59 protein-coding genes and 1 pseudogene (1 of these 60 running past the window's edge) are annotated in these 53,909 nt (G+C 70.7%); 37 read left to right on the forward strand and 23 right to left on the reverse strand.

Annotation, left to right across the window (positions count from 1 at the left end):
• Nucleotides 1–170: 170 nt before the first annotated feature.
• Together ACLJQF_RS29955 and ACLJQF_RS29960 are read right to left on the reverse strand one after the other, a co-directional pair.
• Entirely contained in the window at nt 171–854 is a 684-nt protein-coding gene (locus ACLJQF_RS29955) for a metal-dependent transcriptional regulator (RefSeq protein ID WP_086839591.1), read from the reverse strand.
• Between the two features lie 40 nt (nt 855–894).
• On the reverse strand, nt 895–1,335 hold the full coding sequence (locus tag ACLJQF_RS29960) for a GNAT family N-acetyltransferase (RefSeq protein WP_410613687.1): 441 nt from the start codon (nt 1,333–1,335) through the stop codon (nt 895–897).
• Between the two features lie 53 nt (nt 1,336–1,388).
• Between ACLJQF_RS29960 and ACLJQF_RS29965 the strand changes: the two genes are divergently transcribed.
• Nucleotides 1,389–1,706, forward strand: coding sequence for a hypothetical protein (locus tag ACLJQF_RS29965; RefSeq protein WP_410613688.1), 318 nt, complete (start codon nt 1,389–1,391; stop codon nt 1,704–1,706).
• Nucleotides 1,707–1,710: 4 nt separating this feature from the next.
• Here ACLJQF_RS29965 and ACLJQF_RS29970 read toward each other — a convergent pair whose 3' ends face one another.
• A complete protein-coding gene (locus ACLJQF_RS29970; RefSeq protein ID WP_410613689.1) occupies nt 1,711–3,336 on the reverse strand; it encodes an amidohydrolase in 1,626 nt (541 codons plus the stop codon).
• Between the two features lie 48 nt (nt 3,337–3,384).
• Between ACLJQF_RS29970 and ACLJQF_RS29975 the strand changes: the two genes are divergently transcribed.
• The 4 genes from ACLJQF_RS29975 to ACLJQF_RS29990 are packed head-to-tail and all read left to right on the forward strand — an operon-like array spanning nt 3,385 to nt 6,680.
• Complete coding sequence (locus ACLJQF_RS29975) at nt 3,385–4,122, forward strand: enoyl-CoA hydratase/isomerase family protein (RefSeq protein ID WP_410613690.1); 738 nt, start codon at nt 3,385–3,387, stop codon at nt 4,120–4,122.
• A complete protein-coding gene (locus ACLJQF_RS29980; RefSeq protein ID WP_410613691.1) occupies nt 4,119–5,669 on the forward strand; it encodes an ATP-dependent acyl-CoA ligase in 1,551 nt (516 codons plus the stop codon). The genes ACLJQF_RS29975 and ACLJQF_RS29980 overlap by 4 nt, the downstream gene beginning before the upstream one ends.
• Nucleotides 5,666–6,301 carry a TetR/AcrR family transcriptional regulator gene (locus ACLJQF_RS29985; RefSeq protein ID WP_410613913.1) on the forward strand — a complete coding sequence of 212 codons (636 nt, stop codon included), beginning with the start codon at nt 5,666–5,668 and terminating at the stop codon, nt 6,299–6,301. The genes ACLJQF_RS29980 and ACLJQF_RS29985 overlap by 4 nt, the downstream gene beginning before the upstream one ends.
• 58 nt (nt 6,302–6,359) lie before the next feature.
• A complete protein-coding gene (locus ACLJQF_RS29990; protein WP_020641584.1) occupies nt 6,360–6,680 on the forward strand; it encodes a hypothetical protein in 321 nt (106 codons plus the stop codon).
• A gap of 66 nt (nt 6,681–6,746) precedes the next feature.
• On the opposite strand, the gene ACLJQF_RS29995 is transcribed toward ACLJQF_RS29990, so the two are convergent.
• The 3 genes from ACLJQF_RS29995 to ACLJQF_RS30005 all read right to left on the reverse strand — a co-directional run bounded on the left by ACLJQF_RS29995 (nt 6,747) and on the right by ACLJQF_RS30005 (nt 12,032).
• Nucleotides 6,747–7,916 carry an acyl-CoA dehydrogenase family protein gene (locus tag ACLJQF_RS29995; RefSeq protein WP_410613692.1) on the reverse strand — a complete coding sequence of 390 codons (1,170 nt, stop codon included), beginning with the start codon at nt 7,914–7,916 and terminating at the stop codon, nt 6,747–6,749.
• Nucleotides 7,917–8,004: 88 nt separating this feature from the next.
• A complete protein-coding gene (locus tag ACLJQF_RS30000) occupies nt 8,005–10,137 on the reverse strand; it encodes a bifunctional lysylphosphatidylglycerol flippase/synthetase MprF (protein ID WP_410613693.1) in 2,133 nt (710 codons plus the stop codon).
• Between the two features lie 128 nt (nt 10,138–10,265).
• Entirely contained in the window at nt 10,266–12,032 is a 1,767-nt protein-coding gene (locus tag ACLJQF_RS30005; protein WP_410613694.1) for a sensor histidine kinase, read from the reverse strand.
• A gap of 141 nt (nt 12,033–12,173) precedes the next feature.
• Here ACLJQF_RS30005 and ACLJQF_RS30010 point away from each other — a divergent pair, with 141 nt between their 5' ends.
• Genes ACLJQF_RS30010 through ACLJQF_RS30020 form a run of 3 tightly spaced genes read left to right on the forward strand, consistent with a single transcriptional unit; the run spans nt 12,174 to nt 13,779 of the window.
• On the forward strand, nt 12,174–12,536 hold the full coding sequence (locus ACLJQF_RS30010; protein ID WP_410613695.1) for a response regulator: 363 nt from the start codon (nt 12,174–12,176) through the stop codon (nt 12,534–12,536).
• The gene (locus ACLJQF_RS30015; RefSeq protein WP_410613696.1) at nt 12,533–13,144 is read left to right on the forward strand and encodes a sensor histidine kinase; all 612 of its coding nucleotides are present in this window, start codon (nt 12,533–12,535) and stop codon (nt 13,142–13,144) included. Before ACLJQF_RS30010 ends, ACLJQF_RS30015 begins: the two co-directional genes overlap by 4 nt.
• On the forward strand, nt 13,135–13,779 hold the full coding sequence (locus tag ACLJQF_RS30020; RefSeq protein ID WP_410613697.1) for a response regulator transcription factor: 645 nt from the start codon (nt 13,135–13,137) through the stop codon (nt 13,777–13,779). The genes ACLJQF_RS30015 and ACLJQF_RS30020 overlap by 10 nt, the downstream gene beginning before the upstream one ends.
• Nucleotides 13,780–13,834: 55 nt before the next feature.
• On the opposite strand, the gene ACLJQF_RS30025 is transcribed toward ACLJQF_RS30020, so the two are convergent.
• The gene (locus ACLJQF_RS30025; protein WP_410613698.1) at nt 13,835–14,569 is read right to left on the reverse strand and encodes a hypothetical protein; all 735 of its coding nucleotides are present in this window, start codon (nt 14,567–14,569) and stop codon (nt 13,835–13,837) included.
• A gap of 5 nt (nt 14,570–14,574) precedes the next feature.
• Complete coding sequence (locus ACLJQF_RS30030) at nt 14,575–15,534, reverse strand: ATP-binding cassette domain-containing protein (RefSeq protein ID WP_410613699.1); 960 nt, start codon at nt 15,532–15,534, stop codon at nt 14,575–14,577.
• 179 nt (nt 15,535–15,713) lie between these two features.
• Between ACLJQF_RS30030 and ACLJQF_RS30035 the strand changes: the two genes are divergently transcribed.
• From ACLJQF_RS30035 to ACLJQF_RS30050, 4 genes are all read left to right on the forward strand, one after another.
• A complete protein-coding gene (locus ACLJQF_RS30035; protein WP_410613700.1) occupies nt 15,714–16,535 on the forward strand; it encodes a CPBP family intramembrane glutamic endopeptidase in 822 nt (273 codons plus the stop codon).
• A 61-nt stretch (nt 16,536–16,596) separates the two neighbouring features.
• Nucleotides 16,597–17,289 (forward strand): 4'-phosphopantetheinyl transferase family protein, encoded by a 693-nt coding sequence (locus ACLJQF_RS30040; protein ID WP_410613701.1) that lies wholly within the window; start codon nt 16,597–16,599, stop codon nt 17,287–17,289.
• 8 nt (nt 17,290–17,297) lie between these two features.
• Nucleotides 17,298–17,618, forward strand: a complete 321-nt coding sequence (locus ACLJQF_RS30045; RefSeq protein WP_410613702.1) for a DUF6247 family protein — start codon at nt 17,298–17,300, stop codon at nt 17,616–17,618.
• A 2-nt stretch (nt 17,619–17,620) separates the two neighbouring features.
• The gene (locus tag ACLJQF_RS30050) at nt 17,621–17,878 is read left to right on the forward strand and encodes a hypothetical protein (RefSeq protein ID WP_410613703.1); all 258 of its coding nucleotides are present in this window, start codon (nt 17,621–17,623) and stop codon (nt 17,876–17,878) included.
• Here ACLJQF_RS30050 and ACLJQF_RS30055 read toward each other — a convergent pair.
• Together ACLJQF_RS30055 and mihF are read right to left on the reverse strand one after the other, a co-directional pair.
• Nucleotides 17,875–19,026, reverse strand: coding sequence for an isochorismate synthase MenF (locus tag ACLJQF_RS30055; RefSeq protein WP_410613914.1), 1,152 nt, complete (start codon nt 19,024–19,026; stop codon nt 17,875–17,877). The two genes, ACLJQF_RS30050 and ACLJQF_RS30055, sit on opposite strands and share 4 nt — an antisense overlap.
• A gap of 82 nt (nt 19,027–19,108) precedes the next feature.
• Nucleotides 19,109–19,420, reverse strand: a complete 312-nt coding sequence (mihF, locus tag ACLJQF_RS30060) for an integration host factor, actinobacterial type (protein ID WP_410613704.1) — start codon at nt 19,418–19,420, stop codon at nt 19,109–19,111.
• Nucleotides 19,421–19,864: 444 nt separating this feature from the next.
• Here mihF and ACLJQF_RS30065 point away from each other — a divergent pair, with 444 nt between their 5' ends.
• The 4 genes from ACLJQF_RS30065 (at nt 19,865) to ACLJQF_RS30080 (ending at nt 24,588) form a co-directional block, all read left to right on the forward strand.
• Nucleotides 19,865–21,493, forward strand: coding sequence for a long-chain fatty acid--CoA ligase (locus ACLJQF_RS30065; RefSeq protein WP_410613705.1), 1,629 nt, complete (start codon nt 19,865–19,867; stop codon nt 21,491–21,493).
• Nucleotides 21,494–21,593: 100 nt separating this feature from the next.
• Nucleotides 21,594–22,883 (forward strand): ABC transporter substrate-binding protein, encoded by a 1,290-nt coding sequence (locus ACLJQF_RS30070; RefSeq protein ID WP_410613706.1) that lies wholly within the window; start codon nt 21,594–21,596, stop codon nt 22,881–22,883.
• Nucleotides 22,880–23,773 (forward strand): carbohydrate ABC transporter permease, encoded by an 894-nt coding sequence (locus ACLJQF_RS30075; RefSeq protein WP_410613707.1) that lies wholly within the window; start codon nt 22,880–22,882, stop codon nt 23,771–23,773. Before ACLJQF_RS30070 ends, ACLJQF_RS30075 begins: the two co-directional genes overlap by 4 nt.
• A gap of 32 nt (nt 23,774–23,805) precedes the next feature.
• The gene (locus ACLJQF_RS30080) at nt 23,806–24,588 is read left to right on the forward strand and encodes a carbohydrate ABC transporter permease (RefSeq protein WP_410613708.1); all 783 of its coding nucleotides are present in this window, start codon (nt 23,806–23,808) and stop codon (nt 24,586–24,588) included.
• 6 nt (nt 24,589–24,594) lie between these two features.
• Here the strand turns inward: ACLJQF_RS30080 and ACLJQF_RS30085 are convergent, their stop codons facing one another.
• Nucleotides 24,595–26,103, reverse strand: a complete 1,509-nt coding sequence (locus tag ACLJQF_RS30085) for an HNH endonuclease (RefSeq protein WP_410613709.1) — start codon at nt 26,101–26,103, stop codon at nt 24,595–24,597.
• Between the two features lie 210 nt (nt 26,104–26,313).
• Here ACLJQF_RS30085 and ACLJQF_RS30090 point away from each other — a divergent pair, with 210 nt between their 5' ends.
• The 3 genes from ACLJQF_RS30090 to ACLJQF_RS30100 all read left to right on the forward strand — a co-directional run bounded on the left by ACLJQF_RS30090 (nt 26,314) and on the right by ACLJQF_RS30100 (nt 29,832).
• On the forward strand, nt 26,314–28,041 hold the full coding sequence (locus ACLJQF_RS30090; protein WP_410613710.1) for a TIGR03767 family metallophosphoesterase: 1,728 nt from the start codon (nt 26,314–26,316) through the stop codon (nt 28,039–28,041).
• A 55-nt stretch (nt 28,042–28,096) separates the two neighbouring features.
• Entirely contained in the window at nt 28,097–28,498 is a 402-nt protein-coding gene (locus ACLJQF_RS30095) for a PaaI family thioesterase (RefSeq protein WP_410613711.1), read from the forward strand.
• Nucleotides 28,499–28,569: 71 nt separating this feature from the next.
• Nucleotides 28,570–29,832, forward strand: a complete 1,263-nt coding sequence (locus ACLJQF_RS30100; protein WP_410613712.1) for a peptidase C39 family protein — start codon at nt 28,570–28,572, stop codon at nt 29,830–29,832.
• A gap of 53 nt (nt 29,833–29,885) precedes the next feature.
• Here the strand turns inward: ACLJQF_RS30100 and ACLJQF_RS30105 are convergent, their stop codons facing one another.
• Nucleotides 29,886–30,335: a carboxymuconolactone decarboxylase family protein gene (locus tag ACLJQF_RS30105; RefSeq protein ID WP_410613713.1), complete on the reverse strand. Its 450-nt coding sequence runs from the start codon at nt 30,333–30,335 to the stop codon at nt 29,886–29,888.
• A gap of 78 nt (nt 30,336–30,413) precedes the next feature.
• On the opposite strand from ACLJQF_RS30105, the gene ACLJQF_RS30110 reads away from it, so the two are divergent.
• Complete coding sequence (locus tag ACLJQF_RS30110; protein ID WP_410613714.1) at nt 30,414–31,280, forward strand: sigma-70 family RNA polymerase sigma factor; 867 nt, start codon at nt 30,414–30,416, stop codon at nt 31,278–31,280.
• Between the two features lie 43 nt (nt 31,281–31,323).
• Here ACLJQF_RS30110 and fdxA read toward each other — a convergent pair whose 3' ends face one another.
• The gene (gene fdxA, locus ACLJQF_RS30115) at nt 31,324–31,740 is read right to left on the reverse strand and encodes a ferredoxin (protein ID WP_410613715.1); all 417 of its coding nucleotides are present in this window, start codon (nt 31,738–31,740) and stop codon (nt 31,324–31,326) included.
• 41 nt (nt 31,741–31,781) lie between these two features.
• On the opposite strand from fdxA, the gene ACLJQF_RS30120 reads away from it, so the two are divergent.
• From ACLJQF_RS30120 to ACLJQF_RS30130, 3 genes are all read left to right on the forward strand, one after another.
• Entirely contained in the window at nt 31,782–32,153 is a 372-nt protein-coding gene (locus ACLJQF_RS30120) for a hypothetical protein (RefSeq protein ID WP_410613716.1), read from the forward strand.
• A gap of 104 nt (nt 32,154–32,257) precedes the next feature.
• The gene (locus tag ACLJQF_RS30125) at nt 32,258–33,355 is read left to right on the forward strand and encodes an S-(hydroxymethyl)mycothiol dehydrogenase (RefSeq protein ID WP_410613717.1); all 1,098 of its coding nucleotides are present in this window, start codon (nt 32,258–32,260) and stop codon (nt 33,353–33,355) included.
• Nucleotides 33,356–33,420: 65 nt separating this feature from the next.
• Complete coding sequence (locus tag ACLJQF_RS30130) at nt 33,421–33,975, forward strand: gamma-glutamylcyclotransferase (RefSeq protein WP_410613718.1); 555 nt, start codon at nt 33,421–33,423, stop codon at nt 33,973–33,975.
• Here ACLJQF_RS30130 and ACLJQF_RS30135 read toward each other — a convergent pair.
• Nucleotides 33,953–35,563: an FAD-binding oxidoreductase gene (locus tag ACLJQF_RS30135; protein WP_410613719.1), complete on the reverse strand. Its 1,611-nt coding sequence runs from the start codon at nt 35,561–35,563 to the stop codon at nt 33,953–33,955. The two genes, ACLJQF_RS30130 and ACLJQF_RS30135, sit on opposite strands and share 23 nt — an antisense overlap.
• A gap of 97 nt (nt 35,564–35,660) precedes the next feature.
• Between ACLJQF_RS30135 and ACLJQF_RS30140 the strand changes: the two genes are divergently transcribed.
• The 6 genes from ACLJQF_RS30140 (at nt 35,661) to ACLJQF_RS30165 (ending at nt 40,731) form a co-directional block, all read left to right on the forward strand.
• The gene (locus ACLJQF_RS30140; protein ID WP_410613915.1) at nt 35,661–36,224 is read left to right on the forward strand and encodes a TetR/AcrR family transcriptional regulator; all 564 of its coding nucleotides are present in this window, start codon (nt 35,661–35,663) and stop codon (nt 36,222–36,224) included.
• On the forward strand, nt 36,221–37,762 hold the full coding sequence (locus ACLJQF_RS30145; RefSeq protein WP_410613720.1) for a glycerol-3-phosphate dehydrogenase/oxidase: 1,542 nt from the start codon (nt 36,221–36,223) through the stop codon (nt 37,760–37,762). Before ACLJQF_RS30140 ends, ACLJQF_RS30145 begins: the two co-directional genes overlap by 4 nt.
• 69 nt (nt 37,763–37,831) lie before the next feature.
• Nucleotides 37,832–38,101 carry a helix-turn-helix transcriptional regulator gene (locus tag ACLJQF_RS30150; protein ID WP_410613721.1) on the forward strand — a complete coding sequence of 90 codons (270 nt, stop codon included), beginning with the start codon at nt 37,832–37,834 and terminating at the stop codon, nt 38,099–38,101.
• Nucleotides 38,098–38,637, forward strand: a complete 540-nt coding sequence (locus ACLJQF_RS30155; RefSeq protein ID WP_410613722.1) for a hypothetical protein — start codon at nt 38,098–38,100, stop codon at nt 38,635–38,637. The genes ACLJQF_RS30150 and ACLJQF_RS30155 overlap by 4 nt, the downstream gene beginning before the upstream one ends.
• Nucleotides 38,630–39,544, forward strand: coding sequence for an ABC transporter ATP-binding protein (locus ACLJQF_RS30160; RefSeq protein ID WP_410613723.1), 915 nt, complete (start codon nt 38,630–38,632; stop codon nt 39,542–39,544). The genes ACLJQF_RS30155 and ACLJQF_RS30160 overlap by 8 nt, the downstream gene beginning before the upstream one ends.
• Complete coding sequence (locus ACLJQF_RS30165; protein ID WP_410613724.1) at nt 39,541–40,731, forward strand: ABC transporter permease; 1,191 nt, start codon at nt 39,541–39,543, stop codon at nt 40,729–40,731. Before ACLJQF_RS30160 ends, ACLJQF_RS30165 begins: the two co-directional genes overlap by 4 nt.
• Nucleotides 40,732–40,761: 30 nt before the next feature.
• Here ACLJQF_RS30165 and ACLJQF_RS30170 read toward each other — a convergent pair whose 3' ends face one another.
• The 4 genes from ACLJQF_RS30170 to ACLJQF_RS30185 all read right to left on the reverse strand — a co-directional run bounded on the left by ACLJQF_RS30170 (nt 40,762) and on the right by ACLJQF_RS30185 (nt 45,257).
• Entirely contained in the window at nt 40,762–42,111 is a 1,350-nt protein-coding gene (locus tag ACLJQF_RS30170) for a cryptochrome/photolyase family protein (RefSeq protein WP_410613725.1), read from the reverse strand.
• Between the two features lie 67 nt (nt 42,112–42,178).
• Complete coding sequence (locus ACLJQF_RS30175; RefSeq protein WP_410613726.1) at nt 42,179–43,495, reverse strand: citrate synthase; 1,317 nt, start codon at nt 43,493–43,495, stop codon at nt 42,179–42,181.
• 197 nt (nt 43,496–43,692) lie between these two features.
• Nucleotides 43,693–44,634, reverse strand: coding sequence for a carbohydrate kinase family protein (locus ACLJQF_RS30180; RefSeq protein ID WP_410613727.1), 942 nt, complete (start codon nt 44,632–44,634; stop codon nt 43,693–43,695).
• Between the two features lie 41 nt (nt 44,635–44,675).
• Complete coding sequence (locus ACLJQF_RS30185) at nt 44,676–45,257, reverse strand: TetR/AcrR family transcriptional regulator (protein ID WP_410613728.1); 582 nt, start codon at nt 45,255–45,257, stop codon at nt 44,676–44,678.
• Between the two features lie 101 nt (nt 45,258–45,358).
• Here ACLJQF_RS30185 and ACLJQF_RS30190 point away from each other — a divergent pair, with 101 nt between their 5' ends.
• From ACLJQF_RS30190 to ACLJQF_RS30200, 3 genes are all read left to right on the forward strand, one after another.
• The gene (locus tag ACLJQF_RS30190) at nt 45,359–46,495 is read left to right on the forward strand and encodes an acyl-CoA dehydrogenase family protein (RefSeq protein ID WP_410613729.1); all 1,137 of its coding nucleotides are present in this window, start codon (nt 45,359–45,361) and stop codon (nt 46,493–46,495) included.
• 49 nt (nt 46,496–46,544) lie between these two features.
• Nucleotides 46,545–47,096, forward strand: coding sequence for a Uma2 family endonuclease (locus tag ACLJQF_RS30195; protein ID WP_410613730.1), 552 nt, complete (start codon nt 46,545–46,547; stop codon nt 47,094–47,096).
• A gap of 121 nt (nt 47,097–47,217) precedes the next feature.
• The gene (locus tag ACLJQF_RS30200) at nt 47,218–47,823 is read left to right on the forward strand and encodes a Uma2 family endonuclease (RefSeq protein WP_410613731.1); all 606 of its coding nucleotides are present in this window, start codon (nt 47,218–47,220) and stop codon (nt 47,821–47,823) included.
• A gap of 48 nt (nt 47,824–47,871) precedes the next feature.
• Here the strand turns inward: ACLJQF_RS30200 and ACLJQF_RS30205 are convergent, their stop codons facing one another.
• Genes ACLJQF_RS30205 through ACLJQF_RS30215 form a run of 3 tightly spaced genes read right to left on the reverse strand, consistent with a single transcriptional unit; the run spans nt 47,872 to nt 50,476 of the window.
• Nucleotides 47,872–49,089 carry an amidohydrolase gene (locus ACLJQF_RS30205; protein ID WP_410613732.1) on the reverse strand — a complete coding sequence of 406 codons (1,218 nt, stop codon included), beginning with the start codon at nt 49,087–49,089 and terminating at the stop codon, nt 47,872–47,874.
• A 20-nt stretch (nt 49,090–49,109) separates the two neighbouring features.
• On the reverse strand, nt 49,110–49,604 hold the full coding sequence (locus ACLJQF_RS30210) for a GNAT family N-acetyltransferase (RefSeq protein WP_410613733.1): 495 nt from the start codon (nt 49,602–49,604) through the stop codon (nt 49,110–49,112).
• The gene (locus tag ACLJQF_RS30215) at nt 49,571–50,476 is read right to left on the reverse strand and encodes an aldose 1-epimerase family protein (protein WP_410613734.1); all 906 of its coding nucleotides are present in this window, start codon (nt 50,474–50,476) and stop codon (nt 49,571–49,573) included. The genes ACLJQF_RS30210 and ACLJQF_RS30215 overlap by 34 nt, the downstream gene beginning before the upstream one ends.
• Before the next feature lie 66 nt (nt 50,477–50,542).
• On the opposite strand from ACLJQF_RS30215, the gene ACLJQF_RS30220 reads away from it, so the two are divergent.
• The 5 genes and pseudogenes from ACLJQF_RS30220 (at nt 50,543) to ACLJQF_RS30240 (ending at nt 53,262) form a co-directional block, all read left to right on the forward strand.
• Nucleotides 50,543–51,121 (forward strand): TetR/AcrR family transcriptional regulator, encoded by a 579-nt coding sequence (locus ACLJQF_RS30220; protein ID WP_410613735.1) that lies wholly within the window; start codon nt 50,543–50,545, stop codon nt 51,119–51,121.
• Complete coding sequence (locus tag ACLJQF_RS30225; RefSeq protein WP_410613736.1) at nt 51,121–51,954, forward strand: MBL fold metallo-hydrolase; 834 nt, start codon at nt 51,121–51,123, stop codon at nt 51,952–51,954. Before ACLJQF_RS30220 ends, ACLJQF_RS30225 begins: the two co-directional genes overlap by 1 nt.
• Nucleotides 51,951–52,775 carry an MBL fold metallo-hydrolase gene (locus ACLJQF_RS30230; RefSeq protein ID WP_410613737.1) on the forward strand — a complete coding sequence of 275 codons (825 nt, stop codon included), beginning with the start codon at nt 51,951–51,953 and terminating at the stop codon, nt 52,773–52,775. The genes ACLJQF_RS30225 and ACLJQF_RS30230 overlap by 4 nt, the downstream gene beginning before the upstream one ends.
• 99 nt (nt 52,776–52,874) lie before the next feature.
• Nucleotides 52,875–53,006: pseudogene (locus ACLJQF_RS30235) on the forward strand (DUF5958 family protein); the annotation flags it as partial.
• Between the two features lie 85 nt (nt 53,007–53,091).
• Nucleotides 53,092–53,262 (forward strand): hypothetical protein, encoded by a 171-nt coding sequence (locus tag ACLJQF_RS30240; protein ID WP_410613738.1) that lies wholly within the window; start codon nt 53,092–53,094, stop codon nt 53,260–53,262.
• Here the strand turns inward: ACLJQF_RS30240 and ACLJQF_RS30245 are convergent, their stop codons facing one another.
• Both ACLJQF_RS30245 and ACLJQF_RS30250 read right to left on the reverse strand, forming a co-directional pair.
• Nucleotides 53,263–53,814: a DUF3558 family protein gene (locus ACLJQF_RS30245; RefSeq protein ID WP_410613739.1), complete on the reverse strand. Its 552-nt coding sequence runs from the start codon at nt 53,812–53,814 to the stop codon at nt 53,263–53,265.
• Between the two features lie 13 nt (nt 53,815–53,827).
• A protein-coding gene (locus tag ACLJQF_RS30250) for an MFS transporter (RefSeq protein ID WP_410613916.1) crosses the window boundary here: on the reverse strand, nt 53,828–53,909 show its final stretch. 1,184 nt of this gene lie beyond the right edge of the window; the window shows 82 of its 1,266 coding nt (coding positions 1,185–1,266); its start codon lies off the right edge, out of view; it ends in the stop codon at nt 53,828–53,830.

Genomic DNA, 53,909 nt, shown 5'->3' on the forward strand with positions numbered 1-53,909 from the left:
CCCCGCCCGCACCTGCTCCCAAAACCGCACCCGCACATCCCGCAACAACGGCACCCGACCTACCCGACCAGCCACAACACCCTCCAACCATCGGTGTTGCAACCACCCCATGAACCCAAGCCGCCTTCGGTGCGTCAGACGCACCGAAGGCCACATTGGGGCGCCCGGGGTCAGCGCAGGGTGACCGACAGCGCCTGCGCGATCTCCTTGCCGATCGCGTGCGTGGCCGCATCCGGCGGCGACCCCACCTTCACCACCATCGGCCCCCCGAACGGCTGCCGCTCCACGACCTCGATGCGTTCGCCCAGGTTGATCGCGTGTTCCGTCAGGTACCTCAGCAGCTCCGGGTCCGTGTCCCAGACCCGGACGATCTCGCCGACCGCGCCCGGCGGGAGGTCGTCCAGGATGCGGACCGGCAGCTCCTCCACGCTGCCGTCCGGGGCCGGGATCGGGTCGCCGTGCGGGTCGCGGACCGGGTTGCCCAGCTTGGCCGCGATGCGCTCGACAAGCCTGTCCGACACCGCGTGCTCCAGCGCGTCCGCCTCCGCGTGGACCTCGTCCCACGTGTAGCCGAGCTCCGACACCAGGTACGTCTCGATCAGCCGGTGCCGCCGGAGCACCGAACGCGCCAGCAGCCTGCCGTCGGCCGTGAGCTCGATGCCGCGGTACGGGGCGTGGGTGACCAGGCCGAGCTGGGACAGCTTCGTGACCATCCCCGACGCCGAGGACGGGCTGACCTCCAGCCGGCCGGCGAGCGACGCGTTGGTGACCGCCTCTCCCCGCTCGACCAGGCCGTAGATCACCCGGACGTAGTCCTCGACCGACGAGGACCTCCGGACCGAACCATCTCCCATACCGCATACGATACGGGGCCGGGTTCTTTCTCGTGAAAGTTCACGTTCGCCAGCGGTAGCGGATCCAGCCCGGGACCGGCTCGGCGCCGAGCTGGGCGTAGAACGCCTCCCCCTTTTCGTTGCCTTCCTGCATGTCCCACTCGACGCGGCCGGTCGTACGGGTGCGCAGCTCGTCGAGCAGTTCGCTGCCGAGCCCGTAGCGCCGGTGCGCGGGCCGGACGAACAGGTCGTCCAGCCAGATCCCCGGCCGCGCCTCCCAGGTGGAGAAGTTCCAGCTGCAGAACGCGAAGCCGGCGACCGTCCCCGGCTCGCCGGGTGGGGTCGCGATCAGCACCCAGGCCTTCGGGTCCGGCCCGAACAGGTGCCCGCTCATCTCGGCGCGGTCCAGCTTCAGGTCGTGGTTGTCCTCGTAGACGGCGTGCTCCTCGATGAGCGCGCAGATTTCCTCGATGTCTTCGAAGACGGCGTCGCGGACGGGCATCGCGGCTCCTTTTTGTCGGTGGTGGTCGTTACGGTCGCGGGTGGAGGTGGTCGATGTCACCAGAGGAGAAGTTCGAGGACCTGGTCGACGAGTTCACCGGACGTCCGGGCATCACGCCACCCGGCACGACCGGCGGGTTCGGGCGCTCGGCGCTGCGTGCGCACGGCCGGATCTTCGCGATGTTCGTCCGCGGGCGGCTGGTGCTCAAGCTGCCTCGCGCGCGAGTCGACGAGCTCGTGGAGGGCGGGCACGGGGTGCGTTTCGACGCCAACAAGGGCACCCCGATGAAGGAATGGCTGGCGCTGGCCCCGGGGTCGCCACACCCCTGGGCCGCGCTGGCCGAGGAAGCACTCGAACACGTGGGGAGGTGAGTCATCAGGCTTGGTAACGCAGTTCGCCGCCGACGGCGGTGCCTTGCACGCTGAGTTCTTCAAAAGCGTGGTCGTCCAAAGCGGACTCGTCCAGGGGCGAACCGGACAACACGGCGAAATCGGCGAGCTTCCCGGGCTCGAGCGTGCCCAGGTCACGCTCGGCGAAGGTCGCGTACGCCGAGCCGGACGTGTATGCGCGCAACGCCTGCTCCGGCGTCAGCGCCTCTTCGAGTCCGAAGGGAGCGCCTGACGCGGTGCGCCGACGCACCATGTCGGCCAGGGCGAGCAGCGGCGCGCCGTTCACGACGGGCCGGTCCGAGGACGCGGGCAGCACGCACCCCGCGTCGAGCACGCTTCGCAGCCGGTAGCACCACGGGACGCGGGCTTCACCGAGCGCGGCGCGCATGCCGTCGCCGAGCTCGTTGACGAACCTTCCCTGCGGCGATGGGATGAGCCCGAGCGAGGCGAGCCGGGTCAGCTCCGCGGGCTGGAGCACCGCGCAGTGCTCGATGCGGTGCCGGTGGTCCATGCGCGGCGAAGCGGCCAACGCGGCTTCGTAGGCGTCGAGGACGACGGTGATCGCACGGTCGCCGATCGCGTGCGTCGCGATCTGCCAGCCCGCTTCATGGGCGCGGCGGATCGTGCGGGCCAGCTCGTCCTCGGGCACCTGGAAGTAGCCGCGGTTGTCCAGCCCGCCGGCGTCTGAGGCAGTTTCAGCGCCGTCGAAGGGCTCGTGCATCGCGCAGGTGCGCCCGACCAGGGAGCCGTCGGCGAACAACTTCATCGGGCCGACGCGCAGCCACTCGTCGCCGAGGCCGGTGCGCAGGCCGAGGTCGAGGCCGAAGCCGGCGTTGTCGGGCAGGTCGTGCAGCACGCTCGCGGCGACCATCACCGTGCTGCGCACGCGCAGCACGCCGCGATCGCGCGCCTCCTGGTAAGCGGCCAATTCCGCGGGTGTCTCACCGACCAGGCCGCCGCCGATCCCGGCTTCCTGGACGCTGGTGATACCCTCGGCCAGGTACTGCTCGGACGCCCGGCCGAGGCCGCGCACGACCCGCTCGACGGGGGTCGGGTAGGTGAGCGGCCGCAGCAGCAGCTGCGCCTGCTCGCGCAGCAGGCCGGTCGGCGAGCCGTCGGCGGCAAGCACGATGTCGCCGCCGACCGGGACGTTCGCCAGGTCGAGCCGGTCGAGCACGGCCGAGTTGACCACGGTCATGTGCCCGGACATGTGCTTGAGCCGCACGAGCATGCCCGGCGCGGCGCGGTCGAGGCCGCGGGAGTCCGGGTGCCCGCCGGCGAGCTTGTTCTGGTCGTACCCGCTGCCGATCACCCAGCTCCCGGCCGGCAGCGTCGCGGCGCGCGCGGCGACGGCGTCGTAGACCTCCTCGACGCTGCGGCAGTCGCTGAGCGGCACGTCGTCGAGGCCCATGCCGAACCACGCCATGTGGTTGTGGGCGTCGTGGAAGCCGGGCACGACGAACCCGCCGGCGAGGTCGACGCGCGAGCGCGCCGAAAGCGAGAGAGCGTCGTCCCCCAGCGCGACCACCCGGCCGTGCAGCACGGCGAGAGCGCTGGTGACGCCTTCGCCCGTCCACACCGTGGCGTTCTCGTAGACCGCATCGACCCGCATGAGTCCAGAGGCTATCGATCGATCGATCGAACGTCTAGCATCGCCCTCATGCCCACCGTGGACTTCGCCGTCGAGGACGGCATCGCGCAGATCCGGCTGAACCGGCCCGAGCGGCTGAACGCGGTCGCGGCCGTGCTGGTCGACGACTTCCTCGCCGCCCTCGACGCCGCCGCCCGCAGCGACGCCCGCGTCGTGGTCCTGTCCGGGAACGGCCGGGCCTTCTGCGCCGGCCACGACCTCAAGGAACCCACCCCCGAGGGTGACTCGCGGACGCGGCTGGACCGGCTCCAGGACGTCACGCGGCGGCTGCGCGGGCTGCGCCAGCCGGTGATCGCGGCGGTGCACGGCTACGCGATCGGCGCCGGCGCGGAGTTCGCGCTCGGCTGCGACCTGATCCTGGCCGCCGAGGACGCCGTGTTCGCCTTCCCCGAGGTCTCGCTCGGGTTGAGCGTCACCGGCGCGGCGTCGCGGCTGCTCCCGCTGCTGGTCGGTCCGCTCAAGGCGAAGGAGCTCCTGCTGCTCGGTGAGCGCTTCGACGGGCGGAAGGCCGCCGAACTGGGCATGGTCAACGCGGCCGTGCCGGCGGAGCAGCTCCAGGCCGAAGCGCTGGGCTGGGCCCAGCGGATCGCCGAGCACCCGCCCGCCGCGGCGGCCATGGCGAAGCGCGTCCTCGACACTCCGATCGACGTCGAGCCCGCCCTCGAACTCGAGGTCAGCCACGCCCTGATCACCGAGCACTCGGCCGCCGTCGCCGCGTCCACCGAAGCCTTCCGGAGCCGGGCGTGACGCCGCTGTCCGACATCGGGACCCTCGCGCAGCTCGTCACCCGGGCCGCCGCGTTGTGGCCCGGGCGCACCGCCTGGCTGTTCGACGAAACCGGACAGCGCTTCACGTTCGCCGAGGTCGACCGGGAAAGCTCACGAATCGCCGCGGCGCTGGCGGAACGCGGGATCGGCCAGGGCGACCGGGTCGCCGTGATGCTGCGCAACCAGCCGGAGTTCCCGCTGATCTGGCTCGCGCTGGCGAAGATCGGCGCGCAGCTGGTGCCGGTCAACACGAACTACCAGGAGTTCGACGGCGCCCACGTCCTCCGCCACTCCGGTGCGAAGCTGGCCGTCGCCGCACCCGAATTCACCGCCCTCCTCACCCGCATCGCCCTCACCGAAGTCATCACCCCGGCGTCGCTTTCACGTGAAAGCGACCACCTGGGGGCGTCGCTTTCACGTGAAAGCGGCGCCTTCGCGCCGGTGCCGGAGACGCCGGTCAACATCCAGTACACCTCCGGGACCACTGGGGCACCCAAGGGCTGCGTCCTGCCGAACCGCTACTGGACCACCCTCGCGGTGAGCCTGGCCACCGACTTCCCGGCCGTCGGCGAGGACGACGTCATCCTGACCGCGCAGCCGTTCCACTACATCGATCCACAGTGGAACGTCGCGTTGGGACTCGCCGGGGGCGCCACCCTGGTCGTGCTGGACCGCTTCCACCCCAGCACGTTCTGGGCGAAGGTGCGCGAGCACGGCGTCACCTGGTTCTACTGCCTCGGCCTGATGCCGACGCTGCTGCTGCGCCAGGAACCCTCCGAAGCCGACCGCGACCACCGGGTCCGCGCGATCTGCGCGTCGGCGATCCCGCACGACCTGCACGCCGAACTGGAGGCCCGCTGGGGCGTGCCGTGGTACGAGGCGTTCGGGATGACCGAAACCGGCGGCGACATCCGGATGACCGCCGCCGACCACGACGAGACCGTCGGCACCGGCTGCATCGGGCGGCCCGGCCGCGACCGTGAGGTGCTGATCGCCGGCGACGACGGGAAGCCGGTGCCGCGCGGGGAAACCGGGCAGCTGCTGATCCGCGGCATCGGGCTGATGCACGGCTACCACGACGATCCGGACGCGACGGCGAAAGCGTTCGAAAACGGCTGGTTCCACACCGGCGACCTCGCCCGGATGGACGCCGCCGGCCGCGTCTACTACGTCGGCCGAACCAAGGACATGATCCGCCGCAGCGGCGAAAACGTCTCGGCCGACGAGGTCGAGCGCGCGCTGCTGCTGCACCCGGCGGTGCGGCTGGCGGCCGTCGTCGCGGTGCCCGACGAACTGCGCGGCGAGGAGATCAAGGCGTACGTCGTGTGCGACGGCGACCGGCCGGACCCCGCCGAGCTCGCCGCGTTCTGCGCCGGAAAGCTGGCCTACTTCAAGGTTCCGCGGTTCTGGGCGTTCGCCGGCGCGCTGCCGATGACGCCGTCGGAGCGGGTGGCCAAGGGCGAGCTGCGCAAGGTCGCGGACCCGCGGGCCGGCTCCTGGGACGCGAAGGCGGAAGCATGGCTGTGAGCACCCGGGAGCGGATACGCGCGGCGGCGGTGAAGCTGTTCGCCACCAAGGGCTTCCACGGCACCGGCATCCGGGATCTGGCGCAGGAGGCGGAACTGTCCTCGGCCAGCCTGTACCACTACATGGGCACCAAGGAGGATCTGCTCGCGGAGATCATGCGCACCGCGCTGAACCGGCTGCTCGACGCCGCCCGCGAGGCGACCGCGGGTGGCGGCGACCCGGTGCACCGGCTGCGCACGCTGGTCGCGCTGCACGTCCTCGCGCACGCCGTCGGACCGGCGGAAACCCGGGTGGTGGACAACGAAGTCGACGTGCTGTCCCCGGCCGCGCGCGAGCCGGTGGTGGCCCTGCGGGACACCTACGAACGGCTGTGGGCGGCCACGATCGACGAAGGTGTGGTGGCGGGGGTGTTCCGTGTGGAGCACCCGGCGGTGACCCGGCTCGCCCTGCTCGAGATGTGCAGCGGCGTCGCGAGGTGGTATTCCCCACGTGGCCCGCTGGCGCTGGACGAGCTGGCGGAGCACTACGCGGAACTGGCGTCGAGGGCGCTGGGCTGCACGTCCACGCCCGGCGTGACCGACTTGCGACGGTGCCGGGAAATCGTCGCGAAAGAGTGGGGCGTGTCCGTTTAGCGGCGCTTTTACCTGTGTACGCCTTGCCCAGACGGCGTGCGTGGGGGACGCTCGAAGGGTGACTGAGGAAACGATCCAACTGGAACTGGACGACTCGGGTCTCGCGCCGGGCCTCCCGGCGCCGGAAAGCCCCCGCGATCAGGTGCAGGATGTCCCCTATCGCCCCGTCGAGTTCCGCGATGACGATCTCCCCACCGCCCTGGCACGGTGCTCCGCATGGCTACGGCAGGCGCAGGAGTGGCTGGGCGAGCCGCTCGACGTCCTGGCCATCCACCTCGACTACGACGACCGTCAGGGTTCGCCGTACTACGACGTGAAGCTCCTGTGCAACGAAGAGGACCTCGCGGGCGTCCCGATCGCGATTCGCAACAAGAAGTAAGCAGACCCGAAGTGCCGTCAAGGCCGCCAGGACGGCGGTCTTGACGGCTTCTCGCGTTCCAGGGTCTCAGCCCAGAGTGCTGCCGACCTTCACGTGCCCCTTGAGCAGGTTGCGGGCGATCGTCCGGCGCTGGATCTCGTCGGTGCCCTCGTAGATGCGCAGCAGCCGCAGCTCGCGGTACCACCGCTCGACCGGCAGCTCGCGCGTGTAGCCCATGCCGCCGTGGATCTGCAGGACGCGGTCGACGATTTCGTTGGCCTTCTGGCCGCCGTACAGCTTCGCCATCGACTGCGCATGCCGCGAATCCAGGCCCTGGTCGACCTGCCAGGCGGCGTGCAGCACCAGCCAGCGCAGCGCTTCCAGCTCGACGCCGGAGTCGGCGATCATCCACTGGATGGCCTGCCGCTCGGCGATCTTCTGCCCGAACGTCTCGCGGGTGTTGGCGTGCTCGATGGCCATCGAGATCAGCCGTTCACACGAGCCGATCGCGCGGGCGGGCAGCAGGTAGCGGCCCTGGCCGATCCACTGCATGGCGAGCTCGAAGCCGCGGCCCTCTTCGCCGAGGATCTGCGTTTCCGGGACGCGGACGTCCTGGAAGATCAGCGACGCCGGGCCCCATTCGCCCATGGTGTCGATGTACTCGGACTTCCAGCCGGCCTCGCGGTCGACGAGGAAGCAGGTGACGCCGCCGTTCGCGCCCTTCTCCGGGTCGGTGATGGCGAAGACCATGGTGAAGTCGGCCTCGTTGCCACCGGTGATGAAGGTCTTCTCGCCGTTGATGATCCAGTCGCTGCCGTCCTTGCGGGCGGTGGTCCGGATGGCCTTGGCGTCCGACCCGGCACCCGGCTCGGTGATCGCGAAGCAGGACTTGCGCTCGCCCGAGATCGTCGGCAGCAGGTAGGTCTGCTTCTGCTCTTCGTTGGCGTGGAACAGGATGTTGTCGGCGGCACCGCCGAAGCGGAACGGCACGAAGGTCCGGCCGAGCTCGGCCTCCAGCAGCGCGGCCATCACGGCGGACAGGCCCATGCCGCCGTACTCCTCCGGAGTCAGCACGCCCCAGAAGCCGGACTCCTTCGCCTTGAGCTGGAGGTCCTTGAGCTCCTCGCCGGTCAGGCCGGGCTGGTGGGCGCGCTCGCGCCGGAGGACTTCCTGCTCGAGCGGGATCAGCTCCCGCTGGACGAAGGTGCGGACCCAGTCGCGCACTTCCCGTTCTTCGGTGCTGAGTGAAAAGTCCATGACGTGGCTGCTCCTCCGACCAACACTGACACTGGCTAAGCGCTTGCTTACTCTCCATAGTGCGTCACCGGGCCCATCGACGCAAGAATCACTCCGCGTGCGTGGTGGCCAGTTTCACCAAGGTCCGCAGGTTCGCGTCCGGCAGGTACGCCCGGGTGAGCGCCATGCCGATCCGCGGAAGGTCGCCTTCGTCGCGGTAAGCCAGGTACATCGGCTCGTGGCGCGGGTTGAACTTCGCCTTGAACGCGTGCAGCGACCGGAACCCGTACACCGGTTCCAGCTCCCGGCCCAGCACGTCCAGCAGCCGCTCGACCGGCGCCGCTTCGGTGTCCGATCCGGACCGCGCCAGCGGCGCACCCGACAGCGACACGAACCGCATCCCGTCCGCTTTGAACGCCAGCAGGGCGGAGCCGATCAAGAACTCCATGGCGGGCCGGAACCCGTCGCCGCGGCGGCGCATGAGGTCGAGGGTCCAGCCGTGGACCTCGCCACCCGGGCCGTGCACCGGTAGCCACGACGTGACCCCGTGCACGCTGCCCTCGGCGTCGACGGCCAGCCCGACCCGGGTCGCCGGATCCAGCGCCTCCTCCATGCTGCCGAGCGTGAAGCCCATTTCCGGCATGCCTTTGTCGCCGACCCACTCGTCGCAGATGGCGCGGACCTGGCTGCGGACGCCCCACGGCTCGTCGGCCAGCACGACGTGGCGGTAGCTCATCCCTTCCTTCGTGGCCCGGTTGAGCGCCGAGCGCACGTTCTGCCACTTCCGGCCCCGCAGCTCGAGGCCCGCCAGGTCGACCAGGGTGTCCTCGGCGATCCGCACCCGGCTCCAGCCCAGCTCCGCGGCGGCGTCGGCGACCGGCCGGGTGACGGAGAACAGGCACGGCACGAGGCCGGCGTGCTCGCAGGCCGCGGCGAACGCGCGAACCGCGCCGGCCGCGGATCCGGCCGGTCCGATCGGGTCGCCGAGGCCGACGGCCACCCCGGCGTGGCGCCGGTAAGCGAGAACCGACTGCCCGTCCGGGGTGCGGAAGTGCGCATTGTCGGGCCAGGTGGCCATCCAGGACAGCGTGCCGCCGCCGTGCCGGCCGAGCAGCTCCCGGGCGGCGGCCGCGTCGGCCCCGCCGATCCCCGCGGCCACGCCGAAAACGCGGCGCACCGGGGCCCGGAACGCCCAGCGGGTCAGGACGAGCAGCGCCAGCTCGGCCGCCCACAGCACGGAGCCGGTCATCGTGAGCGCCTTCTCCGCCGTGGACTCCTGGCCGAACGCGAACCCGAGCACGGCCACCGCACCGGCGAGCACGTTGATCGAGGCGAGCGTCGTCGCACCCCACCACGCCACCCGCCGGCCATTGCGCAGCCCGTTCGCCAGGAGCGCGACGAGGGCGATGTTGACGGCGATGCCCCAGCCGGTGTCCTCGCCGCCGGTGGTGCCCAGCGGGCTCTCCGCCGGGAACAGCCAGAGCACCAGTTCGGCGACGGCGATCAGCGCGAGGCCGGTGGCGGCGAACAGGCGCCATTCGCGGCGCCCGGCCCGCACCCGGCCCGGCCGGCCGACGTGGTGGCCGCCGGCCAGGCGGCGGCTCAGGGGCAGGGCGATCGCGACGGCCCACAGGTGCTCGAGGTCGGCGAGCCCGCCGAGGAACAGGAAGGACACGCCGACGTAGACCCACAGCCCGGCGCGCAGCCGCAGCCGCCACGGCGAGCGCAGCGTCGCCGACACCGCCGCCGCGCACGCGAGCGCACCGGCGGAGAAACCCGCGTCGACGTGGGTGGCGAGGCTGTGCGCCCACGACCATCCGGTGTCCCGGAACACCAGGAGCGTCAGCGCGGCACCGAGCACGCCGGCCAGCTGGCCGAGCCCGCAGATCGCCGCGGTCCGCCCGGTGCCCAGCCGCCACTCCGCACTGCCGACGAAGACGGCGAACGAGAGCAGCACCGGCAGGTAGAAGATCGGCGTGAGGGCGAGGAACGAGCCGGTCACCGGAGTCCACCACCAGCCGTCGGCCAGCGCGGGCAGGCCGTAGCCGACGTGGCCGAACCACGTCCGGTCGCTCGCGGCGTCCCACAGCGTGCCGGTGGCGAGGCCGGCGACGACGATCGCGACCAGCACGCCGGTCGTGAACGGCAGCCGCCGGCCCAGCACCGTGGCCAGGGCTTGGACGCGCGCCGGCGTCGCCGACGGGGTCGTCGCGGACTCAGTGGTCGTGAGCGAGCTGCTCATCGCTGTCTCCTGGGAAGTCCTCCGCGGCACTTTCACGTGAAAGTGCCGGTTCTCGGAGTCGAGGATCCGCCGGATGGTCCGGGCCGGGCACCGGGCCAGCCCCTCCGGCGGCAGGGGTTAACCCTCGCCTACGCCGGCAGTTCCGCCCGGACGACGGTTCCGCCGCCGGCGGGGCTCACCACGGTCAAGTGGCCGCGGAGCGCCTCGACGCGGTCGGTGAGACCACGCAGCCCGGAGCCCGCGGCGGGGTCCACCCCGCCCACCCCGTCGTCGGCGATCTCGATGACCGCCATCGGACCGTCGCGCCGGACCCGCACGGTCACGACGCCGGCCCGCGCGTGCTTGGCCACATTGGCCAGTGCCTCGGACGCGACGAAGTACGCGGCGAACTCGATCGGCTGGGGCAGCCGCGGGCCGGCGGCGTACTCCACCGTCGCAGGCACCGCCGAGCGGGTGGCGAGCGCCTCGAGGGCGACGTCCAGCCCCTGGTCGAGGGCGGCCGGGTGGATGCCGCGGGCGAGCTCGCGCAGTTCGGCCAGTGAGCGGGCGAGCTGGTCGCTGGCCGACGTGACGAGCTGTTCGGCGTCCGTCGGGTCGCGCCGGATCTGCCGCTGAATCAGCGAAAGCTGCATCGCGAGCGTGACCAGGCCCTGCTGGGCGCCGTCGTGCAGGTTGCGCTCGATGCGACGGCGTTCGGCGTCACCGGCGGCGATGATCCGCTCGCGGGAGTGCTCGACCTCGGCGAGGCGCCGCCGGGCTTCGGTGTGCAGGTGCTGGTTCTCCAGCGCGATCGTCGCCGCGGCGGTGACCGCGTCGACCAGCTCGGGATCGTCGTCGAGGGACCGGTCGTAGACGAGCACGGCGACCCGGCTGCCGTCGCGCTCGACACCGGCCACCGACTGCGATGTTCCGGCGCCGGGCAGGGTGACCGGGCTGCCGTCCAGGTCAGTGTAGGCGCCCGAGGTGGTCGCGTAGCCGACCACCAGGTCCGGGTCGCCGAGTGCCTTGGCCAACGCGCCGCGCAGGTCGTCGGGCTGCAGGGTGCGCAGCCCGCGGAACAGGTCGGCCAGCCCGCCCCGGGCCAGCCGGGACCGCAGCAGCCCGGCCAGGAACGCGGTCGGCACCGTGAGCAGCGAGCACACCCCGATCCAGAGGAGCAGCATCGACTTCTCCCCGGTCAGGAACTGCGCCGCGAGCAGCCACCCGAACAGCAGCAGACAGGCGGCGCCCGCAACGCCCGGCACCAGCGCGCGCCGGCCGGGCGTCGACGCCGAGCGCCAGCGCAGTGCCACGACCGCGGCGGTGCCGGCCACGGCGGCCAGCAGGGTGGCGCGCTGGGCGACGTCGACGATCTCGGCGGTCCGCTCGTGGGGCCAGAGCGCGAGCGGGTTGCCCGGCACCCCGCCGAACAGCAGGAACAGCGGGGCCAGGACGGCCAGCTCCAGCAGGACCGCACCGGCCAGTACCCGGTCCGTCGTGGTGCGCACCCGCCCGCCGGTGAGGAAGGTCAGCACGAGCAGGACGAAGGGCAGGACCCAGAGGTCCGGCAGCCACAGGGCGACGACCTGTGCGGGCGGCCAATCGAGCTGGCTCAGCAGCGGGCTGACGAAGAAGGCGAAGCCGGTGATGGTCATCAGCAGCCCGCTGTGGTTGTCGGGCCGGCGGCGCCAGGCGATCAGCCCGCAGGCGGCGAAGGAGCCGCCGATCAGCCGGAACGCGACGTCGATCGCCTCGACGGGCGCGCCGTTCGAGAACAGCACCGGGAGGAGCGCGCCGAACTCGGCCGCGAGCGCCACGACCCAGAACAGGAGCCAGAAGACCGGCCCGTGCCCTACGCGGGCAAACCGGTGGGTGCCGTGGACCTGCCCGCCGGGAAACGCCGTATCCGAAGCCATGACCTGTCCTGCTGTGCTCGACCGCTCCCCCTGGCAGCCGCACGGTAGTGCAGGACCGGCCCGCCCGGTACCGCTGAACCGCCGCCGGTCGCAGGGTTGTCCCTGTAGCTGCCGGGGTGGCGGCGCTGCCACCATGGCGGGATGGTTCCCCGGGTGCTGATCGTGGACGACCACGCCGCGTTCCGGTCGTTCGCCCACCGTGTCCTGGTGGCCGACGGGCTGGTCGTGGTCGGCGAGGCGGCCGACGGCGTGGCGGCGATCGCGGCCGCGTCCCGGCTGCGGCCCGATGTGGTCCTGCTGGACGTCGGGCTGCCCGGCATGGACGGCTTCGCCGTCGCCGCGGCCCTGGACGCGCAGGACGAAGCGCCGGCCGTGGTCCTGGTGTCCAGCCGCTCCCGGACCGACTACGGGTCCCTCGTCGACACCAGCAGCGCCGTCGGGTTCATCCCGAAGTCCGCGCTGAGCGGCGACCTCGTCCGCCGGCTGCTGGAGCCCGGGACGTGACGACGCCCGAGCCGGACTGCGCCCGGATCGTCGACGCCGCCGACGAATTCCGGCGCCGGCTCGAACGGCAGCTGCACGACGGCGCCCAGCAGCGTCTCGGTTCCGCCGCGCTGGCCCTGGGCCTGGCCGGCCGGACACTCACCGGTGACGCGGCCGCGATCGTCGCCGAAGCGAGGGAAGAACTCGCCCTGGCCATGGCAGAGTTGCGGGAACTGGCCCGCGACATCTACCCGGTGCTGCTGGCCGAAGCCGGGTTGGCGCCGGCGCTCGCCTCGCTCACCGACCGGTGCCCGGTGCCTGCCGTGGTCTCGGCCGTGCCCGGCGGGCGGCTACCCGGGCCGGTGGAACGGACCTGCTACTTCGTGGTTTTCGAAGCGTTGAAGAACGTGGCCGGGCACGCGTCCGCCACCCGGGCCGAGGTCGTGGTCCGCGAGCAAGGAGGTCAGGTGAGCGTCGAAGTGAGCGACGACGGCGCCGGGGGCGCCGACCCGGCCGGGCCGGGACTGAGCGGGCTGGCCGACCGCGTGGCCGCCCACGGGGGCCGGCTGCGGGTCGAGAGCCCCCGCGGCCGTGGCACTCGAGTGCGGGCCGACGTGCCATGCGGGTGATGATCGCCGATGACGCCGTGCTCTTCCGCGAAGGCGTGGCACGGGTGCTCGCCGAAGCCGGGTTCGACGTCGTGGCCCAGGTCGGCGACGCCGTGTCGTTGCTCAACCGGGTGCGCGAGGATCCACCGGACGCCGTCGTCGTCGACATCCGGATGCCGCCGACGCACACCACCGAGGGCCTGGACGCGGCCAGGGACCTGCACGAGCGGCACCCGTCGGTCGGGGTGCTGGTGCTGTCGGCCCACGTCGAACCGCACTACGCGCTGCAGCTGATCGAATCCGGCGCGCGCGGTGCCGGTTACCTGCTCAAGGAACGCGTCGCCGACCTCGACGAGCTGACCGACGCCGTCCGCCGGGTCGCGGCCGGCGGACTGGTCATCGACCCGTCCGTGGTCGCGCAGCTGGTCGGGCGCCAACGCACCCGCAGCCCGCTCGACGAGCTGACCGACCGCGAGCGGGAGGTGCTCGAGGTGATGGCCGAAGGGCGCTCCAACCAGGCCATCTGCCAGCGGCTCTACCTGAGCCAGAAAACCGTGGAGGCCTACGTGCGTTCGGTGTTCACCAAGCTCGGGCTGCACCAGGGTGCCGACGACAACCGGCGGGTCCTCGCGGTGCTGACCTACCTGCGCGGCTGAGACGCACGCCGAAGTGGCCGGACCCGTTCCCGGATCCGGCCACCGACGCCCCGCCTCAGGCGTCCCGGCGCTTGGCCACCGCGACCGCGATCGCCAGCAGGACACCGCTGACCGCCGCGAAGTAGCCCATCGCCGCCCACGGCTGCTCGGTCAGCCCCGCGCCGTCCGCGGGCCGGCCGCCGAGCAGGAAGTTCTTGGCGGCCTGGAACGGCAGCCAGCGGGCCGCCGGCTCGAACCCGGGGATCATGGCGAGCAGCGACTCGACCATCATCGCCCAGGTCAGCACCAGCGCCACCGCGCCGGCGGTGTGCCGGACCAGGATGCCCACCGCGACGGCGAACACCGCGGCCACCAGGTAGACCAGGCCGACCCCGCCGACCTGACGCCATTCGGCGGGCCCGTGCAACGCGAGATCGCTGCCCGGCATCAGGACCAGGCCCAGCGCCCAGCTGCCGAACGCGGCGAGCAGGCCGACCAGCCCGGCGGCGAGCGCGACGACCAGCGTCTTGGCCAGCAGCACGGCACCGCGGGCCGGCGCGGCCAGGAACGTCGTCCTGATCATGCCGACGGAGTACTCCGTGGTCACCGCGAGGGTCGCCATCACCATGACCACGGCCATGCCGAGGCCGTAGCCGAGCTGGGTCGACGGGACCCCGGAGAACCCGGTTTCCTGGTTGCCCGCCATGGAAATCGAGCCCACGCCGATGGTGGCGACGACGCCGAACGCGGCGCTCCACCACGGCGACCTGATCGTCGTCAGCTTGATCCGTTCGGCTGCGATGAGGGACATGGTGGTCACCTTCCCGCCGCGGCGAGCACCGCGGAGTCGTTCCGGGCACCGGCGGATGCGCCGGCGCTGTACTCGACGTCGTGCCCCGTGATGTGCATGAACGCCTCTTCGAGCGAGCCGCGCTGCAGCGCCAGCTCGTGCAGCACCAGCCCGGCGCCCGCGGCCAGCTCGCCCACCCGGGCGATGTCGGTGCCGGTGACGACCAGCGACCGGTCGTCGCCGGCGTCGGCTCGCACGTCGATTCCTTGCTGCATCAGCACTTCCGCCAGATCGAGCAGCTGGGGGCTGCGCACCCGCACGGTCGAGGTGACGGCGCCGTCGACGAACTCGGCGGTCGAGCTCTCGGCGATCAGCCTGCCCCGCCCGATGACGACCAGGTCGGTCGCGGTGAGGGCCATCTCCGGGAGCAGGTGGCTGGACACCAGCACGCTGCGCCCTTCGGCGGCGAGGTCCCGCATGAACCGGCGGATCCACACGATGCCTTCCGGGTCCAGTCCGTTGACCGGCTCGTCGAACAGCAGGACCCCCGGGTCGCCCAGCAGCGCGCCGGCGATGCCGAGCCGCTGGGACATGCCGAGCGAGAAGGTGCCGGCGCGGCGGCCGGCGACCGCGGTCAGCCCGACCTGGTCGAGCACCTCGTCCACCCGGGCGGCCGGCAACCGGTTCGAGCGGGCGAGCCAGCGCAGGTGGGCACGGGCGGATCGGTTGGGGTGCACCCACTTCGCGTCGAGCAGCGCGCCGACCTCGCGCAGCGGGTGCCGCAGGTCCTCGTACGGTCTGCCCCCGATCAGGGCGTGCCCCGACGTCGGCCGGTCCAGCCCGAGGATCATCCGCATGGTCGTCGACTTGCCGGCGCCGTTCGGGCCGAGGAAGCCGGTGACGCGGCCCGGCTGGATGGTGAAGGACAGGTCGTCGACGGCGAGCGTCGGGCCGTAGCGCTTGGTGAGTCCGCGGGTTTCGATCATGAGTTCCTCCTCGTGGCGCTGTCGAGATGCCACTGTGCCCCCCGCACCCACCGCGTCGGCAGCGGGAAAACCCTGTCCACCACGGGGAAAACCCTCACCGGACGCCGGGGGCCGCCCGCTATCGGCGCGACTGCCCCTTGGCCCACTGTGGACCGGAACCCAGCCTCCGGGAGGAACCGATGTCAGCGATCACCGCGTGGACCCGCCGCCACCGCCTCACCGTGTTCTTCGGTCTCGCCTTCGCCGTTTCCTGGTGGGCCTGGCCGTTCTACGTCGCCGGCAGCTCGCCGACGCCCTTCTTCGCCTGTGGCCCCGTGGTCGCGGCGATCGTCGTCATCGCCGTCGCCGACGGCCGGGCCGGCTACCGCGACCTGTTCGCGCGGCTGACCCGCTGGCGGGTCGGCTGGACGTGGTGGGCGGTGGCCATCGGGATGCCGTTGGCCGTGCTGGCCGTCGCCTCGGTCGCGAACGTGACGCTCTGGGGTGCGCCCGCCCCCGACCTCGGCCGCCTCGCCTGGGCCGACATCGGGCTGGTCGTCGCGTTCCGGTTCGTCGACCCGCTCGACGGGCCGTTCGGCGAGGAGCCGGGCTGGCGGGCCTACGCCCTGCCGCGGCTGCAGGAGAAGTGGTCCCCGCTCCGCGCCGCCACCACCCTCGGCGTGGTGGCGGCCCTGTGGCACCTGCCGCTGGTCACCTCGGGCATGCTCGCCCCGATCGGCCTCGTCGTGACCTTCGCGATCACCCTGGTCTACGTGTGGCTGGTCAACCACACCGGCGGGAGCGCGTTGATGGCGCTGGTCTTCCACGTCGCCCAGGGCGCGATCAGCTACGCCGCGCTCGGCTTCACCGGAGCCGACGCCGACCGGATGGACTGGCTCACCGGCGCGCTGTGGTGCCTGATCGCCGCCGGCTTGGTGCTGGCCGACCGCCCGGCGTGGCGCACCACGCCGGCCGCCCACGCTGGACCGTCGTCGACGAGCACGGCTGCCCTGTCCGGATAACCCCAGACCTCGCCCGGAATCCGTGACAACGGCTTCCGGGCCCGGAAGGATCGGGGGTGTGATGGAGATCGAGGTCCGCTGGTCGTCGCCGTTGCCCGTCGAAGAACGTTTCATGCGCCTGCTCGACGACGTCGAGCAAGGGCGGTTCGAGGCGTACCGGCAGGAGGCGGACAAGCGGCGCTTCCTCACCGGCCGCGTCCTGGCGAAAACGGTCGCGGCCGAGCGGCTCGGCCTGGCCGTCGAGACGGTGAAGTTCGACGCGACCTGCGAAGACTGCGGCAAACCCCACGGGCGGCCGCGCATCCCGGGCGCGGACCTGACGCTCTCGATCTCGCATTCGGGCGACCTGATCGGCATCGCGGCGACGCCGTCGGTGCCGGTCGGCCTCGACGTCGAGACGGCCACCCGCCGCGCGGACGACGGCCTGATCGAGTACGCGCTGAGCCCGGTGGAGGCGGCGCACCTGGCGGGCCTGGACCCGGCGGAGAAGGCCGCGGCGTTCTTCGTCTACTGGACCCGCAAGGAGGCGGTGATGAAGGCCACCGGCAAGGGCCTGCGCATCCCGCTGCAGAGCATCACGTTCTCCCGCTACGACGAACCGGCCCGCCTGGCCGCCTCTGGCGACCCGGCCCTGGACCCGGCGACGACCCGCCTGGCGGACCTGAAGGCCGCGGACGGGTATCGCGCGGCCATCGCGGTGCTGACCACCGAGGAACTGTCGGTCACCGAGGAACACTGGCTACCGCGGCTATAGTTACCGGCATGTCCACACCGGCGACCACAGGTGAGCCGAGGTATCCCGCGGGCACGTCGCCGGCGGCGATCCGGGCTGCGCTGCTCCCCGAAGATGTACCCCGGTTCGACCAGGACTACCGGCGCGCTCTCGACGTCGCGCGAGAAGCACTGAGCCTCACCGACCTGGTGGAGACTCTGGAATCCTGGCGGCGGATCGCGTGGAGCACCGAAGCCGACCCGGCGGCGCACCGCCGGATGGTCGAAGCGGCCAAGCTGGCTCAGCACACCGGCGAGGCCCCCACCGGCACCCGGTCGTGGGACTCGCTCAAGACGGAGCTCGGCCTGTAGCAGTGGCTTACGACATTGAGGTGTACCCCGAGGTCCAGGACCAGATCCGCGGATTGCCGAAGTCGGCGCTCCACGCGCTGGCCGAGGCCGTCAGCGTTCTCGAATTGGTTCCCGGCAAGGGCGACCCGTACCACCGGTCGAACCCGGAGGGGGCCATGCGCAACCTCGCATTCGGTCCTCGCAGCGAAGGACTGATCACGTACCTGATCCGGGAAGACCAGAACCGGGTCGATCTGCTTCGCGTCCTCTGGGCCGACTAAGCGACGTCCTCCAGACCCATCGCGCTCAGCAACGTGCGGAACTTCGCCGTCGTCTCGTCCAGTTCCGCCTTCGGTTCCGACGCCGCCACGATGCCACCGCCCGCGTACAGCCGCATCGACGTCGACGCGATCTCCGCGCAGCGGATCGCCACCGCCCACTCGCCGTCGCCCGCCGCGTCGACCCAGCCCACCGCGCCCGCGTAGTAGTCGCGGTCGAACGGCTCCAGCTCCTGCACCAGGTCGCGGGCGCCCTCGGTCGGGGTGCCGCAGACCGCCGGGGTCGGGTGCAACGCCGCCGCCAGGTCCAGGGCCGTGATGTCCGGGTCCGCCAGCTCGCCCGTGATCGGCGTGCGCAGGTGCCAGATCGCCGGGGTGGTGACCAGCTCCGGGCCGGCCGGGACGTCCAGGGTCCGGCAGAACGGCCGCAGGGCCTCGACCAGGTAGTCGATCACCACCGCGTGCTCGAGCTGGTCCTTGCGGGACGTCCGCAGCGCCTCGCCGTTGGCCCGGTCGGCCACCGGGTCCGCCGAGCGCGGCATCGACCCCGCGTGCGGGGACGAGAACACCGTCCGGCCCGTGCGGCGCAGCAGCAGCTCGGGCGTCGCACCGACCAGTGACCGGCCGCCCGGCAGCTCGGCCGCGTACGTGAAGTGCCGGGGATTGCCGACGGCCAGGTTCCGCACGATGCTCTCGGCGGGTACCGGCGCGGCGAACTCGAGGTCCAGAGCGCGGGCCAACACGGCTTTGCGCAGGTCACGGGAAGCCAACGCCGCAACTGCAGATCGCACGGCCGCCATGTGCAGCGCGGGCGACGGCACCGCACGCACGCGTACGGGCGACGGGAGGACCTCCCGCGGCAGCGAGGGCGTTCCCGAGGAGCGGTGGACGGTCCGGGGCACCACGAGATGGCCCGGCACCTTCGTGTCGGGCCCGGTGTCGAACGGCAGGATGCCGACGGCCAGCGGGGCACCGGTCTCGGCCAGGACACCGGGGATCGCCGAGGCTAGCCGCAGCGGGTCCGTCTCGGTGACGGTCCGGATCGTGCCCTGAGCGAGGAGTGCGCGCTCGGCCGTCGTGAAGAGAAAGTCGCCTCGCTGGTAGCGGGCGGCGAGGTCTACCGGGGTCGCCGGATCATGTGAACTCACGATGTCCAGCGTCCCAGGCTTCGGGAGATCCGCGAGGGGAGTGTCACGAGCGACACTCCCCTCGCGGTCAGCTCCTGGTGACGGGCTACTTGAGCGCGTCGATGAGCGCCTCGCGCTGGCGCTCGCCCAGGCCGGCCGCACGCCGGTCCGGGTCGATGCCGGCCTGCTCGAGCAGGGCGGCGACCTTCACCGCGCCGAGGCCGGGGACGGCCTTCAGCAACTGGGTGACCTTCGTCTTCCCGATGGTCTTGTTCTCCTTGGCCTTCATGAGCACCTTGTCGATGCTCTCCTGGCCGGACTTGATCGACGCGAGCAGCTCCGAACGCGCCTTGCGAGCCTCGGCGGCCTTGGCCAAGGCGTCAGCGCGCTGCTCCGGAGTCAACGTAGGCAGAGCCAACGTAGTGTCCTTTCCTCTCAGGTCTCCGCTTTCGCGGCCGACAGCTTTTACGAGCGCTTGCTCCTGCAAGCGCTGCTCAGCCGTCTCTTGCCACGGGCCCAGTAAACGCCACCCGCTTCGCGGCCGTGCAACCGACACGCACTTATTACCCCCGGAGGTGATACCGGGCAACCCGCCCCGGCCTGCGGAAACGCTCCCAAGAACTGGCGCGCGTGTCCTCTCTCACCCGGAAGTGGAACCTCCGTTACGCACTGTTCTCGTGCACATTTCCTTGCACATAAGGAAAAGCCGAAAAACTGACGACCTTGATCATCGTCCGGTCGTCGCCCGATCGCGCGACGACCGTGACCGAACGGAGCCGCAGTTGACCATGCCCGCTTCACCCGATCCGCACTAGAGTCGGCGCAACCCCAGTTCACCGGCGAGCGACCCCCGGGAGCGACCATGTTGAGCACCATGCAGGACGGCCAGCTGTCGCTGGCGAACCTGCTCCGCCACGGCACATCGGTGCACTCGGCGAGCGAAGTCATCACCTGGACCGGTTCAGAAGCCCGGCGCGAGAGCTACGGCGACCTCGGCCGGCACGCCGCCCGGCTCGCGAACGCCCTCAAGAGCCTCGGCGTGACAGGAGACCAGCGCGTCGGCACGTTCATGTGGAACAACGCCGAGCACATGGCCGCCTACCTGGCCGTTCCGGCCATGGGCGCGGTGCTGCACACGCTGAACATCCGGCTGTTCCCGGAGCAGCTCGTGTTCGTCGCCAACCACGCCGAGGACCACGTCGTCATCGTCGACGGCACCCTCGTCCCCCTCCTGGCGAAGCAGCTGCCGCAGTTCAAGACGGTCCGGCACGTCATCGTCGCCAACGGCGACGCCGCGGCCCTCGAGGCACCCGACGGCGTCGAGGTGCACTCCTACGCCGAGCTGCTGGCCGCCCAGCCCGACACCTTCGACTGGCCGGACGTCGACGAACGCTCCGCCGCCGCGATGTGTTACACCTCGGGCACGACCGGTGACCCCAAGGGTGTCGCCTATTCACACCGGTCGATCTGGCTGCACTCGATGCAGGTCTGCATGACCGACAGCATGAAACTCGCCCAGCACGACAAGGCCCTCGCCATCGTGCCGATGTTCCACGCGATGGCGTGGGGCCTGCCGTACGCGTCGCTGATGGTCGGCGCGTCGCTGCTGATGCCGGACCGGTTCCTCCAGCCGGCGCCGGTTTCGGCGATGCTGGCCGCCGAGAAGCCGACGTTCGCCGGCGCGGTGCCGACCGTCTGGCAGGGCCTGCTCGCCCACCTCGAAGCGCACCCGCAGGACATCTCGCACCTGCGCGAGGTCGTCGTCGGCGGGTCCGCGGTGCCGCCGTCGCTGATGCACGCCTTCCAGGAGCGGCACGACGTCCCGATCCTGCACGCCTGGGGCATGACCGAGACGTCGCCGCTGGGCAGCGTCGCCCGCCCACCGGCGTCGGCGACCGGCGACGACGTGTGGAAGTACCGCTACACGCAGGGCCGCTTCCCGGCGTCCGTGCGCGCGCGGCTGATCGACGACGACGGCGCGGTGCTGCCCTGGGACAACGAGGCCGTCGGCGAGCTCGAGGTCCAGGGTCCGTGGATCGCGGCGTCGTACTACGGCGGAGCCGAAATCGATCCGGAGAAGTTCCACGACGGCTGGCTGCGCACCGGCGACGTCGGCAAGATCAGCCCGGACGGCTTCCTCACGCTGACCGACCGCGCCAAGGACGTCATCAAGTCCGGCGGCGAGTGGATCTCCTCGGTCGACCTGGAGAACCAGGTGATGGGCCACCCGGCGGTGGCCGAGGCCGCGGTCGTCGGGATCCCGGACGAGAAGTGGGACGAGCGGCCGCTGGTCGCCGTCGTGCTCAAGGAAGGCCAGAGCGTCACGCCGGAGGAGCTGCGGGACTACCTCAGCGACAAGGTCGCCAAGTGGCAGCTGCCGGAGAACTGGACGTTCGTCGACGAGGTGCCGAAGACCAGCGTCGGCAAGTTCGACAAGAAGCGGATCCGCGCGTCCTACTCCGAGGGAAAGCTCGACATCGCCCAGCTCTAACGGGTAAATCTCCGGCGAGTCTTCACGCCTTTGGTGGTCACCATGGGGGAACCTAACGCCCCTATGGTGGCCTTCGGAGCACGTCGGAGAGGTTCTGGGGATGCAGCGAAACAGGCGGAGCTTTCTGGCTCTCGCAGGCATGGGCGCGCTGGCGACGGCGTGCGGGTCGAACACCGGTCGGCAGGGTGACCCGCCGCCCTCGACCGCGTACTCGGCCGGGCCACCGCCGTCGGACGCCCCGAAGGTCGCGCTCCAGCAGTGGTACCACGCGTACGGCGAGGAAGGCGTCCAGGACGCCGTCAAGCGGTACGCCGCGAGCTACCCCGGCGCGGCCGTGACCGTGCAGTGGAACCCGGGCGACTACGACTCGAAGATCGTCACCGCGCTGCAGAACAGCAAGGTGCCCGACGTCTTCGAGGCACAGGTCAAGATCGACTGGGTGCGGCAGAAGCAGGTCGTCCCGCTCGACGACGTCATCGGGCAGGCGAAGAGCGACTTCAGCCCGGCCGTGCTGGCCGCGCAGACCGTCGAGGGCCGGGTCTACGGCGTCCCGCAGGCCACCGACACGCAGCTGCTCTTCTACCGCAAGAGCCTGCTGCAGGCCGCCGGCGTGCAGCCGCCGCAGACTGTCGACGAGCTCATCGACGCGGCCGCGAAGCTCACCAAGGACGGCGTCAAGGGCTTCTTCGCGGGCAACGACGGCGGCGTCGGCGTGCTCACCGGCCCGCTGCTGTGGTCGGCGGGACTCGACTACCTGAAGAACGGCAACCGCGAGGTCGGCTTCGACGACCCGCGCGCGGCGACCGCACTGGCGAAGCTGCACACGCTGAACGCCAACGGTTCCCTGCTGCTCGGCGCGCCGGCGGACTGGTCGGACCCGGGCGCGTTCATCGACGGGCTGACCGCGATGCAGTGGACCGGGCTGTGGAACGTGCCGAAGATCCGCCAGGCGTTCGACGACGACTTCGGCGTCCTGCCCTTCCCGAAGCTGGACGGCAGCGGCGCGCCGTCGGTGCCGGTCGGCGCGTACGGCGCGATGGTGAACGCCAAGAGTGCGCACGTCACCGAAGCCAAGGCGTTCGTGAAGTGGCTGTGGGTCGACCAGACGCAGAACCAGCTGGAGTTCGCGACGAAGTTCGGCTTCCACGTCCCGGCCCGGCAGAGCCTGATCGGCCGCGCGGACAGCCTCAAGTCCGGCCCCGCCGCCGACGCGGCCCGGTTCGTCCAGGAGAACAGCCACCTCGTCGGCGGTCCGGTGTGGACGCAGCCGTCGAACACGGCGCTGTCCGACGCGGTCGCGAAGATCGCCAAGGAGGGCGCGGACCCGGCGGCACAGGTCAAGACCGCCGTCGAAGTGGCGAAGGCCGAGCTGAAGCGCCTGTTCGGATGAAGCGGCGCGATGCGCGCGCGTTCTGGCTGTTCGTCGGGCCGTTCCTGATCGGGCTGGCGATCTTCGCGTACCTGCCGATCGGCTGGAGCGCCTACCTGTCGTTCTTCGACGCGCGCAACACGGTGACGCCGACCGACTTCGTCGGGCTGGACAACTACGGGCACATGCTCACCGACGAGCCGTTCCTGTCGAGCCTGGGGACGTTCAGCGTGTTCGCGGTGTTCATCGTGCCGCTGACGTTCGTGTTGTCGCTGGCGCTGGCGCTGGGCGTCAACCAGCTGCGGTTCGCGCGGACGTTCTTCCGGTCGGTGTTCTTCCTGCCGTTCGCGTGCTCGTACGTGGTGGCGTCGCTGATCTGGAAGACGTCCCTGTTCTCGGGTGTCCGATATGGACTGGCGAACACGGCGCTTTCGGTCTTCGGCATCGACCCGGTGGCCTGGACCGGGACGGTGGACCCGCCGCTGTACTGGGTGGTGCTGGTGACCGCGCGGCTGTGGCTGCAGCTGGGGTTCTACATGATCCTGTTCATCGCGGCCCTGCAGCGGATCCCGGCCCAGCTGTACGAAGCGGCGTGGCTGGACGGCGCCAAGCCGGGCTGGCAGGTGTTCCGGTACATCACGCTGCCGCAGCTGCGCGCGACGGCGGTGGCGGTGCTGCTGCTCAACCTGATCAACGCCTACCAGGCGTTCGACGAGTTCTACAACATCATGGGCGACGCGCGCGGCTACCCGCCGTTCGCGCGGCCGCCACTGGTCTACCTGTACTACACGTCGCTGGGATCGGGCGGCCAGGACCTCGGCCGCGGCAGTGCCGGCGCGGTGATCCTGGCGCTGATCATCGCGCTGGTGACGTTGCTGCAGGGCCGGGTGCTGCGGTTCGGGCGGGCGTGATGAGGGCGTTCGCGCGATGGACTTGCCTGTCGGTGGCCGCGATCCTGTTCCTGCTGCCGTTCTACCTGCTGGTGCGCAACGGGCTGGCGTCGCGCGCGGACCTCACCTCTCCACAGTGGACGTTCTTTCCGTCCACAGTGCACTGGGAGAACTTCTCGCGGCTGTTCTCGCTCTCGGACGTCCCGTTCGCCCGCAGCCTGCTGAACTCGCTGCTGGTCGCCACCCTGCAGACGGCCGGCCTGCTGGTGATCTGCTCCCTGGCGGGCTACGGCCTCGCCCGGATCCCGTACCGGCATTCCCGGATCGTGTTCTACGCGGTGCTGGCGACACTGATGATCCCGACGTCGGTGACGTTCGTGCCGAGCTTCGTGGTCGTCTCGTCGCTGGGCTGGCTGTCGGACTTCCGCGGCCTGGTGATCCCCGGGCTGTTCAGTGCGTTCAGCGTGTTCCTGTTCCGCCAGTACTTCCTGGACTTCCCGCACGAGCTGGAGGAGGCCGGCCGGGTGGACGGGCTCAGCCGCTGGGGCGTGTTCTGGCGGATCGTGGTGCCCAATTCGAAGGGCTTCTTCGCGGCGATCGCGGTGATCACCGTGATCGGCAGCTGGAACGCGTTCCTGTGGCCGCTGATCATCGCCCAGTCACCCGATTCGTGGACGGTCCAGGTGGCGCTGTCGGGGTTGCTGACGGCGCAGAACCCGCAGCTGAACCTGCTGTTCCTGGCGGCGGCGGTGTCGATCCTGCCGATCGTGCTGCTGTTCGCGTTCCTGCAGCGGTACCTGGTGCGCGGGGTGGCCGAGTCCGGTCTGAAGGGCTGAACCGGGTCATCTCGGATCGAAGCGTGCGGCCTGTTCCTGTGCGTAAGCTTCATCCCACTCGACGGCAGCGAAGACCCCCAGGTCATCCCATCCGGGAGGTTGCTCCTCGGCACGTTCCGAGAGACCGCGCCGCAGGAAAAGGGTGTCGCCCGTGATCCGGTACCACGACGGCAGGCACTCCCGGTAAAGAAGCTGGTCACCGCGGAGCTCATCGTCGACTTCGATCAGCTCCAGGTAGGGCTCGAAGCCGGACATCACCTGGTGCAGCGCCGGAATGTCGGCGCGGAGGAAGCCGGAAATCGCCATCGCGGCGACGTTCATCTTCGGATACCGGTCGGCACGCCCGCGCGGAATGCCGGCATTCTCCAACACGGAAGGCAGCTCGCTGCCGACGGCGATGATCAGATCGCGGCCGAACGTCCGCGTGGTCTTCACCAGCGCGCGGAACGTGACTCGCTCGATCTGGTCGGGCAGGACCGCGTCTTCGTCGAACCGAAGTGCGACCGTCAGGACGTCGTCACCCTTGTGTGCCACTGGGGTCGATACTCCTTCACGGTCGGCAAGCCACTTCGGTGGCCGGAAGCGATAGTCCGAGAGGGTGACCTCGTCTCGATCCCGCGCGGGGGTTCGAGACGAGGTCACCGCCCGGAACAGGGCGACTTCGTCCGTCATCGGCTTCCCGAACACCAACGCGGAGAGGCGCAGCCCCTGCTCGGCTGCGCCGACCACAATACCCAGGCCGCTGTAACGAACGTCCTCTTCGGTGGCGGTATCGATCTCGACCTGCGCCGTGCTCGTCGTCAGCCAACGGGGGTCGAACCGCACCACGACCTGTCTGCCACCCACGACGAATTGGAAGGCTTGCGGCAAGGCACCCCCTCGGGCCACCGCGCGCACGTCGGCTTCGAACGAAACCATGGAGCCCGCGACCACCTTCTCGACGGTCGCCGCGTCGAGCGGCACCGCGCGGGCGTCCACCGTCTCGAAAATCGGGCGAACGCGTCTCACGAAGGCGCCACTACGGGCGCCGTTTTCGGTGAACGACTTCGCATCGTCGAGCCCTAGTTCGCGGGCGACATCCCAAATGGATTCACCCCCGGGCAGGTCCAGCATCCTCGGCAAGTTGACGTAGTCGACGGACAGGAACCGAGCGTTCCAACTACTCCCGGCTTTGCGCAGCGACGCCGCCCAGCTCTCGTGGCGCGCCTTCAGATCGAGCAGGACTTCCTTGGTGAAGTGCTCGGGATTCCGGTCCACCTTGTCGTGGCAGTTGGGGCACAGCAACACGAGATTCGCGAGCGCGTTCACCACATCGGCCGGCGCCGACGACTCTGCGCGAGGCCCGAGCGCACCCAGCGGAACGACGTGAGCGACATTCGGGCCTGGCGCGTGATAACCGGTGCCCGTGGCGAGTTCCGTCTTGCACAGGGCGCACATGCCGATCGACTGGCGCCACAGGATGTTCCTCGTCGAGCGGGGTACTTCCGGCCCTCGCCCCCTTGACACCGATGTCACGCCGCTTCCTCCCCCGGTTCAGCGCGTCACACGATATCGGATCGGCTCCCGCAGCGGCCGAATTGCCCACAACCTTCGGCGGTACAGCACACCTCACGACCTGTGACAGGGTGAACTCAACTGTCACGGTGAATGTTTTTCACGTTCACCCCGTGTCCACCCACGTCCGGCACCGTGCTGGGCAACCGAGAAAGACTGGGGAGCGAACACATGGCCGAACTCACCCGGCGCACCCTCGCCACCGCGGGCGCCGCCGGTGTCGGGCTCCTGCTCTGCACGCCCACCGCGAACGCCCTCGACCGCGCCCTGCGGCTCACGAGCACCCGCTCGGTCACCACCGCCGGCACCACGCTCGAGCAGGTCGCGACGGGCGGCGGCACCAGCACCTACTCGAGCCTTTCCGCGGGCCCCGGGTGGCCGCTGGTCGTCCGGAGCGATCTCGCCACGCCGAAGAGCGGGCGCGACGACCGGCGCCGGGCGCTGTCCGCGTTCGTCCAGTTCACCGACCTGCACATCACCGACGCCGAAAGCCCCGCGCGCTTCGAGTACCTGCACCCCTACATCGGTTCCGCGCACCGGCCGCAGGAGGCGCTCGGCACCGTCGCCACCAGTGCGCTCGTCGAGCGGGTCAACAGCGTGCGGCAGGGCCCGTTCACCGGGCGGCCGTTCGACCTCATGGTCACCACCGGCGACAACACCGACAACCACGAGCTGATCGAGCTCGACTGGTTCCTCAAGGTGCTCAACGGCGGCACCGTCACCCCGAACTCCGGCGACGCGAACGCCTACGAAGGCGTCCAGAGCTCGGGCAACGACGAGTACTGGAACCCCTCGATCCCCGGTGTCGGCGACAAGTACTCGGCGAAGGGGTTCCCGCAGCTTCCCGGCCTGCTCGAAGCGGCCATGAAGACGTTCACCGCGCCCGGCCTCGACGTCCCGTGGTACTGCACCTTCGGCAACCACGACGACAGCATCGTCGGCTCGCTGCCGGCGCAGATCCCCGGGATCGACGCCTGGTACACCGGGAAGTACAAGGTCATCGGCAAGGACGAGGCCACCACGAAGAAGCTCGCCGACGCCATCAGGAAGCCCGGCTCCAGCGTCCCGGTCGGGGAACTGTTCGGCGGCAGCGGCACCATCCGCGAAATCACGCCGGACCCGCGGCGCCGCCCGTTCGGCACCGGCGAGTTCGTCCGCGCCCACCTCGACGCGGCCAACACCGGCCCCGGCCCGGTCGGCCACGGCTTCACCAGCGCCAACGCCGACGGCCGATGCGTCTACTACACCTTCCGGATCGCCCCGGGCGTCACCGGGATCAGCCTCGACACCACCACCGACGCCGGGTTCGCCGACGGCTCGATCGGGCTCGCGCAGTACTCCTGGGTCGAGTCGACGCTCAAGCGCAACAGCTCGACGTACTACGACTTCTTCGGCCGCAAGGTCACCCACGCCGTGACCGACGAGCTGTTCCTGCTCTTCAGCCACCACACCAGCGGCTCGATGGGCAACCTGCTGCCGGACTCGCGCCACCTGCTCGACCCGCGGCTGGACGGCAACGCCTTCGTCGCGCTGCTCAAGCGGTTCCCGAACGTGCTGGCCTGGGTCAACGGCCACACGCACCTCAACAAGATCACGCCGCACGCCGGGAACACGCCGCAGCAGGGCTTCTGGGAGATCAACACGGCGTCGCACGTCGACTTCCCGCAGCACGCGCGGATCGTCGAGGTCGCGGACAACGCCGACGGCACGTTGTCGCTGTTCACGACGCTGATCGAGGCCGAAGCGCCGTACGCCGCGGACTACGACGCCCGGACGCCACAAGCGCTTGCGTCGCTGTACCGCGAACTGTCCTACAACGACATCCACACCGACCTGGGCCGGGTCGGCGCGGCGGCGGACCACAACACCGAGCTGCTGTTGGTCAATCCGCTGAGCTGAGCGCGTTACCCGGGAGGTAATCGCCCTCGGGCCGGCCGTGCGGCACAGTGACCGCATGACCGATCCCGAGGGCACCCAGCTCTTCCACCGCTCCATGCCGTTTTCCGAGCGCCTCGGCGTCGAGGTGCTGGCGCACGGGCGCGAGCTCGTCCGCAGCCGGCTGAAGTGGGACGAGAGCCTCTGCACGCTCGGCGGCGCCCTGCACGGGGGCGCGCTGATGGCGCTGGCCGACTCGACCGGCGCCGTGTGCGCGTTCCTGAACCTGCCCGAGGGCGGCCAGGGCACGACGACCGTCGAGTCGAAGACGAACTTCCTGCGTGCGGTGCGTTCGGGCTACGCCGTTGCGTCGTCCAGACCACTGCACGCGGGCCGCAAGTTCGTCGTGGTGGAGACCGAAATCCACGACGACGACGGCAAGTTGGTCGCGAAAGTGACACAGACGCAAGCAGTGTTGTAGGTACCTGTTTACAGACCCGGCCGGAACAGCGAAAATCCCTGGCTACTGGGTGGGTCTATCAGGGAGCCGCGATGCGCGCACGCAAGTTGTTCACCTTATTGTCAGTGGTTGTGTTATCTGCTGCGACCACGCAGGTCGCCGAAGCCGGACCCGTCCGGCCCCGCGACGACGAGGCGATCGACTACCACGAGTGGACCGGCGGCCGCTTCCACGAAGGCGGCTTCGCCGGGGTGGCGCTCACCCGTGACGGCCTGCGCATCACGCACCCGGCCGGCACGGTCGAGCACACCGAGCCGGAGCTGGGCACGACCAGAACGTACGAGTACGGCCAGTGGACGTCGCCGGAGTACCGGCAGGGCTTCGGCGCGACGCAGCTGGTCGCGTCGTGGAACGCGAAGACGCCCGCGAAGACCTGGCTGCAGGTCGAGGCGCGGGGCCGGACGTCGGCGGGTGCCGAGACGGCGTGGTACGTCATGGGCCGCTGGGCCAGTGGCGACGCCGACGTCCTGCGCACCAGCGTCGACGGCCAGGACGACGCGAACGCGCTGGTCGACGTCGACACGCTGGTGATGAAGGCCGGCGTGACGCTGAAGTCGTACCACCTGCGGGTCAGCCTCTACCGCGAAGCCGGGTCGGGCGCGACGCCGTCGGTGAGCCTGCTGGGCGCGATGACTTCGGCCGTCCCGGACCGCTTCGAGGTCCAGCCGACGAAGCCCGGTCGCGCCACCGGGATCGAGCTGAAGGTGCCCGCGTACGCGCAGAACCTCCACAAGGGACAGTTCCCGGAGTACGGCGGGGGCGGCGAGGCCTGGTGCAGCCCGACGTCGACCGAGATGGTGGCCGAGTACTGGGGCAAGAAGCCGTCGGCGGCGGAACTGGCGTGGATCCCGGCGGACTACGTCGACCCGCAGATCGCCTTCGCGGCGCGCTACACCTACGACCACGCCTACGACGGCACCGGCAACTGGCCGTTCAACACCGCGTATGCGGCGTCGCGCGGGCTGCGCGGCCACATCACGCGGCTGCACTCGCTGAACGAGCTGGAGAACTACATCGCGCGCGGCATCCCGGTGATCACGTCGCAGTCGTTCCTGTCCTCGGAGCTCGACGGCGCCGGCTACGGGACGGCGGGCCACATCATGGTGGTCGTCGGCTTCACCAAGGACGGCGACGTGATCGCGAACGACCCGGCATCGAGCAGCAACGACCGGGTCCGCAACGTCTACCAGCGCGACCAGTTCGAGAAGATCTGGCAGCGGACGAAGCGCTACCGCGCGGACGGCACCGTGGCGGGCGGACCGGGCGGCATCGCGTACATCATCACCCCGGCTTAGTTCATGAGGGCACCTCATGGACTTCAAGTTCATGAGGTGCCCCTCATGAACTCTCACCAGGTCTTGCCGGCCTGCTCCCGGATCGCGCGGTTGATGCGGTTGAAGAAGCCGGTGAGCGCGATGTGCGTGACGAGCGCGGACAGCTGCGTCTCGTCGAAGTGCGCGGCGGCGGCCGCCCAGATCTCGTCGGTCACGCCGGGCTGGCCGTCCTGGATCCGCGTCGCGGCTTCGGTCAGCTCCAGCGCGGCCCGCTCCGGCTCGGTGAAGAACGGCGTCTCCCGCCAGGTGACGACGCTGTGCAGCCGGTCATCGGTTTCGCCCTGCTTCTTCGCCGCCTGGACACCCGCGTAGGTGCACGGCGCACAGCCGTTGATCTGGCTGGCCCGCAGGTGGACCAGCCCGAGCAGCAGCGGGTCGAGGCCGGCGGCGTACACCCCCTTGAACAGCTGCTGGATCGCTCCGGTCACCTCGGGCGTGCTCCGGGTCTTCAGCCGTGGTTCCATCGTTTCCTCCATCGGTTACCTGTGCCCCTCCGGGCCCGTCATGTCCACGACGGAGCGGAAGCGAGGAAGGTAACGACCATGTCCGACAGGGTGGCTTCGGCGTTCGAAGCGCAGCGCGACCGGCTGCGCGCGGTGGCCCACCGAGTCCTCGGTTCCCACACCGACGCCGAAGACGTCGTCCAGGAGGCTTGGCTGCGCCTGTCGCGTCAGGACGCGGCGACGATCGAGAACCTCGACGGCTGGCTGACGACGGTGGTCGGCCGGATCAGCCTGGACGTGCTGCGTTCGCGCCGATCGCGGCCCGAAGCGCCGTACGAGGAGATCGCCGTGACGGTCGACGACGGCCCCTCCCCGGACGAGGACGCGGAGCTCGCCGATTCGGTGGGCCTGGCGCTGCTGGTGGTCCTGGAGTCCCTCGGCCCGAGCGAGCGGCTGGCGTTCGTGCTGCACGACCTGTTCGCGGTCCCGTTCGAGGAGATCGGCCGCATCCTCGGCAAGTCCACGGCGGCGGCCAAGATGCTCGCCAGCCGGGCCCGCCGCAAGGTGCGGACGCCTTCTCCCCCGGTGGCGGCCGGGCGAGAGCAGCGAGCGGTGGTCCAGGCGTTCCTGACCGCAGCCCGCGACGGCGACTTCGAGGAACTGCTGAAGGTCCTGGACCCGCAGGTGCGCCTGACGGTCGACACCCCGGACGGCGTGGTGGTGGTCCTCGGAGCGACGAACGTGGCGGCGGGCGCCCGCTTCGGCGCGGCCCACGACGGCCGGAGGGTGCTGGTGGGCGGACTACCCGGCGTGGTCGCCTGGCGCGAGGGCGGTACGCCGCTTTCGGTGGTGGCGTTCACGGTGGTGGCGGGGCGGATCACGACCATCGCGGCGGTGGCGGACCCGGTGAAGCTCGCGTCGATGGACCTTCCGGAGCCACCGGAAACTGTCGGTGGCGCTCGGTAAGCTGGAAACCGGGGGCCGGAGGCCCGCCCTTCCACGCGCCGGTTCAGTCGTGCCGATCGCCCGCGCAGCAACTGCCGCCGCCATCTCGGGGCTTCTTGCGCGGTACCGGCCGCTCGGGCGGGCTCTGTGGCGGCAGCGCGGCGATCAGCGTGGTGTCCGCGTCCAGCGGGCCGACCTTGGCCGCACCGCCGGGAGAACCCAGTGGTGCGTCGCGCCCGGGGAGGATTTCGGTGAAGAACCGGCCGTTGTCCGGGGCGTGCTCCTGCAGCGCCGGCGGGAGTTCTTCGGCGTAGTAGACCGCCCCGACCGGGCAGACGACCTCGCATGCGCCGCAGTCCATGCACTCGTCCGGATGGATGTAGAGGCTCCGGGCGCCCTCGTAGATGCTGTCCGTCGGACATTCGGCCACGCACGCGCGGTCCGTCACGTCCACGCACGGAAGTGCGATCACGTATGACATGCCACCAACCTAGCCACCCGCCATGCCAGACTGCGGAGATCATGCGCCGCCCGCTGCTGTTCCTCGACGTCGACGGCCCGCGGCTGCCGGCTCTCGGGTGCGACCTCGTCTGGGCCACCACGTGGCCGGCCGACCCCAACGAGTGCATCGCCCCGTTGCTGGGCTTGCCGCCGCTGCCCGTGCTCGACTTCCCCGACGAGGGCATCCCCGGCCTGCACTGGAAGACCGGGACGATCGTCACCCGAGCCGCGGGGCGCCCGTTCGCCTGGGTCGACGAAACCACCGACGCCGACCGGGTCTGGGTCGCGAGCCACCACCCAGGCCCGGCGCTGCTGCACACCGTCGGGGCGAGCACCGGCCTCACCGGCCAAGACCTCGCGACCATCGCCACCTGGCTGACCACAGTTGCGTAAGACGCAACCTGTTGCGCAAAACGTCACTCATGCGGATGTCGCCATCTCCGCATGATCCGTGATTAGCTGCGGTCGACCAGCAGCGCAGCCGGAAGGTGATTCGAATGCCGTACGAGGTCCAGGGGGTCGTTTCGCGGGCGAAGGGCGAGCCCGTCTCGCTGGAGACCGTCCTCGTGCCCGATCCCGGTCCCGGCGAGGCCGTCGTGAACGTCCAAGCCTGCGGGGTCTGCCACACGGACCTGCACTACCGCGAGGGCGGGATCAACGACGAGTTCCCGTTCCTGCTCGGCCACGAAGCCGCCGGTGTCGTCGAGGCGGTCGGCGAGGGCGTCACCGATCTCGAACCGGGCGACTACGTCATCCTCAACTGGCGCGCCGTCTGCGGCACCTGCCGGGCGTGCAAGCGCGGCAAGCCGTGGTACTGCTTCTCGACCTTCAACGCGACCCAGCCGATGACCCTCCAGGACGGCACCAAGCTGTCGCCCGCCCTCGGCGTCGGGGCCTTCCTCGAGAAGACCCTTGTCCACAGCGGACAGTGCACGAAGGTCAACCGGGAGGCCGAACCCGCGGTCGCCGGGCTGCTCGGCTGCGGTGTCATGGCGGGGCTCGGCGCGGCCATCAACACCGGCGCCGTCACGCGCGGTGACTCGGTCGCGGTCATCGGCTGCGGCGGGGTCGGGGACGCCGCCATCGCGGGCGCGAAGCTGGCCGGCGCCACCACGATCGTCGCGATCGACATGGACGACCGGAAGCTCACCTGGGCGAAGGACTTCGGCGCGACGCACACCGTCAACAGCAAGGGCCTCAGCGAGGAGCAGGTCGTCGAAGCCATGCAGGACGCCACCAACGGCTTCGGCCCCGACGTCGTCATCGACGCCGTCGGCCGGCCCGAAACCTGGCGGCAGGCGTTCTACGGGCGCGACCTGGCCGGCACGGTCGTGCTGGTCGGCGTGCCGACGCCGGAAATGCGGCTGAACGACCTGCCGCTGATCGACTTCTTTTCGCGCGGCGGCTCGCTCAAGTCCTCCTGGTACGGCGACTGTCTGCCCAGCCGGGACTTCCCGATGCTCGTCGACCTCTACCTGCAGGGCCGGCTGCCGCTCGACAAGTTCGTCACCGAGCGGATCGGCGTCGACGGCGTCGAGCAGGCCTTCGAGCGCATGCACCACGGTGACGTCCTGCGCAGCGTGGTGACCTTCTGACCCTCTTCACCGACGACGAGTACCCGGCCGAGCCCTACCCGGGCACCCGGCCGGGCCGCTCGTTCGTGCACGTCGACGGCGTCGGGCACCCCCTGGAAACCGCCCCCGACGGCTGGCGCGCCCGGCTCGCCGTGCTGACCTACGGCTCGAACGCGAACCCGTCGAAGATCACCTGGCTGCGCGCCCGGCTCGGCCTCGAAGGCCCGGTCGTCGTGGCGCACGCACGCTGCGCCGGGCTCGCCGCGGTGTGGGCCGCCGGCTTCCGCGTGGTCGACGACCAGCGCCCGGCCACCCTCACCGCACTGGACGGCGTCGAGGACCACGCCATCTGGTTCGTGACGCCGGACCAGCTGGCGGTCCTGGACCGCTGCGAAGGCCGCGGCACCCGCTACCACCTGGCCCGGCTGACCGACCCCGACATCACCCTCGAAGACGGCACGCGCCTGACCGACGTCCACACGTACGTCGGCGCCGTGCCGATCCGCTATCCGCTGCTGGTCGGCGGCGCGCCGGTGCGCACCGCCGACGTCCCGCAGACCGCGGCGGCCCGGCTCGAAGGCGTCGCGGCCGACGGCCACGGCGTGCCCTGCGAGGTCGTCACACCAGCTTTCCGGGGTTGAGGATCCCGGTCGGATCCACCGCGGACTTGGCCGCGCGCAGCACCTCGACCCCCAGCGAACCGATTTCCGCGCTCAGGTAGGGCGCGTGGTCGACGCCGACGGCGTGGTGGTGCGAAATCGTGCCCAGCCCGGCGATCGCCTCGCACGCCGCCGCCTTCGCCCGCTGCCACTGGCCGACCGGGTCGGCTTCGTCGCGAGCCGTCAGGACGGTGAAGTACAGCGACGCACCCGTTTCGTACGCGTGCGAAATGTGGCACATGATGATCGACCGGCCCAGTGCGGCCGTCAGCGCCGCGCGGACGTCGTCGCGCAACTCGTCCACGGTGGACCAGTAGGCGGCCGTTTCGAGCGTCTCGACGCAGATTCCCATGTCCAGCAACGTGTCCCGCTGCCGAGGCCCGGCGAACCGGCCGTGCCGCCACGACTCGCCGAGCGCCTTGCCGACGCGCACGGCACCCGAAGCCTTCAGTCGCCGGACCGTCTCACGGCGACGCAGCGCCACGTCGCGCGCGGTGCCTTCCCAGCCCACGATGAGGAAACACGGCCGCCGCACGCCCCGCGCGGCCAGGTAGCGGCGCAGCGCCGCCGTTTTCACACCGGCGTTCAACGCGAGCGACACTTCAGTCTCGTCCACATCGGACAGCCGGGTGACGTCGGCGAGCGCGTGGTGCTGCGCGAGGTCCCGCACCGCTTCGGCGCCGGCCACCCAGCCCGGCAACGCGTAACCCTCGTAGCGCCGGACCGGCGGCGCCGGCCGCACCCGCAGCGCGACTTCGGTGATCACGCCGAGCGTGCCCTCACTGCCGATCGCGAGCTGGCGCAGGTCCGGCCCGGCCGCGGACGCCGGGGCGACGCCGAGCTTCCACGCGCCGCGCGGGGTGGCCAGCCGCACGCCGGTCACCATGTCCTCGAACCGCCCGTAACCCGACGACGACTGGCCGGCCGAGCGCGTCGCCGCGAAGCCGCCGATCGTGGCGCGCTCGAAGGACTGCGGGACGTGCCCGAGCGTCAGGCCGTGCTCCGCGAGCAGCCGCTCGGCCTCCGGGCCGCGGACGCCGGCCTGCAGGACGGCGATGCGCGACTCGGCGTCCACCGACACCAGCGCGTCGAGCCGGACGAGGTCCAGCGCGATCACCGACGTCTTCTCCCCGCGCAGCGCCGCGACGCCGCCGACCACCGACGTCCCACCGCCGAAGGGCACCACACCGATGTCGTGCCGCACGCAGACTTCGAGGACCGCCTGGACCTCGTCCGGATCGGCGGGCAGCACGACGGCGTCGGGCACCGGGAAGTCCGCTGAAGGCGAACGGCGCCGCAGGAGGTCGAGGTAAGACAGGCCGGTCGCCCGCGCGAGCCGCGCCGGGTCGTCGACCAGCACGTTTTCCACGCCGACGACCTTCGCAAGCGCTTCCTCGGCAGGTTTCGCCAGCCTCGGTGACGGTATTTTTACCGGCATGTCGCCCGCGGGAGCGGCGGCGGGGCCCACCGGGCCGATACGCTGGTCGAGCCACCTGGCCGCACGCGCGGGCAGCGGGGCGGCTTCCTCGGTCCAGGACCGGCGGAGGCGGTGGTCAATGAGAGCGTTCACGACTACAGTGTGACACATGGACGTAAAACGTCACACCATGCAGACGGCGGGTTCCTCCGCGCTCGCGGACACCCGCAACCGCCAGACGGCGACCCGGGTGGCCGATGACGTGCTGCTCGACGCCGCACGCTCGTGCGTGCTGGCCGTCGGTGTGCGCCGCACCACACTCGCCGAAATCGCCCGCACCGCCCGCGTCAGCCGGATGACGGTCTACCGCCGCTTCCCCGACGTCCGCAGCGTGCTCGCCGCGCTGATGACCCGCGAGTTCAGCGGGTTGCTGCGCACGGCGAGCGAAGGCGGCGCCGACGCCGCGAACAGCCGCGACCGGCTCGTGCTCATCGCGGCGGCCGGCGTCCGCTCGCTGTCGACCGACCCGCTGTTCCGCACCTTGCTCGACGTCGACCCCGAGCTCGTCCTCCCGTACATCGTGGAGCGGCTCGGCGCGACGCAGAAGTTCGCCGAACAGGCCCTGCACGGCCTCCTGGAGGCCGGCCACCAGGACGGCTCGATCCGGCGCGCGCCGGTCGCGGTGCAGTCGCGGTCGGTGCTGCTGGTGGTGCAGTCGTTCGCGTTCTCGCTGCGCCCGGCCACCGTCGACGTCGACGAGGCGGCGCTGATGGCGGAGTTCACCCACGTGCTCGACGCGGCATTGCGACCATGACGTCCGGCTCGCTCAACGCGCGGCGCCGCGAACGCGAGCTCGCGGAGCTGGCGTCGGGCGAGCGCGTGGACATCGTCGTGGTCGGCGGCGGCGTCACCGGAACGGGCATCGCCCTGGACGCGGCTTCGCGGGGCCTGTCGGTGGCGCTCGTCGAGGCACACGACCTGGCGTTCGGGACCTCGCGCTGGTCGTCGAAGCTGGTTCACGGCGGCCTGCGGTACCTGGCGCACGGCAAGCTCGGCTTGGCGCACGAAAGCGCGGTGGAGCGCGGGATCCTGATGACGCGCACGGCCCCGCACCTCACCCGGGCGATGCCGCAGCTGTTCCCCCTGTATCCCAGCACTTCCCGAACCCAGGAAAAGCTGGTCGCGGCCGGCTTGCGGGCCGGCGACCTGCTGCGCCGGGCGGCGCGCACACCGTCGTCGGTGCTGCCGCGGCCGCGCTCGGTTCCCCCGCTGGAGGCCCTGGCCCTGGCGCCCGGCCTTTCCGCGCACGGTCTGCGCGGCGCCCTGCTGGCTTACGACGGCGCTTTGGTCGACGACGCCCGCCTGGTGGTGACCCTCGCGCGAACGGCGGCGTCGTTCGGCGCGCGAATCCTCACGCGACTCTCGGCCACTTCGCTTTCGGCGGACCTCGTCCAGGTCCGCGACGGTCTTTCCGGGTCCACAGTGGACATCCAGGCCCGGCAGGTGATCAACGCGACGGGCGTCTGGGCCGGAACGCTGACGGGCGCGGTGCGGCTGCGGCCGTCGCTCGGTTCGCACCTGGTGCTCGCCCCGGGGACGGTCCCGATGGGCACGACCTCGGTGAACATCGGCGTGCCCGGGGAGACGAACCGGTTCGTCTTCCTGCTTCCCCAGCCGGACGGCCGCGTCTACTTGGGACTGACGGATGAGCCCGTTTCGGGGCCGATTCCCCCTGTCCCAGTGGTTCCCGAGTCCGATGTGGACTTCTTGCTGTCGCTGGCTTCGTCGGTGTTGTCGCGGCCGCTGACGCGCGCGGACATCGCCGGGTCGTACGCGGGGTTGCGACCGCTGGTCGAGGGAACCGGCGGCCGGTCGGCGGACCTGTCCCGCAAGCACGCGGTCTTGGCCGGTTCCGACGGGCTGTTGACGGTCGTGGGCGGCAAGCTGACGACGTACCGCCGGATGGCCGAGGACGCGGTCGACGCGGCGGTCCGCTTGGCGGGACTGCCGGTTTCGCCGTGCCGGACGGCTCGGCTGCCGTTGCTGGGCGCGGCTCCGCGGGCCGAGTTGTCCCTTGTGGACGCCGCACCGCGGCTGGTGGCCCGGTACGGCACGGAGGCACCGCGCGTCGCGGCACTGGGCGAGCTGGACGCGGAGTTCGCGGCCCCGGTCGGCCCGGGGACCGAGATCACGGCGGCGGAGGTGGTGTGGGCGGTCCGGAACGAGGGGGCGCTGGACGTCGAGGACGTCCTGGAGCGCCGGACACGGCTGGCGTTGATCCCGTCGGACGCCGAGGCCGCGCGGTCGCGCGTGGCGGAACTTGTCGACAAGTCGCTAGCAGGTCTTGGCTGAACACGCGCAACCGGTTCTTGATGTTCCCTTAAGTTGACGAGCCGTTGGGTTTTTGCAACAGTTAGTTCCATGAGTCCGGTCAGACGCGGCAAAGAGCTGCCGATCTACAACCGGCTTCCCGTGCTCCGGGCCGAGCGCGGGATGACCCGAGCCGCGCTCGCGAGCGCCGTCGATGTCAACCCACAGACCATCGGCGCGCTCGAGCGCGGCGATCACTATCCGAGCCTGGACCTGGCGTTCCGGCTCTGCGCGGTGTTCGACCTGCCCGTCGAGGCGGTCTTCGGCCGTGAGCCGTTCACGCCTCTTTCCACCCAGGTCTACCGCGAGGGGGGAGCATGACCGAGCAGCCGGGCCGCCTCGCGGCCTACTGGGAACGCCAGCTCGACAAGCTGGAAGAAGCCGAACGGAAACGCGCCCGCCGGCTGCCCGGCTGGCGCACGCGGAAGCACCGCCGGGCACTGGTCGCCGTGCTGATCGCCGCCGACCTGGCCCTGGTCGCCGGCGCCACGCAGTTCAGAGCCGACCCGCGCTGGACCTTCCCGGCCTTCTGGCTCACCGGCCTCGTGGCCGGCGGGTTCGCGTTCCTCACCCTGCGCGTCCTGACCGGCCGGATGAGCGGCAGCTTCTCGCGCCTGCTCGACGAACGCGAGCGCGAGTGGCGCCACCGCGTCACCTACATCGGCTACCAGGCGCTCAGCTACCTGATGCTGATCGCCATGTGCTACGGCCTGATCGTCGCCGACACCGCGGCACAAGGCGCGATGATGCTGTCCGCGCTGCTGGTCACCGGCACCACCATCCCGGCCATCGTGCTGGGCTGGTCGCTGCCGGACGACGACCCCGAGGATTTCGAAGAGGGGATGGAAAATGCCTGAGGGGACCCTGGAGATCGACCGGATCTCCAAGCGCTACGGCGCCAAGGTCGCGCTGGACGGCGTCACGTTCGACGTCCGCGCCGGCGAGCTGTTCGGCTTCGTCGGCAGCAACGGCGCCGGCAAGACCACCACCATGCGGATCGCGCTGGGCGTGCTGGCCGCCGACGGCGGTGAGGTGCGCTTCGACGGCAAACCGATCACGCACGAGACGCGCACCCACATCGGCTACATGCCGGAAGAACGCGGGCTGTACCCGAAGATGAAGGTGCTCGACCAGCTCGTCTACCTGGCCGAGCTGCACGGCCTGAGCGCCGGCGAAGCCCACCGCAACGCCGAAACCTGGATCACCCGGCTCGGGCTGGCCGACCGCCGCAAGGACGAGGTGCAGAAACTCAGCCTCGGCAACCAGCAGCGCGTCCAGCTCGCCGCCGCGCTGGTGCACGACCCCGCGGTCCTGGTGCTCGACGAACCGTTCTCCGGCCTCGACCCGCTCGCCGTCGACGTGATGAGCGGCGTCCTGCGGGAGAAGGCCGCCGCGGGGGTGCCGGTCGTCTTCTCCAGTCACCAGCTCGACCTCGTCGAGCGGCTGTGCGACCGGGTCGGGATCATCCGCGGCGGCCGCATGGTCGCCGTCGGCACGGTCGCCGAACTGACCGCGGGCGCGCGCAGCAAGCTCGTCGTGACGGCGCCGGCCGCGAACAACGGCTGGGCCGCGGACCTGCCCGGCGTGCGCGTGCTGGAGCAGCACGGCACCACCGCCGTGCTCGACCTCGAACCGGGCGCGGACGACCAGGCCGTGCTCGCCGCCGCGCTGGCGACCGGGCCGGTCACCGAGTTCAGCCGCCGTCGCCGCTCGCTCACCGAGCTGTTCCGCGACGCGGTGTCCGAGAAGGGGGAAGCGCGATGAGGACGTTGAGTGGCCGCCGCGCCGTCTGGCTCGTGATGAAGCGCGAGCTGAACACCCGGCTGCGCACCAGGTCGTTCGTGGTCGGCACCGGCGTCCTGCTGGTGCTGCTGCTGGGGTACGTGCTCTTCCAGACGTCGCTGGCCGGCTCGTCGAACAAGAAGACCGTCGGGCTGACCGGCCAGGCGATCGGGATCGCCCGCCAGCTGCAGACCGAAGCGGCGCTTTCCGGCCGCGAGATCAGCACGGTCGTCGTCACCGACCCGGCGGAAGGCCGCCAGAAGGTCGAAGGCGGCGACCTCGACGCACTCGTCTCGGGCAGCGCGGCGCAGCTGACCGCCACCTACAAGTCCTCTTTGGACACCGAGCTGCGCCGGGTGCTCGACCAGGTCGCCCAGCAGCAGGTGCTCGACGGCGTGCTGTCGTCCGCGCAGCTGGAGCCGGCCGAGGTGATGGCCAGGGTCAACGGCACCCACGTCCGGGACGACGCCCTTTCGCCGGAGCCGGCGGACCAGACGCAGCGGCTGATCGTCGGGCTGGTCGTGGCGTTCCTGCTGTACATGAGCATCATCACCTACGGGATGATGGTCGCCCAGGGCGTCGTCGAGGAGAAGTCGAGCCGGGTCGTGGAGATCCTGCTCGCCAGTGTGCGGCCGTGGCAGCTGCTGCTGGGCAAGGTGATCGGGCTCGGCCTGGTCGGCCTGACCCAGCTGGTCATCCTCGCGGTGGTCGGGCTGGGCGCGGCGTCGGCGACCGGCGTGTTCACGCTGTCCGGCTTCGCGACCGGCGCGGCGCTGTGGGGCCTGCTCTGGTACCTGCTGGGTTTCCTGTTGTACGCCACGATCTACGGCGCGCTGGGGTCGCTGGTGTCCCGGCAGGAGGACACCCAGTCGGTGGTCGGGCCGCTCAACATCATCCTGGTGGTCGGGTTCATCGCCGGGTTCAACCTGCTGGTCCAGAACCCGGCGAGCTCGGCGACGAAGATCGTCTCGCTGATCCCGCTGCTGTCCCCGATCCTGATGCCGGCCCGCATTTCGACGGGCGCGGCGGCCGGCTGGGAGATCGGGCTGTCGCTGACGCTGACCGTCGCGCTCGTCGCCCTGCTGACCTGGGTCGGCGGCAAAATCTACGGCAACAGCGTGCTGCGGATCGGCAGCCGCATCAAGCTGTCAGAGGCCCTGCGCGGCTAACCCTCGTGAGTGGTAATTAGGGTTAGAACCCTAATTACCACTCACGAGGCTGTAGCGCTCCAAGGACACCTGGCGCTCGTGGGCGTGGTCGACCATGGGCTCCGGATACTCCTTGGGGCGGTCCTTCAGCTTGTGCACCGCCTTCCCGGCCACCGGACGCAGCTCCGGCACGTACTTGCGCACGTAGTCGCCCTGGGGGTCGAACTTCTCCCCCTGGGTCGTCGGGTTGAAGATGCGGAAGTACGGCGCCGCGTCGGTGCCGCAGCCCGCGACCCACTGCCAGTTCAGTTGGTTCGACGCCAGATCGCCGTCCACCAGGTGCTTCATGAAGTGGCGGGCGCCCAGCCACCACGGCAGGTGCAGGTCCTTCACCAGGAAGCTCGCGACGACCATCCGCACCCGGTTGTGCATCCAGCCCTCGGCCAGCAGCTGCCGCATCCCGGCGTCCACGATCGGGTAGCCCGTCCGGCCCTCGCACCACCGCTCGAAGGCCTCGCGGTCGTCGTCGTACTTCATGCCGTCGAAACGACGGTCGTAGTTCCCGCGCGCCGTTTCCGGGCGGTGCCACAGGACGTCGGCGTGGAACTCGCGCCAGCAGATCTCGCTGCGCAGCGACTTCGCGCCGACGCGGTCGTCGCCGGACAGGTCCGCCAAGATCGTCCGCGGGTGGATGCACCCCCAGCGCAGGTACGGCGAAAGCCGGGTCGTACCCTCGCGGTCCGGCCGGTCGCGGTCTTCGTCGTAGGTCTCGATGCCGTCGTCGAGGAATGCGTGCCAGCCGTCGAGCGCGGCCTGCTCACCGGGCTCGGGCAAGGTCGCGGAAACCTGGGGCGGCTTCGGGATCTTCAGCGAGCGCGGTGGTTCGACCCAGTCCACAAGAGACGGTCCGGTGTCGGCGGGCGAGTGCCAGCCGCGGGCGGTCCACGCACGGAAGAAGGGCGTGAAGACGCGGTAGGGATCGCCGTCCGGCTTGGTGACGCGGCCCGGCGTCACCGCGTACGACGAGCCCGTTTCGACCCAGTCGATGTTGTTGTCGGCCAACGCTTTCGCGACTTCGGCATCCCGACGGCGACCGTACGGGCCGGTGTCCGCACTGACGTGCACCGCGGCCGCGCCGATCTTGCGCGCCGCGCGGACGACCTCGGCCGCCGGGTCGCCGCGAACCAGCATCAGGCGGCCACCGAGCTGCTCGTTCAGCTTTTCGAGACAGCCGTACAAGAACGCTTCACGCGGAGCACCGCCCGGCTTGAGGAGGGCCTCGTCGAGGACGTAGAGCGCGAGCACGTGCTTGCTGTGCTTCGACGCCTCCAGCAGCGCGGCGTGGTCGCCGAGCCTCAGGTCACGGCGGAACCACAGGACGACCGGCGCTTCTCGAGTCACGACGGACAACGATAAACGCCCCGCCGTGCAGATGCACGACGGGGCGCAATCGTCAGCCGAAGGAGACTCAGCGCTCGGACATCGGGATGTAGTCCCGGGTCGCGTGGCCGGTGTAGATCTGCCGCGGGCGGCCGATCTTGGTGGCCGGGTCGTTGATCATCTCGCGCCAGTGCGCGATCCAGCCCGGGAGCCGGCCCAGCGCGAACAGCACCGTGAAGAACTTCGTGGGGAAGCCCAGCGCCCGGTAGATCAGGCCGGTGTAGAAGTCCACGTTCGGGTATAGCTTGCGCGAAATGAAGTACTCGTCGGAAAGCGCGACCTCTTCGAGCTTCTTGGCGATGTCGAGCAGCTGGTCGCCGCCCTTGAGCTTGCCCAGGATCTCGTCCGCCGTGTTCTTGATGATCTTCGCGCGCGGGTCGTAGTTCTTGTAGACCCGGTGCCCGAAGCCCATCAGCTTCACGCCCTTTTCCTTGTTCTTCACCCGCTCGACGAACTTGGCGACGTCGCCGCCGTCCTTCTGGATGCCCTCGAGCATGTCGAGCACCGCGGCGTTCGCGCCGCCGTGCAGCGGGCCGAACAGCGCGTTGATGCCGGCCGAGATCGAGGCGAACAGGTTCGCCTCGGACGAGCCGACCAGGCGCACGGTCGAGGTCGAGCAGTTCTGCTCGTGGTCGGCGTGCAGGATGAACAGCAGGTCGAGCGCCTTCGCGACGTCCGGGTCGACCTCGTACGGCTCAGCCGGGAAGCCGAACGTCATCCGCAGGAAGTTCTCGACCAGGCCGAGCGAGTTGTCCGGGTACAGCAGCGGCTGGCCCACGGACTTCTTGTACGCGTAGGCGGCCAGCGTCGGCACCTTGGCGAGCAGCCGGATCGTGGACAGCTCGACGTTCGGCTCGTCGAACGGGTCGAGCGAGTCCTGGTAGAAGGTCGACAGCGCCGACACCGCGCTGGACAGGACCGGCATCGGGTGCGCGTCACGCGGGAAGCCGCTGAAGAACGCCTTGAGGTCCTCGTGCAGCAGCGTGTGCCGCTGGATCTTCTCGGTGAAGTCGGCCAGCTGGGTCTCGGTCGGCAGCTCGCCGTAGATCAGCAGGTAGGAGACCTCGACGAAGGTCGACTTCTCGGCCAGCTGCTCGATCGGGTAGCCGCGGTAGCGGAGAATGCCGGCGTCACCGTCGATGTAGGCGATGGCGGACGACGCCGCACCGGTGTTGACGAAACCCGGGTCGTAGGTGATGTACCCCGTCTGCGCCAGCAGCTTGCCCAGCTCGATCCCCGGCGCGCCCTCGACCGGGTGGACGATCTTGAACTCGTGCTCGCCACTCGGCAGGGTCAGCTTCGCGGTTTCGCCGCCGGACTGCCCCGCAGTCGTCGCGTCGGACATGCAAGTCCCTCTCACGTTGGGCACGGGCCGGCGGCGCCTGTACGTTCCACAGGTAGCCACGTGTTCACGCGAGGAAACACTGGCGCCTCGCTGCACACCGCCCCGCTGGGGTATGAAGAATGCCCCTCAACGTTAGTCGAGAAACCCGCCTTCGCGCAGCGGCGACGTTGCTCCCGGGGGCCCCTTTGGGACCAGGTTCACACGGTGGCGGCCATGTCGGCGGACGTGGGCGGCTCGGCGCCGCTGCGGGACACCGTGATCGACGCCGCTTTCGCCGCGTACGTGAGAGCCTCTCGCCACGCGCCCGCGTCGAGAGAGTCCAGGTCGGTGGCCTCCCGGGTGTGCAGCCAGGCCAGCAGCGCGCCGTGCACGGTGTCGCCCGCGCCGATGGTGTCCACGACGGTGACCTTCCGCGAGGGCACGTGGGCCAGCTCACCTGCGGCGGTGATCACCGAGAGCCCGTCGGCGCCCCGGGTGAGCACCACGGCGTCCACACCGGACTCGATCCACGTCTTCGCGGCGGCCACCGGGTCGGCGCCTTCGGTGAGCCACGCGGCGTCGTCGTCGGAGATCTTCAGCAGCCGGACGTCCGGCAGCCAGGAGGCGAACCGGGCCCGGTAGGCCGCCGGGTCGGTGATGAGCGCCTCGCGGATGTTGGGGTCGAGCACGGTCAGCACGCCGCGGGCCGCTTCGCGCCGAAGCATCGCCTCGTACGCCGAAGCGCCGGGCTCGAGGACCATGCCGAGCGTGCCGAGTGAGAGCGCTGTCACACCTTCGGCCAGCGGCCCCGGATCGGCGACCAGCCGGTCGGCGGTGCCCTCGACGTAGAACGTGTAGCGCGCGGCGCCCTTCGCGTCGAGCGCCACCACGGCCAGCGTCGTCGGCTCGGCGCCGCGCTGCAGCAGCGAGGTGTCGACGGCGGAGTCGTGCAGCCGATCGATCATCGCTTCGCCGAAGCGGTCGGTGGACACGCGGGAGAAGAACGCCGCCGGCACGCCGAGCCGCCCGGCGGCCAGCGCGACGTTGTACGGGCCGCCGCCCAGCCGGGGCAGCAGCGCGCGCAGCCCACCGTCCACAGTGGAATCCAAGGGGTCGCCGGGAACCAGGTCGACCAGAGCTTCTCCGCCTACGACGATCACGCGTGGAGTTTAATTCACCGCGGCCTGACAATTCCTGTCCGCTATTTGTTCAAGCCGCCGAGCAGCAGCTCCCCCAACGCGGTGAACGCGACCGCGTCGGACACGTCGGTCCGCTGGGCGAGCACGCCGGTCTGGATGCCCTCGATGATCAGCCCGGTCATCTCGGCCGCCAGCCGGGCGTGGACGTCGCGGAACACCCCGTCGGCGACGCCCTTGTCGATGAACTGCCGGAGCCGTCGCGCGGCGAAGCGGCTGTTGAGCTGGTAGGCCTCCCGGGCCGGGCCGAATTCGGCGAGGTCCCGCATGAAGGCGGCGGAGGCCCGGTCGAGGTGCTCGGCGACGCCGGCCAGGTACTCCCCGATGAGCTTGGGCGCGTCGTCGATGCCGGCGATCCGCTCCTCGATCCGCTCCGCGGCGCCCCGGAAGAACCGGGTGACCACCTTGACGGCGAGCTGCTCCTTACTGGGCGCGAGCGCGTAGAGCGTCGACTTCGAGCAGCGCAGCCGGCCGGCGAGGTCGTCCAGCGTGAAGGCGGCGAAGCCCTCGGCCAGGAAGAGCGCCTCGAGCTCGCCGAGCAGCACCTGCTGACGCGCGGTCGGCCGGCGGCGGGGTTCGGGGCGCATCGGCTCACTATCTCCTACGTCTTCCGGCCACCCCAGGCCTCCCGTACTGTACTCTCAATAGACCCACAGTACTGTTTTCAGTACAGTTTTGGAGGACATCGATGCCCGCCGAACGCCTGCTGCCCGATTCCGACGCCGAAGCCCTGGTCGCGTTGGCGACGGAGATCGCGCGCGACGAACTCGCACCCCGGGCGGCAGCGGCGGAAGAAGCCGAGCAGTTCCCGCGCGAGCAGTTCCGCCTGCTCGGCAAGTCCGGCCTGCTGGGCCTGCCGTACCCGGAACGCTGGGGCGGCGGCGCCGTGCCGTACGAGGTCTACCTCCAGGTCCTGGAGGAGATTTCGACAGCGTGGATGACGGTCGGCGTCGGGCTGTCGGTGCACACGATGTCCTGCTACGCGCTGACGGAGTACGGCACCGGCGAGCAGCGCGACCGCTGGCTGCCGGACATGCTCGAAGGCTCGCTCCTGGGTGCGTACGCGCTGTCGGAGACGAACGCGGGCTCGGACGCGGCGGCGCTGTCGACGCGCGCGCGTCTCGACGGCTCGGACTACGTCGTCAACGGCACCAAGGCGTGGATCACTCACGCGGGCGTGGCCGACTTCTACACGACGATGGTCCGCACGGGCGAATCCGAGATCTCGTGCCTGCTGGTCGACGGCGCCACCGAGGGCCTGTCGGCGGCGGCCCGGGAGCGGAAGATGGGCCTGACCGGCTCCCCGACGGCCCAGCTGATCTTCGACGACGCGCGCGTGCCTTCTTCGCGGCTCTTGGGTTCCCCGGGTGCCGGGCTCCGCATCGCGCTGTCGTCGCTGAGCTCGGGCCGGCTCGGGATCGCGGCGTGCGCGGTGGGCCTGGCCCAGGCGGCGCTGGACGAAGCCGTGACGTACGCGAAGGGGCGCTCGCAGTTCGGCCGCCCGATCATCGACTTCCAGGGCATCGAGTTCCTGCTGGCGGACATGGCCGCGACGGTGGAGGCGTCCCGGGCGCTGTACCTGGACGCGGCCCGGCGGCGGGACCGCGGGATGCCGTTCCAGCGCCAGGCGTCGATCGCCAAGCTGGTGGCGACGGACGGCGCGATGAAGGTGACGACGGACGCCGTGCAGGTCCTCGGCGGGGCCGGGTACACGCGGGACTTCCCGGTCGAGCGGTACATGCGCGAGGCGAAGGTGCCGCAGATCTTCGAAGGAACGAACCAGATCCAGCGGCTCGTCATCGCACGGGAGCTGAAGAACGCGTAGCTCGATCCAGCGACCGGTGTCGCTCTTCGGTGACGGATAGCGTGGCGGAATGCCCGGTCATCTGCTGACCATCGAGGAGTACGCGGCGCTCGGTGGCACCGGCTTCGGTTTCACCGAGCTGATGGAGGGCCGCGTGGTCAGCTGCCCCGGCTCCGGCCGGCGCCACGACCTGGCCGTCTGCCTGCTGGCCGCCGCACTCGAACGACAACTGCCCGCCGGGCTCGCGTTCGTCGTCGCCAACGACCTGGACCTCGGCCTGGCACCGGACGACGGGCCCGGCTCCGCCCGCCGCCCGGACCTGCTGGTCCTCGACCGGGCCGCGTTCGAGCGCGGCGACCGCCTGCTCCACGCGAAGGACGTGGTCCTGGTGGCCGAGGTGGTGGCACCGGGTTCGAAACGCACGGACTACCGGGTGAAGCGCGACGAGTACGCCGACGCGGGGATCCCGCACTACTGGATCGTCGACCTCGCCGAGCCGGTTTCGCTGGTCGCCTGCCGGACCGGCGGCGCGGGCTATGCCGACGCGCCGGCGGTCAGCGGGACGTTCAGCACTGACGTTCCGTTCCCGGTGCGGCTCGAACTCGGCGCGCTGGTTCCCTGAACGGACGGGTGGCACGAGGTTCACCGCGTCGAGGTAAAGGTGTCACACGCTCGGTACAGATACGGTTACTCTTGGTTGCACCAGAGCCGTGAGACAATGCCGGGCGACGTGAGGAGCCGCTGTGATTGCACTTCCCAAGCCGGGCCCTACTCGACGGTGGGAGATCCCGGATCACCTGCTGACGATCGAGGAGTACGCGGCGCTCGGTGAAACCGACACAGGTTTCACCGAACTCGTGGAAGGCCGCGTCGTGATGTCCCCCAGCCCCATCCCCGATCACAACATCGTGCTGTTCGAACTCGGTCCGCAACTTGCCGGACAGCTGCCGAGCCACCTCCGCGCTCTGCCCGAAACCGATGTGAACCTCGGCTTGGCACCTGCGGGCAGCCCTGGTTTTTCCCGGCGCCCGGACATGCTCATCGTCGAGAGAGCGGGGATTGAGCGAGTTCGACAGGACCGTTCCATGCTGCGAGCGGAGGAAGTAGCCGTTGTCATCGAAATCGTGTCGCCGGGCTCGAAGCGCACCGACTACCGCGTGAAGCACGACGAGTACGCCGACGCCGGGATCCCGCACTACTGGATCATCGACATGAGCGACCCCATCTCGCTGGTCGCTTGTCACCAAGCCGGCGAGTTCGGCTACCTGGACGCCACCGCGGTGACCGGCACCTTCGCCACCGACGTCCCGTTCCCGGTCAAGATCGACCTGAACGCACTCCTCGACTGATCGGGCAGCACGCCGGAACCGCCCGGTCACCGGCGTGCCGCCCGAAACTCAGCGGGTCTCCCGGTAGCGGCGGTCCTTCGACACGCCTTCACCGAGCGACTCATCGAAGTGATACACCTCGTCGCCGCGAACGAAGACGCGCAGCGCACGATTCATCACATCGAGGGGATCGCCCGACCACAGCACCACGTCGGCGTCCAGACCCGGCTTCAGCGAGCCGATCTGCCCGTCGAGGCCGAGCATCGATGCCGGGTTGACGGTCAGCGAACGCAGCGCCGTCGCCGGGTCGAGGCCGTCCTTCACCGCGAGGGCCGCCTGGTACACCAGGAAGTTGATCGGGATCACCGGGTGGTCGGTGGTGATCGCGATCTTCACGCCCGCGCGGGCCAGGATGCCGGCCGAACGCAGCGTGCGGTTGCGGAGCTCGACCTTGGACTTCGTCGTGAACAGCGGGCCCAGGATGACCGGGACGTCCCGCTCGGCCAGCAGGTCCGCGATCAGGTGGCCTTCGGTGCCGTGGTTGATCACCAGCTTGTAGCCGAACTCGTCGGCCAGCCGGATCGCCGTCACGATGTCGTCCGCGCGGTGGACGTGCTGGTCCCAGTACAGCTCGCCGTCGAGGACCTTCGACAGCGTCTCCAGCGTCAGGTCCACCTCGTGCGGCTTGCCCTCGGACTCCGCGTGCGCGCGCTTCGCCTGGTAGTTGCGGGCCTTGGTGAACGCCTCGCGCAGGATCGCCGCGACCCCCAGCCGCGTCGACGGCGTCTGCTTCTTCTCGCCGTACACGCGCTTCGGGTTTTCGCCGAGCGCGCTCTTCACGCTGACGTGCTCCGCGAAGACCATGTCGAGGATGCTGCGGCCCCAGGTCTTGACGCCGATCGTCTGGCCGCCGATCGGGTTGCCGGAGCCGGGCTTGATGACGACGCTCGTGATGCCGCCGGCGAGGGCGTCGTCGAAGCCGGGCTCGTAGGGGTCGATGCCGTCGACGGCGCGGAAGCGGGCGCCGTTCGGGTCGGTCATCTCGTTGGTGTCGTTGCCGGCCCAGCCCTCGCCGTCCTCGTGGACGCCGAGGTGGGCGTGGGCGTCGAAGAAGCCGGGCAGCACCCAGGTGCCGGCCGCGTCGACCAGTTCGGCGTCCTCCGGGATGTCGACATCGGCCTCGGTGCCGACCGCGACGATCTTGCCGCCGTCGATCAGGACCGTGCCGCCTTCGATGGGATCACCGTCGATGGGGACGACATGGCCCCCGACAATTGCCTTCGCCATAGTTCGCCACGCTAACGAACTCACTCGGGCGGGCGCACGCGGGCCTTCTCCAAGTGCACCAGCTCGTGGTTGTTCTCCGGTGTCCGGTGCGTCTCCCGGTACCCGTGCTTGGCGTACAGGTGCAGTGGCCCGACGCTGTTCGAGCCGGTGAACAGCCGGAACAGCGTCACCTCCGGCGGGGCCGCCGACTCCGCGAACCGCAGCAACCCGCCGCCCAGCCCGGCCCCCTGGCGGTCCGGCGCGACGACCAGGCGGCCGATCACCGCGACCGGCCCGGTCACCGTCAGCCGCACCGACGCCACCAGACGACCCGACTCGCGCACACCCCAGGACAGGCCCGCGAGGGCCGCACGGGTCTCATCGAGGGTCTCCAGCAACGGCGGCAGGTCCAGGTCCCCGTGCGCCCGGGCCTCGGTGACGTACGCGGCCCGTTGCAGTGTCAGGACTTCACCCGCGTCGGCGACGCCCAGGCGAAGGGGCGTCACCGGACCCGGATGCCCCAGCTGCCCGACCACGACGCCGACGGCTCCAGCTCGATCAGGTCGGTGCCCGTGTTGAGCGCGTCGGCCGGGCAGGTCATCGGCTCGATCGCGACCGCCCGGCCGCGGCCGATCAGGTCGTCCGGGGTGAACACCTGGGCCCAGCGGAAGTCGGGGCCGGTCCAGACGAGCAGTTCCTGGCCGTCGTGGCTGAAGACGATGTGGTGCCGGCCGTCCTCGGCCGCCGCGAGGCCGCCGAACGCCGTGTCCAGGTTGACGCCCGCCAGCACGCGGCCGGCGCGGAAGTCGTACTCCGTGCCTTCGACGTCCTGCTCTTCGGCGTACGGCATCTGCTCTTCGGGCAACGACGGCCGGACGCGGCTCGCGGGCAGCGTCAGCGTCAGCTCGTCGGTCGGGACGTCACCGATCCGGAAGTACGGGTGCGTGCCGACGCCGACACCGATCGGCTGCTCGCCTTCGTTGCGGATCTCGTGGGTGACGATCAGCTCGCGCGGCGCGACCTCGTACGTCACGGTCGCACGCAGCGGCACCGGCCAGCCGGGCCGCACCTCGACGTCGACGGCCAGGGTGACCGACGACTCGGCGTGCTCCAGCAGCTCCCATTCGAGGTGGCGGGTCAGGCCGTGGATGGCGTTGCCGCGCGCTTCCTCGGTGACGTCGAGCTGCTGCTTCTCCCCCTGGAACGTCCACTGGCCACCCTTGGTCCGGTTCGGCCAGGGCAGCAGCACCTGCCCGGCGCCCATCGGCGGCTTCGCGTCTTCCGGGAACTCCTCGACGTACGGCACGCCGCCGACTTCGAACGCGCGCAGGCCGGCCCCGATTTCGGTGACGACGGCGCGCGCGTTGCCGCGGGTGATCTCGAACTGCTGACCGGTCGGGTTGCCCATGCGGACGACCTTACCGATCCACGAAGTCACTAGACCGGTCGTCATAGTTTGCGCTACGGTCGGGTCATGGTTCGCCGCACCGACACGCGGCAGCGGATGCTCGACACCGCCGCCGACCTGTTCCAGACCCAGGGCTACCACGCCACCGGCCTCACCCAGCTGACGACGGCCGGTGGCGCGCCGAAGGGGTCGCTCTACTTCCACTTCCCCGGCGGCAAGGAGCAGCTCGCCGCCGAAGCCGTCCGGCTTTCCAGCGCGCGCACCGGCGCCCTCCTCGAAGCCATTCTCGCCGACGCCCCCGACCCCGCGACCGGGATCGACCGCGCGGTCGACGCGCTCGCGGGTTTCCTGACCGAATCGGACTTCCAGCGCGGCTGTCCACTCGCGACAGTCGCCCTCGACGCCGCCGCGGCGAGCGAACCCATCCGGGAAGCGTGCACGGACGGCTACGCGTCCTGGCACGGAATCCTCAGGGGATACCTTGCCACGCAAGACCTTTCCGCCGAGCGCGCCGACGAGCTCGCCACCGTCGTGCTCGCCGCGATCGAAGGCGGGCTGCTGCTGGCCCGCACCCGCCGCGACCTCGTGCCACTGCGCGCCGTCGCCGCCCACCTGCACACGACCCTCGACCGGGAGTTCTCCTGATGCGCGTCCACCACCTCAACTGCGGCACCATGCGCCCCCTGGGCGGCAAGCTGATCGACGGCCGGCCCGGCGTGTTCCGGCGCGCCACCATGGTCTGCCACTGCCTGCTGCTGGAGACCGGCACGGGCCTCGTGCTCGTCGAGACGGGCATGGGCACACCGGCCGCCGTCGACCGGAACGCCTGGCTGGGCGCCGGGTTCGTCCGGCAGTCCAACCCGATCGCCGACCCGGCGCAGACGGCGATCGCGCAGATCCGGGCGCTCGGCTTCGACCCGGCCGACGTCCGCGACATCGTGCTGACCCACCTCGACCTCGACCACGCCGGCGGGCTCATCGACTTCCCGTGGGCGCGCGTGCACGTGTACGCCGAGGAGCTGCGGGCGTTCACCGAACCGCGCGCCGACGAACGCGGCCGGTACCGCCGGATCCAGTTCGCCCATGGTCCACAGTGGACGTCCTATGCGGACAGCGGCGAGCCGTGGTTCGGCTTCGACGCCGTCCGGCAGCTCGACGGCCTGCCGCCGGAGATCCTGCTGGTCCCGCTCTCCGGGCACACGCGCGGACACGCCGGGATCGCCGTCGACACCAGTCGAGGCTGGCTGCTCAACGCGGGTGACTCGTACTTCTTCCACGGGCAGGTCGATCCGGCCGCGGCGCACTGCCCGCCGGGCCTGAAGTGGTTCGAGGGCCGCATGGAAACCGTCGGTGGTGCCCGACTGGACAATCACCGCCGCCTGCGCCAGCTTGTTCAGGAGCACGGCGACGAGGTCACCGTCTTCGCCGCGCACGACGAGACCGAATTCCTCCGGCTGAGCACCAGGAGCAGCGTATGAAGGTGCACCACCTGAACTGCGGATCGATGCGCCCGGTGGGTGGCAAACTGCTCGACGGCGAGCCCGGCCTGCTGCGGCGGTCCGAGCTGGTCGCCCACTGCCTGCTGATCGAGACCGGTGACAGCCTGGTGCTGGTCGACACCGGGTTCGGCACGCAGGGCGTGGCCCGCCCGGGCGAGTGGCTGGGCCGTCCGTTCCTGGCGCTGGTCGGCGCCGAGCCGGCGGCCGCCGAGACGGCCGTCGCCCAGATCGAGGCCCTCGGCCTCGACCCGGCCGACGTCCGCCACATCGTGGCGACGCACCTGGACGTCGACCACGCGGGCGGGCTCGCCGACTTCCCCAACGCCGTCGTCCACGTCCGGTCCGAGGAGCACCGCGCGGCGACGTCCCCGGCGAACGCGGCCGAGAAGAACCGCTACCGCGCGGCGCAGTTCGCGCACCGCCCGCTGTGGAGCACCTACGACGAGACGGGCGAGCCGTGGTTCGGCTTCGAGGCGGTCCGTTCGCTCAAGGGCCTGCCCGAGGAGATCCTGCTGGTCCCGCTCACCGGCCACACGCGCGGCCACACCGGCGTGGCGATCGACACCGGCGACGGCTGGCTGCTGCACGCCGGCGACGCGTACTTCTTCCACGGCCAGCTGGACCCGGTCGCCCCGCACTGCCCGCCGGGGCTGACGGCGTTCCAGACCATCGTCCAGACGCTGCGCGGGCCACGGCTGGAGAACCTGGCGCGGCTGCACGAGCTGGCGCGGACCCACCAGGACGAGGTCACGGTCTTCTCGGCGCACAGCCCGGCCGAACTGGCCGCACTGCGCCGGTGATCCCGGGCAAGCACGAGGTCCGGCTGAACCAGCTCGCATCAAGCCCGGCGACACCGCGGCGGTCCTGCTGCGGGTCGGCCGCCGCATGTCCAGCTCCGGAAGATCTGCGCTCTCCCGGACTACCAGCAGGTGCCGGCGTTCCGCCTGGTCGCCGCGCTGTTCGCGGTCGCGGACGACCGGCGGCGCGCGCTGTGCGCGGGGCAGTGCACACACAGGTGGCACCACTTGTGATCCAAGGGGAACCGGATGATCCCCAGCCCTGCACCTCGACGGCGGGACACCGCAGCTGACCAAGCTCGTCGACCGGTCGGAGCCGATGATCGCCAAGGCAGCCGCCGCGCCGGACCGCGCCACCGTGCTCTACCAGACCTCGCAGGGCGAGTGGTTCTCGTCGCCGGTCACGCCCGGCGCGATCGCGCGGCCCGCGTTCCCGCAGCTGCCGTCCACGGGAACCCGGTCGGACCGGCAGCTCGTCGGCTGGGCCTGATCAGCCGGCCGCGAGAGCCTGCTTGACGAGCGGGGCGAGCTGCTCCGGCGTCATCTTGGCCGGACCGGTGTAGTTGACCAGCACCGGCGTGCCCTCCACCAGCTCACCCGCGACGAGGGTCGCGGCCTTCTGGCCGTCGACGTAGTAGACGGCGCCGTCCGGGAAGCCCGGGACGTCCTGCGCGCCCGGCTTCGCGTTCTTGATCGCCGCGACCAGCTCGGCGGGCTTGCCCTTCTTGCCCTCGTAGCGGGTGACCGCGAGCTTGCCCGCAGCCTTCCCGTCGTGCTGGTACTCGCAGTTGCGCGCTTTGCCGCCGTTGGCCGCGTTGTCCTGGACCGGGCCCGCGACGGCCTTGAGGTTGTCGAGGAACAGCGCCTTGGAGACGGCCTCCGCGGGCAGCAGCTTGCACGGGTCGAGCGCCGCGGCGGCGGCGTTGGTGCTCGGGGCCGGCTTCGGAGCCGCGGACGACGACGGGGGCTTCGACGGCTCGTTCGCGGACGAGCAGGCAGTCAACGCAGCAAAGGCGACAAAAGCGACAACTAGGGTACGCATGTTCGCACCCTACCTACCCCGTGGGCGCCCGGTATCGCCAGAACGCCGGGAGCAGGAACATCGACGCGCAGACGAGCACGATGACCAGCAACCCA

The sequence above is a fragment of the Amycolatopsis sp. lyj-109 genome (genome assembly GCF_046548995.1).
Classification (GTDB): Bacteria; Actinomycetota; Actinomycetes; order Mycobacteriales; family Pseudonocardiaceae; genus Amycolatopsis.

Bases quoted from the DNA above. Each gene is read 5' to 3' on its own strand.
- ACLJQF_RS30205 (WP_410613732.1), bottom strand. From the start codon at position 49,089: ATGGCGAAGGCAATTGTCGGGGGCCATGTCGTCCCCATCGACGGTGAT.
- ACLJQF_RS30045 (WP_410613702.1), top strand. From the start codon at position 17,298: ATGTCCACACCGGCGACCACAGGTGAGCCGAGGTATCCCGCGGGCACG.
- ACLJQF_RS30240 (WP_410613738.1), top strand. From the start codon at position 53,092: ATGATCGCCAAGGCAGCCGCCGCGCCGGACCGCGCCACCGTGCTCTAC.
- ACLJQF_RS30105 (WP_410613713.1), bottom strand. From the start codon at position 30,335: ATGGAACCACGGCTGAAGACCCGGAGCACGCCCGAGGTGACCGGAGCG.
- ACLJQF_RS30005 (WP_410613694.1), bottom strand. From the start codon at position 12,032: ATGGCTTCGGATACGGCGTTTCCCGGCGGGCAGGTCCACGGCACCCAC.
- ACLJQF_RS30070 (WP_410613706.1), top strand. From the start codon at position 21,594: ATGCAGCGAAACAGGCGGAGCTTTCTGGCTCTCGCAGGCATGGGCGCG.
- ACLJQF_RS30175 (WP_410613726.1), bottom strand. From the start codon at position 43,495: ATGTCCGACGCGACGACTGCGGGGCAGTCCGGCGGCGAAACCGCGAAG.
- ACLJQF_RS30230 (WP_410613737.1), top strand. From the start codon at position 51,951: ATGAAGGTGCACCACCTGAACTGCGGATCGATGCGCCCGGTGGGTGGC.
- ACLJQF_RS30195 (WP_410613730.1), top strand. From the start codon at position 46,545: ATGCCCGGTCATCTGCTGACCATCGAGGAGTACGCGGCGCTCGGTGGC.
- ACLJQF_RS30110 (WP_410613714.1), top strand. From the start codon at position 30,414: ATGTCCGACAGGGTGGCTTCGGCGTTCGAAGCGCAGCGCGACCGGCTG.
- ACLJQF_RS30155 (WP_410613722.1), top strand. From the start codon at position 38,098: ATGACCGAGCAGCCGGGCCGCCTCGCGGCCTACTGGGAACGCCAGCTC.
- ACLJQF_RS30215 (WP_410613734.1), bottom strand. From the start codon at position 50,476: ATGGGCAACCCGACCGGTCAGCAGTTCGAGATCACCCGCGGCAACGCG.
- ACLJQF_RS30035 (WP_410613700.1), top strand. From the start codon at position 15,714: ATGTCAGCGATCACCGCGTGGACCCGCCGCCACCGCCTCACCGTGTTC.
- ACLJQF_RS30220 (WP_410613735.1), top strand. From the start codon at position 50,543: ATGGTTCGCCGCACCGACACGCGGCAGCGGATGCTCGACACCGCCGCC.
- ACLJQF_RS30125 (WP_410613717.1), top strand. From the start codon at position 32,258: ATGCCGTACGAGGTCCAGGGGGTCGTTTCGCGGGCGAAGGGCGAGCCC.
- ACLJQF_RS30150 (WP_410613721.1), top strand. From the start codon at position 37,832: ATGAGTCCGGTCAGACGCGGCAAAGAGCTGCCGATCTACAACCGGCTT.
- ACLJQF_RS30010 (WP_410613695.1), top strand. From the start codon at position 12,174: ATGGTTCCCCGGGTGCTGATCGTGGACGACCACGCCGCGTTCCGGTCG.
- ACLJQF_RS30190 (WP_410613729.1), top strand. From the start codon at position 45,359: ATGCCCGCCGAACGCCTGCTGCCCGATTCCGACGCCGAAGCCCTGGTC.
- ACLJQF_RS30120 (WP_410613716.1), top strand. From the start codon at position 31,782: ATGCGCCGCCCGCTGCTGTTCCTCGACGTCGACGGCCCGCGGCTGCCG.
- ACLJQF_RS30090 (WP_410613710.1), top strand. From the start codon at position 26,314: ATGGCCGAACTCACCCGGCGCACCCTCGCCACCGCGGGCGCCGCCGGT.
- fdxA (WP_410613715.1), bottom strand. From the start codon at position 31,740: ATGTCATACGTGATCGCACTTCCGTGCGTGGACGTGACGGACCGCGCG.
- ACLJQF_RS30030 (WP_410613699.1), bottom strand. From the start codon at position 15,534: ATGATCGAAACCCGCGGACTCACCAAGCGCTACGGCCCGACGCTCGCC.
- ACLJQF_RS30245 (WP_410613739.1), bottom strand. From the start codon at position 53,814: ATGCGTACCCTAGTTGTCGCTTTTGTCGCCTTTGCTGCGTTGACTGCC.
- ACLJQF_RS30185 (WP_410613728.1), bottom strand. From the start codon at position 45,257: ATGCGCCCCGAACCCCGCCGCCGGCCGACCGCGCGTCAGCAGGTGCTG.
- ACLJQF_RS30020 (WP_410613697.1), top strand. From the start codon at position 13,135: ATGCGGGTGATGATCGCCGATGACGCCGTGCTCTTCCGCGAAGGCGTG.
- ACLJQF_RS29960 (WP_410613687.1), bottom strand. From the start codon at position 1,335: ATGCCCGTCCGCGACGCCGTCTTCGAAGACATCGAGGAAATCTGCGCG.
- ACLJQF_RS30100 (WP_410613712.1), top strand. From the start codon at position 28,570: ATGCGCGCACGCAAGTTGTTCACCTTATTGTCAGTGGTTGTGTTATCT.
- ACLJQF_RS30075 (WP_410613707.1), top strand. From the start codon at position 22,880: ATGAAGCGGCGCGATGCGCGCGCGTTCTGGCTGTTCGTCGGGCCGTTC.
- ACLJQF_RS30040 (WP_410613701.1), top strand. From the start codon at position 16,597: ATGGAGATCGAGGTCCGCTGGTCGTCGCCGTTGCCCGTCGAAGAACGT.
- ACLJQF_RS30145 (WP_410613720.1), top strand. From the start codon at position 36,221: ATGACGTCCGGCTCGCTCAACGCGCGGCGCCGCGAACGCGAGCTCGCG.
- ACLJQF_RS29955 (WP_086839591.1), bottom strand. From the start codon at position 854: ATGGGAGATGGTTCGGTCCGGAGGTCCTCGTCGGTCGAGGACTACGTC.
- ACLJQF_RS30160 (WP_410613723.1), top strand. From the start codon at position 38,630: ATGCCTGAGGGGACCCTGGAGATCGACCGGATCTCCAAGCGCTACGGC.
- ACLJQF_RS29970 (WP_410613689.1), bottom strand. From the start codon at position 3,336: ATGCGGGTCGATGCGGTCTACGAGAACGCCACGGTGTGGACGGGCGAA.
- ACLJQF_RS30165 (WP_410613724.1), top strand. From the start codon at position 39,541: ATGAGGACGTTGAGTGGCCGCCGCGCCGTCTGGCTCGTGATGAAGCGC.
- ACLJQF_RS29995 (WP_410613692.1), bottom strand. From the start codon at position 7,916: ATGGACTTTTCACTCAGCACCGAAGAACGGGAAGTGCGCGACTGGGTC.
- ACLJQF_RS30095 (WP_410613711.1), top strand. From the start codon at position 28,097: ATGACCGATCCCGAGGGCACCCAGCTCTTCCACCGCTCCATGCCGTTT.
- ACLJQF_RS29965 (WP_410613688.1), top strand. From the start codon at position 1,389: ATGTCACCAGAGGAGAAGTTCGAGGACCTGGTCGACGAGTTCACCGGA.
- ACLJQF_RS30225 (WP_410613736.1), top strand. From the start codon at position 51,121: ATGCGCGTCCACCACCTCAACTGCGGCACCATGCGCCCCCTGGGCGGC.
- ACLJQF_RS30000 (WP_410613693.1), bottom strand. From the start codon at position 10,137: ATGAGCAGCTCGCTCACGACCACTGAGTCCGCGACGACCCCGTCGGCG.
- ACLJQF_RS30025 (WP_410613698.1), bottom strand. From the start codon at position 14,569: ATGTCCCTCATCGCAGCCGAACGGATCAAGCTGACGACGATCAGGTCG.
- ACLJQF_RS30065 (WP_410613705.1), top strand. From the start codon at position 19,865: ATGTTGAGCACCATGCAGGACGGCCAGCTGTCGCTGGCGAACCTGCTC.
- ACLJQF_RS29975 (WP_410613690.1), top strand. From the start codon at position 3,385: ATGCCCACCGTGGACTTCGCCGTCGAGGACGGCATCGCGCAGATCCGG.